This is a genomic window from Paractinoplanes aksuensis (genome assembly GCF_024137025.1).
Lineage (GTDB): Bacteria > Actinomycetota > Actinomycetes > Mycobacteriales > Micromonosporaceae > Actinoplanes > Actinoplanes aksuensis.
In genome coordinates this window covers 1-56318 of the sequence record NZ_JAMYJR010000057.1, presented here as the reverse complement: position 1 = coordinate 56318, position 56318 = coordinate 1, and the positions used below count along the sequence as shown (strand labels likewise).

The 56318-nt window shown below is 71.7% G+C and carries 55 protein-coding genes (1 of these 55 running past the window's edge); 14 read left to right on the top strand and 41 right to left on the bottom strand.

Annotation, left to right across the window (positions count from 1 at the left end):
* The 4 genes in view from lgt to trpC are tightly spaced (at most 18 nt apart) and all read right to left on the bottom strand, a layout consistent with a single transcriptional unit that may run on beyond the window.
* Positions 1-117, bottom strand: the beginning of a protein-coding gene (gene lgt / locus M1L60_RS43090) for a prolipoprotein diacylglyceryl transferase (RefSeq protein ID WP_253243398.1). 1056 nt of this gene lie to the left of the window's left edge; the window shows 117 of its 1173 coding nt (coding positions 1-117); the start codon lies at positions 115-117; the stop codon falls past the left edge of the window.
* A gap of 18 nt (positions 118-135) precedes the next feature.
* Complete coding sequence (gene trpA, locus M1L60_RS43085; RefSeq protein WP_253243397.1) at positions 136-939, bottom strand: tryptophan synthase subunit alpha; 804 nt, start codon at positions 937-939, stop codon at positions 136-138.
* A complete protein-coding gene (trpB, locus tag M1L60_RS43080; protein ID WP_253243396.1) occupies positions 936-2177 on the bottom strand; it encodes a tryptophan synthase subunit beta in 1242 nt (413 codons plus the stop codon). The genes trpA and trpB overlap by 4 nt, the downstream gene beginning before the upstream one ends.
* Positions 2174-2977 carry an indole-3-glycerol phosphate synthase TrpC gene (gene trpC / locus M1L60_RS43075; protein ID WP_253243415.1) on the bottom strand — a complete coding sequence of 268 codons (804 nt, stop codon included), beginning with the start codon at positions 2975-2977 and terminating at the stop codon, positions 2174-2176. The genes trpB and trpC overlap by 4 nt, the downstream gene beginning before the upstream one ends.
* 371 nt (positions 2978-3348) lie before the next feature.
* Here trpC and M1L60_RS43070 point away from each other — a divergent pair, with 371 nt between their 5' ends.
* Positions 3349-3594 (top strand): hypothetical protein, encoded by a 246-nt coding sequence (locus tag M1L60_RS43070; RefSeq protein ID WP_253243395.1) that lies wholly within the window; start codon positions 3349-3351, stop codon positions 3592-3594.
* Here the strand turns inward: M1L60_RS43070 and M1L60_RS43065 are convergent.
* The 3 genes from M1L60_RS43065 to hisI are packed head-to-tail and all read right to left on the bottom strand — an operon-like array spanning position 3591 to position 6024.
* A complete protein-coding gene (locus tag M1L60_RS43065; RefSeq protein WP_253243394.1) occupies positions 3591-4139 on the bottom strand; it encodes a Trp biosynthesis-associated membrane protein in 549 nt (182 codons plus the stop codon). The genes M1L60_RS43070 and M1L60_RS43065 overlap by 4 nt on opposite strands.
* Positions 4136-5668 carry an anthranilate synthase component I gene (locus tag M1L60_RS43060; RefSeq protein WP_253243393.1) on the bottom strand — a complete coding sequence of 511 codons (1533 nt, stop codon included), beginning with the start codon at positions 5666-5668 and terminating at the stop codon, positions 4136-4138. Before M1L60_RS43060 ends, M1L60_RS43065 begins: the two co-directional genes overlap by 4 nt.
* Positions 5665-6024 carry a phosphoribosyl-AMP cyclohydrolase gene (gene hisI, locus M1L60_RS43055; protein WP_253243392.1) on the bottom strand — a complete coding sequence of 120 codons (360 nt, stop codon included), beginning with the start codon at positions 6022-6024 and terminating at the stop codon, positions 5665-5667. The genes M1L60_RS43060 and hisI overlap by 4 nt, the downstream gene beginning before the upstream one ends.
* A 464-nt stretch (positions 6025-6488) precedes the next feature.
* On the opposite strand from hisI, the gene M1L60_RS43050 reads away from it, so the two are divergent.
* From M1L60_RS43050 to M1L60_RS43035, 4 genes are all read left to right on the top strand, one after another.
* The gene (locus M1L60_RS43050; RefSeq protein ID WP_253243391.1) at positions 6489-9770 is read left to right on the top strand and encodes a collagen-like domain-containing protein; all 3282 of its coding nucleotides are present in this window, start codon (positions 6489-6491) and stop codon (positions 9768-9770) included.
* Positions 9771-9871: 101 nt separating this feature from the next.
* Positions 9872-10594, top strand: coding sequence for an ABC transporter ATP-binding protein (locus tag M1L60_RS43045; protein ID WP_253243414.1), 723 nt, complete (start codon positions 9872-9874; stop codon positions 10592-10594).
* A complete protein-coding gene (locus tag M1L60_RS43040) occupies positions 10591-11328 on the top strand; it encodes an ABC transporter permease (RefSeq protein ID WP_253243390.1) in 738 nt (245 codons plus the stop codon). Before M1L60_RS43045 ends, M1L60_RS43040 begins: the two co-directional genes overlap by 4 nt.
* 11 nt (positions 11329-11339) lie before the next feature.
* On the top strand, positions 11340-11951 hold the full coding sequence (locus M1L60_RS43035; RefSeq protein WP_253243389.1) for a TetR/AcrR family transcriptional regulator: 612 nt from the start codon (positions 11340-11342) through the stop codon (positions 11949-11951).
* On the opposite strand, the gene M1L60_RS43030 is transcribed toward M1L60_RS43035, so the two are convergent.
* Positions 11938-12543, bottom strand: a complete 606-nt coding sequence (locus M1L60_RS43030; RefSeq protein ID WP_253243388.1) for a TetR/AcrR family transcriptional regulator — start codon at positions 12541-12543, stop codon at positions 11938-11940. The genes M1L60_RS43035 and M1L60_RS43030 overlap by 14 nt on opposite strands.
* 99 nt (positions 12544-12642) lie before the next feature.
* On the opposite strand from M1L60_RS43030, the gene M1L60_RS43025 reads away from it, so the two are divergent.
* Positions 12643-13410, top strand: a complete 768-nt coding sequence (locus tag M1L60_RS43025) for an SDR family NAD(P)-dependent oxidoreductase (protein WP_253243387.1) — start codon at positions 12643-12645, stop codon at positions 13408-13410.
* A 1-nt stretch (position 13411) separates the two neighbouring features.
* On the opposite strand, the gene M1L60_RS43020 is transcribed toward M1L60_RS43025, so the two are convergent.
* Entirely contained in the window at positions 13412-14137 is a 726-nt protein-coding gene (locus tag M1L60_RS43020) for a DUF2470 domain-containing protein (protein ID WP_253243386.1), read from the bottom strand.
* Positions 14138-14229: 92 nt separating this feature from the next.
* On the opposite strand from M1L60_RS43020, the gene rpsD reads away from it, so the two are divergent.
* Positions 14230-14838, top strand: coding sequence for a 30S ribosomal protein S4 (rpsD, locus tag M1L60_RS43015; RefSeq protein ID WP_253243385.1), 609 nt, complete (start codon positions 14230-14232; stop codon positions 14836-14838).
* A gap of 378 nt (positions 14839-15216) precedes the next feature.
* Here rpsD and M1L60_RS43010 read toward each other — a convergent pair whose 3' ends face one another.
* Positions 15217-16998, bottom strand: a complete 1782-nt coding sequence (locus M1L60_RS43010; protein WP_253243384.1) for an ABC transporter ATP-binding protein — start codon at positions 16996-16998, stop codon at positions 15217-15219.
* On the bottom strand, positions 16995-18806 hold the full coding sequence (locus M1L60_RS43005) for an ABC transporter ATP-binding protein (RefSeq protein ID WP_253243383.1): 1812 nt from the start codon (positions 18804-18806) through the stop codon (positions 16995-16997). The genes M1L60_RS43010 and M1L60_RS43005 overlap by 4 nt, the downstream gene beginning before the upstream one ends.
* A 111-nt stretch (positions 18807-18917) precedes the next feature.
* Between M1L60_RS43005 and M1L60_RS43000 the strand changes: the two genes are divergently transcribed.
* Positions 18918-19529 carry a TIGR03085 family metal-binding protein gene (locus tag M1L60_RS43000; RefSeq protein WP_253243382.1) on the top strand — a complete coding sequence of 204 codons (612 nt, stop codon included), beginning with the start codon at positions 18918-18920 and terminating at the stop codon, positions 19527-19529.
* A gap of 65 nt (positions 19530-19594) precedes the next feature.
* The gene (locus M1L60_RS42995) at positions 19595-20902 is read left to right on the top strand and encodes an amino acid permease (RefSeq protein ID WP_253243381.1); all 1308 of its coding nucleotides are present in this window, start codon (positions 19595-19597) and stop codon (positions 20900-20902) included.
* On the opposite strand, the gene pdxR is transcribed toward M1L60_RS42995, so the two are convergent.
* Positions 20785-22194: a MocR-like pyridoxine biosynthesis transcription factor PdxR gene (gene pdxR, locus M1L60_RS42990; RefSeq protein ID WP_253243380.1), complete on the bottom strand. Its 1410-nt coding sequence runs from the start codon at positions 22192-22194 to the stop codon at positions 20785-20787. The two genes, M1L60_RS42995 and pdxR, sit on opposite strands and share 118 nt — an antisense overlap.
* A 119-nt stretch (positions 22195-22313) precedes the next feature.
* Here pdxR and M1L60_RS42985 point away from each other — a divergent pair, with 119 nt between their 5' ends.
* Together M1L60_RS42985 and M1L60_RS42980 are read left to right on the top strand one after the other, a co-directional pair.
* Complete coding sequence (locus M1L60_RS42985; protein WP_253243379.1) at positions 22314-23465, top strand: S8 family peptidase; 1152 nt, start codon at positions 22314-22316, stop codon at positions 23463-23465.
* Between the two features lie 176 nt (positions 23466-23641).
* Positions 23642-24856 carry an MFS transporter gene (locus M1L60_RS42980; RefSeq protein WP_253243378.1) on the top strand — a complete coding sequence of 405 codons (1215 nt, stop codon included), beginning with the start codon at positions 23642-23644 and terminating at the stop codon, positions 24854-24856.
* A 437-nt stretch (positions 24857-25293) separates the two neighbouring features.
* On the opposite strand, the gene M1L60_RS42975 is transcribed toward M1L60_RS42980, so the two are convergent.
* Both M1L60_RS42975 and yczE read right to left on the bottom strand, forming a co-directional pair.
* Positions 25294-25725 carry a hypothetical protein gene (locus M1L60_RS42975; protein ID WP_253243377.1) on the bottom strand — a complete coding sequence of 144 codons (432 nt, stop codon included), beginning with the start codon at positions 25723-25725 and terminating at the stop codon, positions 25294-25296.
* Between the two features lie 110 nt (positions 25726-25835).
* Positions 25836-26498, bottom strand: a complete 663-nt coding sequence (gene yczE, locus M1L60_RS42970) for a membrane protein YczE (protein ID WP_253243376.1) — start codon at positions 26496-26498, stop codon at positions 25836-25838.
* 59 nt (positions 26499-26557) lie between these two features.
* On the opposite strand from yczE, the gene yczR reads away from it, so the two are divergent.
* Positions 26558-28012: a MocR-like transcription factor YczR gene (gene yczR, locus M1L60_RS42965; protein ID WP_253243375.1), complete on the top strand. Its 1455-nt coding sequence runs from the start codon at positions 26558-26560 to the stop codon at positions 28010-28012.
* A 329-nt stretch (positions 28013-28341) separates the two neighbouring features.
* On the opposite strand, the gene M1L60_RS42960 is transcribed toward yczR, so the two are convergent.
* The 3 genes from M1L60_RS42960 to hisF form a co-directional block, all read right to left on the bottom strand.
* Entirely contained in the window at positions 28342-28794 is a 453-nt protein-coding gene (locus M1L60_RS42960) for a pyridoxamine 5'-phosphate oxidase family protein (RefSeq protein ID WP_253243374.1), read from the bottom strand.
* A gap of 204 nt (positions 28795-28998) precedes the next feature.
* Positions 28999-30822: an AMP-dependent synthetase/ligase gene (locus M1L60_RS42955; protein ID WP_253243373.1), complete on the bottom strand. Its 1824-nt coding sequence runs from the start codon at positions 30820-30822 to the stop codon at positions 28999-29001.
* 214 nt (positions 30823-31036) lie between these two features.
* Entirely contained in the window at positions 31037-31798 is a 762-nt protein-coding gene (hisF, locus tag M1L60_RS42950) for an imidazole glycerol phosphate synthase subunit HisF (RefSeq protein WP_253243372.1), read from the bottom strand.
* A 56-nt stretch (positions 31799-31854) separates the two neighbouring features.
* Between hisF and M1L60_RS42945 the strand changes: the two genes are divergently transcribed.
* Positions 31855-32775, top strand: coding sequence for a LysR family transcriptional regulator (locus tag M1L60_RS42945; RefSeq protein WP_253243371.1), 921 nt, complete (start codon positions 31855-31857; stop codon positions 32773-32775).
* Here the strand turns inward: M1L60_RS42945 and priA are convergent.
* The 7 genes from priA to hisD form a co-directional block, all read right to left on the bottom strand.
* Complete coding sequence (priA, locus tag M1L60_RS42940; RefSeq protein WP_253243370.1) at positions 32729-33460, bottom strand: bifunctional 1-(5-phosphoribosyl)-5-((5-phosphoribosylamino)methylideneamino)imidazole-4-carboxamide isomerase/phosphoribosylanthranilate isomerase PriA; 732 nt, start codon at positions 33458-33460, stop codon at positions 32729-32731. The two genes, M1L60_RS42945 and priA, sit on opposite strands and share 47 nt — an antisense overlap.
* A 137-nt stretch (positions 33461-33597) precedes the next feature.
* Positions 33598-33921: a hypothetical protein gene (locus tag M1L60_RS42935; RefSeq protein ID WP_253243369.1), complete on the bottom strand. Its 324-nt coding sequence runs from the start codon at positions 33919-33921 to the stop codon at positions 33598-33600.
* A 3-nt stretch (positions 33922-33924) separates the two neighbouring features.
* On the bottom strand, positions 33925-34536 hold the full coding sequence (gene hisH, locus M1L60_RS42930; protein WP_253243368.1) for an imidazole glycerol phosphate synthase subunit HisH: 612 nt from the start codon (positions 34534-34536) through the stop codon (positions 33925-33927).
* A complete protein-coding gene (locus M1L60_RS42925) occupies positions 34536-34682 on the bottom strand; it encodes a CG2302 family histidine operon protein (RefSeq protein WP_253243367.1) in 147 nt (48 codons plus the stop codon). Before M1L60_RS42925 ends, hisH begins: the two co-directional genes overlap by 1 nt.
* Positions 34682-35293 carry an imidazoleglycerol-phosphate dehydratase HisB gene (gene hisB / locus M1L60_RS42920; RefSeq protein ID WP_253243366.1) on the bottom strand — a complete coding sequence of 204 codons (612 nt, stop codon included), beginning with the start codon at positions 35291-35293 and terminating at the stop codon, positions 34682-34684. Before hisB ends, M1L60_RS42925 begins: the two co-directional genes overlap by 1 nt.
* Positions 35290-36354 carry a histidinol-phosphate transaminase gene (locus M1L60_RS42915; protein WP_253243365.1) on the bottom strand — a complete coding sequence of 355 codons (1065 nt, stop codon included), beginning with the start codon at positions 36352-36354 and terminating at the stop codon, positions 35290-35292. Before M1L60_RS42915 ends, hisB begins: the two co-directional genes overlap by 4 nt.
* The gene (hisD, locus tag M1L60_RS42910) at positions 36351-37670 is read right to left on the bottom strand and encodes a histidinol dehydrogenase (RefSeq protein ID WP_253243364.1); all 1320 of its coding nucleotides are present in this window, start codon (positions 37668-37670) and stop codon (positions 36351-36353) included. Before hisD ends, M1L60_RS42915 begins: the two co-directional genes overlap by 4 nt.
* A 150-nt stretch (positions 37671-37820) precedes the next feature.
* Between hisD and M1L60_RS42905 the strand changes: the two genes are divergently transcribed.
* Entirely contained in the window at positions 37821-38528 is a 708-nt protein-coding gene (locus M1L60_RS42905) for an LON peptidase substrate-binding domain-containing protein (protein ID WP_253243363.1), read from the top strand.
* A 140-nt stretch (positions 38529-38668) separates the two neighbouring features.
* On the opposite strand, the gene M1L60_RS42900 is transcribed toward M1L60_RS42905, so the two are convergent.
* The 17 genes from M1L60_RS42900 to M1L60_RS42820 all read right to left on the bottom strand — a co-directional run.
* The gene (locus M1L60_RS42900; RefSeq protein WP_253243362.1) at positions 38669-39400 is read right to left on the bottom strand and encodes a hypothetical protein; all 732 of its coding nucleotides are present in this window, start codon (positions 39398-39400) and stop codon (positions 38669-38671) included.
* A gap of 55 nt (positions 39401-39455) precedes the next feature.
* Positions 39456-42989, bottom strand: a complete 3534-nt coding sequence (gene dnaE, locus M1L60_RS42895; RefSeq protein WP_253243361.1) for a DNA polymerase III subunit alpha — start codon at positions 42987-42989, stop codon at positions 39456-39458.
* A 76-nt stretch (positions 42990-43065) separates the two neighbouring features.
* Positions 43066-44475 (bottom strand): MinD/ParA family ATP-binding protein, encoded by a 1410-nt coding sequence (locus M1L60_RS42890; protein ID WP_253243360.1) that lies wholly within the window; start codon positions 44473-44475, stop codon positions 43066-43068.
* A 124-nt stretch (positions 44476-44599) separates the two neighbouring features.
* On the bottom strand, positions 44600-45568 hold the full coding sequence (locus M1L60_RS42885) for a hypothetical protein (protein WP_253243359.1): 969 nt from the start codon (positions 45566-45568) through the stop codon (positions 44600-44602).
* A gap of 54 nt (positions 45569-45622) precedes the next feature.
* Positions 45623-46507 (bottom strand): RluA family pseudouridine synthase, encoded by an 885-nt coding sequence (locus M1L60_RS42880; protein WP_253243413.1) that lies wholly within the window; start codon positions 46505-46507, stop codon positions 45623-45625.
* Positions 46508-46548: 41 nt separating this feature from the next.
* Positions 46549-47109, bottom strand: a complete 561-nt coding sequence (lspA, locus tag M1L60_RS42875) for a signal peptidase II (RefSeq protein WP_253243358.1) — start codon at positions 47107-47109, stop codon at positions 46549-46551.
* A 29-nt stretch (positions 47110-47138) separates the two neighbouring features.
* Positions 47139-47555, bottom strand: a complete 417-nt coding sequence (locus tag M1L60_RS42870) for a TraR/DksA family transcriptional regulator (protein ID WP_253243357.1) — start codon at positions 47553-47555, stop codon at positions 47139-47141.
* Between the two features lie 270 nt (positions 47556-47825).
* Positions 47826-49358 (bottom strand): potassium/proton antiporter, encoded by a 1533-nt coding sequence (locus M1L60_RS42865; protein WP_253243356.1) that lies wholly within the window; start codon positions 49356-49358, stop codon positions 47826-47828.
* The gene (locus tag M1L60_RS42860) at positions 49355-49684 is read right to left on the bottom strand and encodes a DUF167 domain-containing protein (RefSeq protein ID WP_253243355.1); all 330 of its coding nucleotides are present in this window, start codon (positions 49682-49684) and stop codon (positions 49355-49357) included. Before M1L60_RS42860 ends, M1L60_RS42865 begins: the two co-directional genes overlap by 4 nt.
* 45 nt (positions 49685-49729) lie before the next feature.
* Positions 49730-50497, bottom strand: a complete 768-nt coding sequence (locus M1L60_RS42855) for a hypothetical protein (RefSeq protein WP_253243354.1) — start codon at positions 50495-50497, stop codon at positions 49730-49732.
* A gap of 57 nt (positions 50498-50554) precedes the next feature.
* Positions 50555-51367: a DivIVA domain-containing protein gene (locus M1L60_RS42850; protein WP_253243353.1), complete on the bottom strand. Its 813-nt coding sequence runs from the start codon at positions 51365-51367 to the stop codon at positions 50555-50557.
* A 43-nt stretch (positions 51368-51410) separates the two neighbouring features.
* Entirely contained in the window at positions 51411-51716 is a 306-nt protein-coding gene (locus M1L60_RS42845) for a YggT family protein (RefSeq protein WP_221376109.1), read from the bottom strand.
* 45 nt (positions 51717-51761) lie between these two features.
* Entirely contained in the window at positions 51762-52463 is a 702-nt protein-coding gene (locus tag M1L60_RS42840) for a cell division protein SepF (protein WP_253243352.1), read from the bottom strand.
* A 249-nt stretch (positions 52464-52712) separates the two neighbouring features.
* Positions 52713-53414, bottom strand: a complete 702-nt coding sequence (locus tag M1L60_RS42835; RefSeq protein WP_253243351.1) for a YggS family pyridoxal phosphate-dependent enzyme — start codon at positions 53412-53414, stop codon at positions 52713-52715.
* Between the two features lie 7 nt (positions 53415-53421).
* A complete protein-coding gene (ftsZ, locus tag M1L60_RS42830; protein ID WP_253243350.1) occupies positions 53422-54570 on the bottom strand; it encodes a cell division protein FtsZ in 1149 nt (382 codons plus the stop codon).
* Positions 54571-54866: 296 nt separating this feature from the next.
* The gene (locus tag M1L60_RS42825; RefSeq protein WP_253243349.1) at positions 54867-55625 is read right to left on the bottom strand and encodes a cell division protein FtsQ/DivIB; all 759 of its coding nucleotides are present in this window, start codon (positions 55623-55625) and stop codon (positions 54867-54869) included.
* Positions 55626-55646: 21 nt separating this feature from the next.
* Positions 55647-56318, bottom strand: a 672-nt coding sequence (locus M1L60_RS42820) for a glutamate ligase domain-containing protein (RefSeq protein WP_274622932.1), incomplete at its 5' end; no start/stop codon positions are given.

Genomic DNA, 56318 nt, shown 5'->3' with positions numbered 1-56318 from the left:
CATGATCAGGCAGGCGGCGACGATGCCCAGGACGATGCAGATCGCATACGCCCGCACGGGCAGGCCGAGCAGATGCCACACGGACGTGGTCGGGCTGGGGATTGCGGCGTAGTCCACGGGTGCAGGCTACCGGTTTTACTTCGCCGGGTTGCGCACGCCCTCAGCTAGTTCCGCGCTCAGTGTCCGCAGGCGGGACAGGCCGGTGGACCGGTCGGGCGCCTCGAGCACGCAGCGGATGAGCGCGCTGCCCACGATCACCCCGTCGGCGAAGCCGGCCACCTCGGCCGCCTGCGCGCCCCTGCCCACACCGAGGCCGACCCCGACCGGCATGTCCGGGTTGGTGTGGCGGACCCGGTCGACCAGTTCCGGGGCCTGCGACGAGACCGAGGTGCGGGCGCCGGTGACACCCATCAACGCGGTCGCGTAGACGAAGCCGCGGCAGTGCGCGACGGTCATGGCCAGACGCTCGTCGGTCGAGGACGGTGAGACCAGGAACGTACGGTCGAGCCGGTGCTCGTCGGCGGCCGCGATCCACTCGGCCGCCTCGTCCGGGATCAGGTCGGGCGTGATCATGCCGGTGGCCCCGGCCGCGGCCAGGTCACGGGCGAACGCGTTCACGCCGTACTTCTCGATCGGGTTCCAGTAGGTCATGAGCACGACCGTGGCCCCGGCGCTCGCGACCGCGTCGATGATCCGCAGCGTGTCGCGGGTGCGCACGCCCCGGCTGAGCGCGATGTCGCTGGCCTTCTGGATGACCGGGCCGTCCATGACCGGGTCGGAGTAGGGCAGCTCGACCTCGATGACGTCGCAGCCGGCCTCGTGCATCGCGATCATCGAGGCGATGCTGTCGTCCACCGTCGGGAAGCCGGCCGGCATGCAGCCGACCAGCACGGCCCTGTCCTCGGCCTTCGCCTTGTGGAAGACCTCGGCGATGCTCACGCGTTCTCCCCCGGGACAAGCTCCTCGACCGGGTCGAGGATGCCGAAGTAGGCGCCCGCGGTGTGGACGTCCTTGTCGCCGCGGCCGGACAGATTGACCAGGATGGTCGGCGTACGGCCCAGCTCTTCTCGCAGTTGCGGGGCGATCCGGGCCGCGCCCGCGAGCGCGTGGGCGCTCTCGATGGCCGGGATGATGCCCTCGGTGCGGCAGAGCAGGTGGAACGCGGCCATCGCCTCGTCGTCGGTCACCGGCTCGTACTCGGCCCGGCCCGTGTCGTGCAACCAGGCGTGCTCGGGTCCGACGCCCGGGTAGTCGAGGCCGGCCGAGATCGAGTGCGACTCGACGGTCTGCCCGTCCTCGTCCTGCAACACGTACGTCCGGGCGCCGTGCAGCACGCCGGACGACCCGCCGGTGATCGACGCCGCGTGCCGGCCGGTCGCCACGCCCTCGCCGCCCGCCTCGAAGCCGTACAGCTGCACGGACTCGTCGGGGACGAAAGCGTGGAAGATGCCGATCGCGTTGGAGCCGCCGCCCACGCACGCCGCCACCGCGTCGGGCAGCCGGCCGATCTGGTCCAGGCACTGGGCCCGGGCCTCGATACCGATGCCACCCACGAAATCGCGTACGAGTTCGGGGAACGGATGCGGACCGGCCGCCGTGCCCAGCAGGTAGTGCGTGGTGTCGACGCTGGCCACCCAGTCCCGCAACGCCTCGTTCAACGCGTCCTTGAGGGTGCGCGAGCCGTTGGTGACCGGCACGACCGTGGCGCCGAGCATGCGCATGCGGGCCACGTTCAGCGCCTGCCGCTCGGTGTCCATCTCACCCATGTAGACGACACACTCGAGGTCGAGCAGGGCCGCCGCGGTCGCGCTGGCCACGCCGTGCTGACCGGCGCCGGTCTCGGCGATCACCCGGGGCTTGCCCATCCGCTTCGCGAGCAGGGCCTGGCCCAGCACGTTGCGCACCTTGTGGGCGCCCGTGTGGTTCAGGTCCTCCCGCTTGAGCAGGATCTCGGCGCCGACTTTTTTCGACAGCCGCTCCGCTCGGTAGAGCAGCGAAGGCGTACCGGCGTAGTTGACCAACAGATCTCGGAACTCGGCCTGGAATTCCGGGTCCGCCTTGGCCGCCCGATACGCGGCGTCCAGCTCGTCCAGGGCGCGGACGAGGGCCTCGGGCACGAACCGGCCGCCGTACCGCCCGAAATGTCCGGACAGGTCGGGCAGAACCGGTGCGCTCATCGGACCGGCCTCGGCGTCGCGGGGTGGTTCCCGGCGTTGACCAGTTCGGCCACCGCGTCGCGGGGCGACTTCTGGGTCACCAGGCCCTCGCCGACCAGCACGGCGTCGGCGCCGGCCGACGCGTACCGGATCAGGTCGTGCGGCCCGCGCACCCCCGACTCGGCGATCTTGACGACGTTGTTGGGCAGGCCGGGCGCGATCCGCTCGAAGACCGACCGGTCGACCTCGAGCGTGCGCAGGTCGCGGGCGTTGACCCCGATGACCTTCGCGTTCGCCTCGAGGGCGCGGTCCGCCTCCTCCTCGTTGTGCACCTCGACCAGCGCGGTCATGCCGAGCGACTCGATCCGCTCGAGCAGGCCCATGAGCACGTTCTGCTCGAGCGCGGCCACGATGAGCAGCACCAGGTCGGCGCCGTGGGCGCGGGCCTCGTGCACCTGATAGCTGGAGACGACGAAATCCTTGCGCAGCACCGGGATCCGCACCGAGGCCCGCACGGCCTTGAGGTCGTCGAGCGACCCGCCGAACCATCGGCCCTCGGTGAGCACGCTGATACAGCGGGCGCCGCCCGCCGCGTACTCCCCGGCCAGTTCGGCCGGGTCGGGGATGTCGGCCAGCGCGCCCTTGGACGGCGACGACCGCTTCACCTCGGCGATCACGGCCACGCCGGGCTTGCGCAACGCCGCATAGGCGTCGATGGCCGGTGGCGCGGCTGCCGCCAGCTCCCGAACCTGCTCGAGCGGCACCTGCTCCTGCCGGGCCGCCACGTCCTCGCGCACACCGGCGAGGATCTCCTCCAGCACGTTCTGCGGTCCGCCAGAACCCGCTTCCGCCTGCTGTTCGGATGTCACGAAACGACTCCCCTCTCCGGGTGTCCTTTGACCGATGCTAGGAGGTCGGGGTCGCGCAAGACCCCCCGGGGTATGGCGCGCCTCACCAGGTGGCCTGTTGCATAATGCCGCCTGCCTCGTCACACGCTGTCTCTTCCGTCACAGCGGCCACGAGCCCTCCGGGGCGTTGTGCAGGAACACCTCATCTGATCGGTGGATCCCCACGGCGCGTTGACACGACCGTCACTCACCGGAAATGGGGGCCGTTCATGATGAGTCCCAGGCAGACTGGTCGAGGCGTCCCGCACGCCTGCCAGCCCAGAGCGATCGATGTGGAGTTAGCCGTGGCCGCCACTGCTCCGACCGAGCCCGTCGGATTCGCGAACGTCTCCCGCGCCCTCGTCTCCGCCGCCGCCGACCTCGTCACCGGCGTGCAGCGCCGGGTGGTGGGCGACGACAAGGTGCGCACCGCCCGCGACAACGCGTGGGCGGCGACCCTCGAGAACCGCGCCCAGCACGAGGCCCAGGCCGAACTGACCCGCGAGGTCGCGGCCATGGTGGCCCGCCGCCGGCTGGTGCGCTCGAGCTAGTCCGTCGGGTCGTCGCCGCGGTCGAGCGAGTCCCAGGCCGCGCGGTTGTCGATCGGCTTGGTGTTGACACCGGCGGGCACCTCGGCCGGGGGCGCCGGCGGTTTCCGGTCGTACCGGGCCGACATGCGCGGCCACCGATGACCCTGACGCGCCGCGGTGAGCCCACCCGACGCGATGATCGCGCCGCCGAAGGCGCAGGCCACGGGCCAGACGGTGCCGCCCGCCCCGGCCTCGCCGGTGTCCAGACCGGCCCGACCGGCGATCGCGGCCACGGCGACCCCGAGGCCGGCCAGGATGAGCAGGCCGCCCAGAGCGCGCCGCAACCAGCCGTGCGTGGCCAGCAGCGCGCCGGTGCCGGCCAGGCCGACCAGGGCCAGGCCGATCAGCCAGGGCGCGACATCGGCGCCGGTCTCGACCGTCCGCAGATCCGACAGGCCCGGGCGCGGGGTGACCTGCACCGACCACGTACGGGTGGCGCCGTACGCGGCCAGACCCGCCCCGGCCAGGCAGGCCAGCAAGGACAAGAGGTACGGGCGGCGGTTCATCGGGCTGCGCGCAGAGTTTCCGCGGAGGCGATCGCGGCCAGGACCGCCGCCGCCTTGTTGCGGGTCTCCTGCTCCTCGGCGGCCGGGTCGGAGTCGGCCACGATGCCCGCCCCGGCCCCCACGTAGGCGACACCGTCCTTGAGCAGGGCGGTGCGGATCGCGATGGCCATGTCCATGTCGCCCGCGAACCCGAAGTAGCCGACCGTGCCGCCGTACAGGCCGCGCCGGGTCGGCTCGAGCCCCTCGATGATCTCCATGGCGCGTACTTTGGGCGCGCCCGACAACGTGCCCGCCGGGAACGTCGCCGCCAGCGCGTCGAACGCCGACTGGTCGTCGCGCAGCTCGCCGATCACCGTCGACACGATGTGCATGACGTGGCTGTAACGCTCGATCCGGGCGAACTCCGGCACCTCGACCGACCCGGCCCGGCACACCCGGCCCAGGTCGTTGCGGCCCAGATCGACCAGCATGACGTGCTCGGACCGCTCCTTGGGGTCGGCCAGCAGCTCGGCGGCCAGGGCGTTGTCCTGCTCCGGGGTGGCGCCCCGCCAGCGCGTGCCGGCGATCGGGTGCAGCAGGGCGCGCCGGGTGCCCTGCTCGTCGGCGCTCACCTTCAGATGGGCCTCGGGCGACGAGCCGACGATGTCGAAATCATCGAAACGCAAGAGATACATGTACGGGCTGGGGTTCGTGGCCCGCAGCACCCGGTAGACATCGAGCGGGTCGGCGTCGGTCGGGCGCTCGAACCGCTGCGCCACGACGATCTGGAAACACTCGCCGGCCCGGATCGCCTCCTTGGCCTCGTCGACCGCCTTCTGATATTCCCCCGGGGCCGTACGGCTCACCGGCTCACCGGCCCGGCGGCGCTCCACCATGGAGATCATCGGTGGCGTGGGCCGCGACAACGCCGTGGTCATCGCGTCCAGCCGGCCCACCGCGTTGTGGTACGCGGCCCGCTTGGCCTGCTCGTCGGCGTCCTCGGCCAGCACCGCGTTGGCCACCAGCACGGCCGAACCGTCGTAGTGGTCGAGCACGACCAGGTCGGTCGCGAGCATCATGCCCAGCTCGGGCAGGTTCAGGTCGTCGGTGGCCGACTGCGGCAGGCGCTCGAACCGCCGGACCAGGTCGTAGCTCAGGTAGCCGACCATGCCGCCGGTCAGCGGGGGCAGATCGTCCGGAGCCGGCCCGTCGGCGAGCGCGGCCACGGTCTCGCGCAGCGCCACCACGGGGTCACCGTCGAGAGGTACGCCGTCGGGCGGAGAGCCGAGCCAGAGCGCCTGCCCGTCCCGCTCGACGAGGGTCGCCGCACTGCGCACCCCGACGAACGAATACCGCGACCAGGCCGCGCCGGACGGGCCCGCCCCCTGCTCGGCCGACTCGAGCAGGAAGGTGCCCGGCCCGCCGGCCAGCTTCGTGTAGACGCCGACCGGGGTCTCCCCGTCGGCCAGCAGCCGGCGCGTGACCGGCACGACCCGGCGGCGGCTGCGCAGGAAATCGTCCTCGGACGGGAAGACGGCGCCGCTGGTCACGACTGGTCCCCCAGGGGCAGCTCGGTGAAGAAACAGGTGTGCTCGCCGGTGTGGCAGGCCGCGCCGGTCTGGTCGACCGTGACCAGCAGCGCGTCGCCGTCACAATCGAGCGCGACCCCGCGGACGTGCTGGTGGTGGCCGGAGGTCGCCCCCTTCACCCAGTACTCCTGCCGGCTGCGCGACCAGTAGGTCGCGCGCCCGGTGCTCAGGGTGCGGTGCAGCGCCTCGTCGTCCATCCAGGCCAGCATCAGCACATCGCCGCTGCCGTGCTCCCGCACGATCGCCGCGACGAGGCCCTCGGGGGTGCGCTTGAGCTTGGCCGCGATGGCCGGATCCAGTTCGGTCTTGACTGCCACACGAACGATTCTCCCCCATCGGCCGGCGTTCCCCGCTCCCGCCCGACGCCCGCCTGTGCGCTCGCAGCCCGCGCGGCCGTCTTCGCCTCGCGGCGCGCGAAGCTGCCTGTTTCGAGTTCGCGTGGCTGTCTTGTTCGCGACTCGCGCTGGTGTTCTGTGTGCAGGCGACGCACTCCGGTTGATCGCCGCGGCGATCAACCTCTCGGTGCGGGTGGCTAGGCCATCCGGATCGTGGGTGGTGACGTCGCTCGATTCGGGGGTGGTGAAGGCGGGGCGGTCCGGGGAGCGGCAGGGCTGGTCGGGGACGCTCACGATCCGGGCACGGGTAGTGCCGTTGGGGCGGGTGTTCGGTACCGTCGTCGTGCGTTGCACCCAGCCAGGGGTGCTCATGACCGCCTCCCGAGAGGGTTCCCGCTGCTCAGATGAGCGGGTGGCGGAGCCGGAGCGACGGGAGTCTCAAACCGATGGAGCCGACGTCCAACCCCGACCACAATCGGTCGACGCGCGGGCTGGCCCGATTCTGGCCGGTGCACCGCGACGACGAGAGCGAGACCGGGGCGTCCGATTCGTCCGCGATGTCGGGCCCTCTTTCGGGTGAAACCGAGATGGTGGCGCTGGGCTCGCGGCGCACCTCGGAGGGACTGGGCGCGGACGGTTCGGTCAGCGGGCCGCCCGGGACCGGTCAGCCGTCGACGGTGGAGAGCGGACCGATCGGTCCCCGGCTTCCCTTCGCGGCGGGAACTTACGGTCAGGGCAGTCCGTCCGCGGCGTACGAGTTCGGTGGGCCCGCTTCCGGCGGCCCGCAGCCGAGCGGCGGCCCGGGGCCGCTGCCCGGCCCGACCGGCGACCACAGTTCAACCAGCGGATCGGGCGGCGGCCACGGCTCACTCGGCGGACCCGGCTCGGTCGGCGGACCCGGTCGTGGCCACGGCCCGGCGCGTGACGGCGAACCGCTCGGCGGCGCCGCCGGCCCTGCTCGCGGCGACGGCGCGTTCGGCCCCACCGGCGACAACAGCCCGCTCGGCCCGAACGGTGGCAGCGGCCCGCTCGGTCCCGACAACCAGTTCGGCGGCAACGGCCCGGGCCGCGGCGACGATCCGTTCGGCGGCAACGGGCCCCTCGGCAGCAACAATCCGGTCCGCGGTGACCAACCGCCGGGCGGTAACGGGCCGTTCGGCGGTAACAGCACGGCCCGCGGCAGCGAACCGCTCGGCGGTAACGGCCAAGCTCGCGGAGGCGGCAACGGCGAGGGGCGCCGTGGTGGGCCGTTCGGCATGAACGGCCCGGCCGAGCCCGGCCACCCGCTCGGCGGCGACAGCTCGACGCGCGGCAGCAACGGCCAGGGACGCGCCGACGAGCCGTTCGGTGTCAACGGCCCGACCGGACCAGGCAGCCCGCTCGGGGGCGACAGCGCCGCGCGCGGCGGCAACGGTCACGGCCGCGCCGACGGGCCGTCCGGTGTCAACGGCTCAACCGCACCCGGCAACCCGCTCGGCAGCAACGGACCGGTCCATGGTGGCGAGCCGTTCGGGGTGAACGGCTCGCGCGCGCCCCTCGGCGATAACAGCCCGGAGCGCGGCCTGAACGGCTCGTTCGGGCCGGACAGCCCGCTCGGGGGTAACGGGCCTCTAGGCAGCAACACGCCGGGTCGCGGCAGCGAAGCGGCCGGCGTCAACGGCTCGGACGCGTCCCTGGGCGGCAACGGCCCGGCGCGCGGCGACGACCGGCTCGGCGGCGACGGCCCGGCGCGGGCCGACGACCGGCTCGGTGGCGACGGGCCGGCGCGGGCCGGCAATCCGCTCGGCGTGAACGGCTCCGCGGGTTCGGGCGGCCGCGCTGACCGGCCAGGTCCGCACCGGGGCAGTGGTCTGAGCAGCGCGTTCGGTGGCAACGGCCGGTCCCGGGACCCCCTGGGTGGGACCAGCCCGGTCTCGGGCGCGTTCGGCGGCTCCTGGGACGGGTTCGGGCCGGCCGGTGAGAACAGCGCCCTCGGCGAGAAGGACGACGATCCGATCGCGCCTTCGCAGCGGGGTGTTCTCGGGATGCCGCTGCAGCCGAGCACCCGCGCGAACAATCCGGGCCCGGTGAGCAGCCCACCCAACTCCGTGAGCGGCCCGCCCGCGATCCCGGGCAGCCCTTCCGGCCCGGTGAGCGGCCCACCCACGACCCTGAACCAACCGGTCAGCGGACCGCCCGCGTCCTTCGACCGGCCGGTCAGCGGAGCACCCGCGCCGCTCGATCGATCGGCCGCGCCGGTGAGCGGGGCGCCCGTCAGCGGCGCCCCCGTCAGCGGGGTGCCCAAGTCGGTCGACCGCCCGGCGGCGCCGGTGAGCGGACCGCCCGCATCTCTGAACATGCCCGTCAGCACTCCCCCGGCGCAGGTCAGTGGCCCGCCCGCGGCCGCGGCGCAACCCGAGCGGGGCGTTGGCGATTCTGATCACTCCGCCCCTTCCGAGGAGGGCGGCGCCGGCCGACCGGCCGTACAGTCCGGGCGGGGCAACCCCTGGGAGCGCGAGTTCGGCGGTTTCGGCCTGGGCGGACGCAACAGCCGGTTCCTGTTCGGCGGGCGTGACCCGGCCGAGCCCCGGCCCGGCCTCAACGGGCACGCACACGGCGAGGCGAACGGCCGGTCGACCGGACCGGACGGGCCGGGCCACGGGGAGAGTCCCGAGCTCCGGGAACCGCGAGACGAGAACGGTCGTGATGACATGAACGGACGGGCCGGGTTCCCCGGTGTCCCGACCTCCGGCGCCGGGCCGGCCGCGCCGATCTCCGGGCCGGCCGCGACCGGCGCCGACGAGCCGGCCGGGCGCGACGAGCCCACCGGCCGCCGGGCCGCGTCGGCGCCGGGCGTGGACGACGCGACCAGCCGCCTGACCTTCGGCGCATCCGAGTCCGACAGCCCGGCCGGTCGCCGCGCGTTCCCCGGGGACGACGTCCCGGGCCGCCGGGCCGCCTCCGAGGACGAGGACGTCCCGGGCCGCCGGGCCGTTCCGGAGGACGACCCGCGCCGGGCCGCGGCGGGCTGGGCCTCCGTGCCGACCTCGACCCACCCGATCGTCGCGCCGACGTCGTCCCCGCCGGTTTCCGCGCCACCTGTTTCCGCGTCGCCTGTTTCGGCCCCGCCCGTCTCGGGGGCGCCGGTCTCGGCCTCGCCCGTCTCCGGCGGCCCGGTCTTCGGCGCCGCGTTCGGTCAGCCGCCGGCTTACACCCCGGCCCTGCCCGACCCGACGGCCGGTCCCGTGTCGGGGGTGCCCGCGCCCCGGACAGCGGCCAGCATCCCGGTGCCCGTGACCAAGCCGCAGCCGGCCGACGAGAAGCTGCCGATCAGCCCGGCCGACGAGCCGGAGAAGCGCCGGTCGGCCAGCCTCGAGGACGCCGAGCCGGCCCGCCGCGGTCGTCGCGCCGCGCCGGACGAGCCCGACGAGACGGCGGCGCTCGACGACGCCCCGCTGCGCCCGGGGGATGTCGCGGCCGGGCACATCGCGTTCTGGGACGACGACGCGGTCCGGCACTTCCGGGCGGCCTGGCACGAGGTCAAGGCCGAGTTCGTGGACGATCCCGAGACGGCCCTGACCCGGGCCCACGACCTGCTCACGGACGCGGTCAACGAGCTCACCGAGGCGTTGCTGGCCGAGCGGGACGAGCTCGACCCGTTGCGCGGCAGCGGCACCCCGGACACCGAGAGCATGCGGATGGCCATGCGCGGCTACCGGGAGTTCCTGGATCGCATCCTGGCCCTGTAGAGAAAAGCCCCGATCCGTACGTACGGGATCGGGGTCTTTTTTCGATCTCGGAATTCATCTACCGTTGAGTTCAACACTTGATGAATTCCGTGGAGGCCACGATGGACAACGCGATCGAGGTACGAGACCTCATCGTGGAGCGCGGCAAGCGAACCGTCTTGCACGGCATCTCCTGCGACATCCCGACCGGCCGCGTGACCGGCCTGCTCGGCCCCAGCGGCAGCGGCAAGACCACCCTGATCCGGGCCGTGGTCGGGGTGCAGATCGTCCGCTCGGGCACGGTCACGGTGCTCGGCCGCCCGGCCGGCAGCGCTCCCCTGCGACGCGAGCTCGGCTACGTCACCCAGGCCCCGAGCGTGTACGCCGACCTTTCCGTCCGCGAGAATGCCCGCTACTTCGCCGCCCTGCGCGGTCTGGGCGCGGCCGAGGCCGACCGCGCGATCACCGACGTCGGCCTGGCCGGCGCCCGCGATCAGCTGGTCGGCAACCTGTCCGGCGGTCAGCGCAGCCGGGCCTCGCTGGCCTGCGCGCTCATCGGCGACCCGAAACTGCTGGTGCTCGACGAGCCGACCGTCGGGCAGGACCCGGTGCTGCGGGCCGACCTGTGGACCCGGTTCCACGAGCTGGCCGCGGCCGGCACCACGCTGCTGATCTCGAGCCACGTGATGGACGAGGCCGGCCGCTGCGACCGCCTGCTGCTCGTGCGCGAGGGCCGCGTGATCGGCGACGACACCCCGGCCGCCATCCGGGCCCGCTCCGGCACCGACGACCTCGAAGAGGCTTTCCTGCGCCTGATCCGCCAACTCGACGAGGTGACGGCATGAGCCTGCGCATCACCTTTGCCACGGCCGGGCGCATCCTGCGCCAACTGCGACACGACCGCCGTACGGTGGCCTTGCTCCTGATCGTGCCGGCGTTGCTGCTGGCCCTGCTCTATTTCATGTACGACGGTTCGGGCGCGACCTTCGACCGGATCGCCCTGATCATGCTGGGCATCTTCCCGTTCGTGATCATGTTCCTGGTGACCAGCATCGCGATGCTGCGCGAGCGCACGTCGGGCACCCTGGAACGGCTGCTCACCACACCCCTGGGCAAGCTCGACCTGCTGTTCGGCTACGGCCTCGCCTTCGGGCTGGCGGCGGCTCTGCAGGGGGCGGTCGCGACCGGGGCCGCGTACTGGCTGCTGGGTCTGCAGACGACCGGGAACGCGGGGCTGGTCGTGCTCATCGCGGTCGTCAATGCCGTGCTCGGGGTGGCGCTCGGCCTGTTCTGCAGCGCTTTCGCCCGTACGGAATTTCAGGCCGTACAGTTTCTCCCGGTGGTCGTCGTGCCGCAGATCCTGCTGTGCGGGTTGTTCGTGCCGCGCGAGCAGATGGTCGGCTGGCTCGAGGGCATCAGCAACGCGCTGCCGCTGACCTATGCGGTCGAGGCCCTGGCCCAGGTCGGTCTGTCGGCCGCCGCGACCACCACGATGTGGCGCGATCTGGCCGTCGTGGCCGGGGCGACGGTGGTCGCGCTCGTGCTCGCCGCCGCGACCCTGCGCCGGCGTACCCCCTGAGGAGTTCGGCATTGGTCAGGCGCAGCGGGCGGCGTCCCGGCAATCAGGACACGCGTACGTCCATCCTGGAGGCCGCCCGGGCCGCGTTCGCCGAGAAGGGGTACGACAAGGCGTCGATCCGCGCCATCGCCGGTGACGCCGGGGTGGATCCGGCCCTGGTGCACCACTATTTCGGCACCAAAGAGAAGCTGTTCCTGGCCGTGATGAACGCGCCGATCAATCCGGGCGAACTGATCCCGCAGGCGCTCGAGGGCCCGCGCGAGCAGGCCGGCGAGCGCCTGATCCGGCTGGCGATCGGCGTGTGGGACTCGCCCGCGGGCTCGGCCGCGCTGGCCGTCTTCCGCTCGGCGCTGAGCAACGAGTGGACGGCCCGGCTGCTGCGCGAGTTCGTGGTGACCCAGATCCTGCGCCGCGCGGTCGGCGAGATCATCGAGGACCAGGCCGAGGCCCCGATGCGCTCGGCCCTGGTCGCGACGCAGATCGCGGGCACGATGGTCACCCGCTACGTCCTGCGGATCGAGCCCTTGGCCGGCGCCGACCCCGACACGATCGCGGCCGCCGTCGGCCCCAACATCCAGCGCTTCCTGACCGACCCGATGCCCGAGGTGTTCAAGCAGCCGTAGCCGGCCAGGCGGCCATGGCCAGGTCGGCGGTGTCGGTGAGTTCGGCCACGGTGGCGCCGTCGCGGGCGCGCTGGGACATGCCGTGCATGACCGTGGTGAAGTACGCGGCCAGCTGGCGGGGGTCGGCCGAGGCCGGGATCTCGCCCTCGTCGCGAGCGGTCGCCAGGCGCTGCTCGAACGTGTCGACGCTGGCATTGCGCAGGTCACGCATGTAGACGGCGACGTCGACCTCGGCCGTGGCCGCGCTGCAGAGCAGGTTGCCGGCCGGCGTGTCGGGGTCGGTGTACATGGCCGCCGCGTCGAACAGGATGCGGCGGAAGGCGCCGTGGGCCGTGGGCTCGTTGGCCATCGCGGCCCAGACGAACTCGCCCGCCGGGGAGCGGCCGTAGGCCTCGATCACCTCGTTGAACAGCGCCTTCTTGTCGCCGAAGGCCGCGTAGAGGCTGCCGGGCCGGATGCCCATGGCCTGGGTGAGGTCGTGGATCGAGGTCGCCTCGTAGCCGTTCTGCCAGAACAGGCGGGTGGCGGCGGCCAGGGCGGCCGCCCGGTCGAAGGTCGGCGGCCGGCCTCGCCGCGCTTCCGAAGTGCTCACGTCCCCATTCTAGAGCGATCACTCAAAATATTTGTTGGCCGATCACTCAAGAAGTCGCTACCTTGGCTCTTGAGCGATCATTCAACAAAGGAGCGGGACATGTCAGCAGCACTGCAGGGCAAAGTGGCGGTCGTCACCGGGGGCAGCCACGGGATCGGCCGGGCGACCGCCGAGCGGTTCGCCCGCGACGGGGCGATCGTCGCCGTCGGCTACGGCCACGACGAGGTTGCGGCCCGCGACACGGTCGAGCGCATCGGCAAGGACGGCGGCCGAGCCTTCGCCGTGCACACCGAGCTCGGCACACCCGGCGACGCGGAGCGCTTCTGGGCCGCCTTCGACGAGGCAGGCCGGGAATTCGTGGCCGACGGGAAGATCGACATCCTCGTCCACAACGCGGCCAAAGGCAGTTTCGCCCGGCTGGCCGACCTGCCCGAGGAAGAATTCGACCAGGTCATGGCCGTGAACGTGAAGGCGCCGTTCTTCCTCACGAAGCTGGCGCTGCCGCGCCTGCGCGACAACGGCCGGATCATCAACCTCGCCAGCCTCGCGGCCACAGTCGGCAGCCCCGAGCTGTTGGCCTACGGCGTCAGCAAGGCGGCGCTGAACACGTTCACCCTCGACCTGGCGCTGGATCTGGGCCCGCGCGGGATCACCGTCAACTCGGTGGCGCCCGGCATCGTCATGACCCGCAACAGCCAGTACCTGCGGGACAACCCCGAACTCGCGGCGCAGCAGGCGGACCGGGTCGCCCTCGGCCGGCTCGGCGAGGCCGAGGACGTGGCCGACATCATCGCCTTCCTCGCCTCCGACCAGGGCCGGTGGGTGACCGGTCAGGTCATCGACGCCTCGGGCGGCACCGCTCTCTGAATCAGTCGGTGCAGCGGTGGCAGAGCACCGGGTGCAGCAGGTGGGCGAGGTCGTGGCGGTCGGTCACCGGGCGCGGGAAGGCCAGACGGGCCAGCTTGTCGTCCAGGCGGACCATGAAGCCGTAGCGGTCCATGCGGACCACCCGGGGCTCGGCCACCGGCTGGAAGGTCTTGCCGAGCTGGCGGCGCACGTAGGCGCTCATCTCGGCCTCGTGGTGATCGGCCAGATCGGCGATCAGGTCGAACTCGATGCGGCACAGCGGGTCGGGCGTGGCCTCGGCGAACTCGTCGACGTCGACGTCGTGCAGGTTCTCGTTGCGCTCGTAGCGCACCTCGGCCACGTCCATGCGGTGCAGCACCTGGCCCTCGCCGACGTCGAGCAGGTCGCCCGAGGCGTCGACCTCGGCGTAGTCGAGCGCGGCGGCGCGCGCCTCGTCCCCCTCGAGCAGCGCGGCCCAGCCCGAGATCCACACGCGGCCGAGGGCGGGCGAGCCGGCCATCGGGGGCACGTCCGAGATGTCGAGCACCATCGCGGTGTCGTCGGTGCCCTCCTGCGGCTGCAGGGCGGCGGTGAACGCGCCTTCGCGCGGCGAGAGCAGGAGGACCCGGCCGTTCGCGTCCGTGACGTGCCGCACGGGAAGGGGTCCCGGACGGCAGGCGACGTGCGCGACACCGGGGAGGTGGCCGGCGGCGAGCGTACGCGAGATCTCGGCGGGGGTGGGCTGCATGGTGACGACCTCCGGGCCTACGTTAGGCTTGCCTTAGTAAGGTGAGGCTAACCGTAACACCGGCCTCAAGCGCAAGTTGACTCGGAGACTTCATGAACAACTCCCGACCGAAAGCCAAGCTCTCGCGAGCCCTTGGCATCCCGCTGACGCCGAAGTGCGTGAAGTACTTCGAGAAGCGGCCCTTCCCGCCGGGCGTGCACGGCCGGTCCCGCCGCAAGGCCTCGGACTACCAGGTCCGGCTGCTCGAGAAGCAGCGCCTGCGGCACCAGTACAACATCAGCGAGTCCCAGATGCGGAAGGCGTACGACGACGCCCACCGCGCCGAGGGCAAGACCGGCGAGACGATGGTCACGCTGCTCGAGCGGCGTCTCGACGCCACGGTGATGCGGGCCGGCCTGGCCCGCACCATCTACCAGGCGCGTCAGCTCGTCGTGCACGGCCACTTCACGGTCGACGGCAAGAAGGTCGACCGCCCGGCCTACCGGCTCAAGCCGGGTCAGGTCGTCGAGGTGCGCGAGAGCAGCCGCCAGAAGCCGCCGTTCCAGATCGCCGCCACCGGCGCCCACATCGACGGCCCGACCGCGCCCTACCTCTCCACGGTCCTCGAAGACCTGCGCACCACAGTGATCCGGCTCCCCCAGCGCTCCGAGATCCGCGTCATGTGCGACGAGCAACTGGTCGTGGAGTTCTACGCCCGCTGATCGCGGACCGTCCAACCCCGCGCACTCGCCCCGCTGATCTGCGTCAACTCGCGGACCATCCAACCCCGCCCATTTGCCCGCTGATCTGCGTCAACTCGCGGACCGTCCAACCCCGCGCATTTGCCCGCTGATCTGCGTCAACTCGCGGACCGTCCAACCCCGCGCACTTGCCCCGCTGATCTGCGTCAACTCGCGGATTGTCCAGCCCCGTGCAATCGCCTCGCTGATGAGGAGGCAGTCGATTTTTCGACGCCGCGCTCTTGCTCTTTGCGGCGGCGGAAAATCGGCTGCCTCCTCATCAGCCTCGAAGAGGCGATTGCCCGCGCAGCGAAGCGGAGCCAGAAATACAGCGGGGCCAGTTACAAAAAGAACCCAGAGTTACCGCGTCTGCTCCAACCAAGACGCATAGAGCTTGGCGTAAATAGACCCTTCCTGGGTGACCAGCTGTGCATGCGGGCCGCGTTGAACAACGCGGCCCGCATCCACGACGATGACCTCATCAGCAGCCTGAGCCGTCGACAGCCGGTGCGCAATGGCAACGGTCGTGCGCCCCCGGGTCACGGTATCGAGCGCACGCTGCAGCCGAACCTCGGTAGCCGGGTCGACCGCGCTGGTCGCCTCGTCGAGCACCAGCAGGTCGGGGTCGGCCACGTACGCCCGGACCAGCGCCACCAACTGCCGCTCCCCCACGCTGAGCGCCTCCCCACGCTCCCCGACCGGCGTCTCGAGCCCGCCCGGCAGCCCGGCCAGCCAGTCGGACAGGCCCAACTCGGTGAAGGCGTCCGTGAGCTGGGCGTCGGTCAGCGACGGCTCGGCGAAGCGGATGTTCTCGGCGATCGTGGCGTCGAACAGGAACCCGTCCTGCGGCACCATCACCACCCGAGACCTCAGAGCCGCGAACCGCACCTCACGCAGCGGCGTCCCCGAGAGCAGAACTTCACCCTCCACGGGGTCCATCAACCGGGTGAGCAGCTTCGCGAAAGTGGTCTTGCCCGACCCGGTCTCACCGACCACGGCCACTTTCGTACGCGGTTGGATCTCCAACGCCACGTCGGCCAGCACGATCGGGCCGCCCGGGTAGCGGAACGACACGTCGGCGAACCGCACCGAGAGCGGGCCGGCGGGCAGGTCGACGCCCACCTCGTCCGGGTCCTTGACGTCGGGTTCGAGGTCGAGCACGTCGAGCACCCGCCGCCACCCGGCCACCGCGTTCTGGGCCTCGTTGAGCATGTCGGTGGCGATCTGCACGGGCTGGATGAACAGTGTCACCAGGAACAGGAACGCGGTCAGCCGGCCCACGGTGAGGCCGCCGTCGACCCCGATCAGCACGCCGACCACGACCACCCCGGCCAGGGCCAGTCCGGCCCCGATCTCGCCGCTGGAGAAGCTGGTCACGCTGGTGCGCAGGGCCTTGCGCTGGGACACCTCGAGCCGCCCGATCGACGAGTCGAGCCGCTTGCCGGTCCGGCCGGCCACCCCGTAGGCCCGGATGACCATGGCCCCGACGACGCTCTCGGCGATGGCGCCCAGCATGACGCCGGTCCGCTCGCGGACCGCGCCGTAGACGGCGGCCAGCCGCTTCTGGAACAGCCGGATGACCGCGACGGCCGGGCCGAAGGCGAGCAGCACCACGATAGTGAGCTGCCAGGAGTAGATGAACATCACGATCGTCGAGACCAGCAGTTGCCCGCTGGCCAGCAGCAACTGCACGCCACCGGTCTGCAGGAAGATCGAGATCTGGTCGACGTCGCTGGTCACCCGGGACACCATCGTGCCGCGCCGCTCGGACTGCTGGTGCAGCATCGACAGGTCGTGGATGTGCCGGAACGTGCGCGAGCGCAGCGCCCCGAGCGCGGTCTCGCTGACCGTGAACAGGCGCCGGGTCATCAGATAGCCGGCCACCGTCGAGATCATCAGCGCCACGAAGGTGAACGCCACGACCTCGGTCACGAAGATCAGGTCGGGGCCGCCGGCGCCGCGGATGCCGTGGTCGATGCCCTGCTGCACGGCGATGGGGACGGCCACCCGGCCCGACATCTGCACCACGGCCAGGGCGATCGTGCCGCCCAGCCCGGGTCGCAGCTCGGGCGAGAGAGACAGCCCGCGCTTGATCGTCGCCAGCGTGCCCGCCCGGGCGGGCGCCATCGTGCCGGCGCTCATGCTTGAACCCTTTCGGCCTCGGTGTCAGATTCGGCCTTCTCGGCTTCGGCCTTCTCGTACGCCGTGACCAGCTCGACGTAGCCCGGGTGCGCGGCCAGCAGCTCAGTGTGGGTGCCGGTGGCCACGACCTTGCCCTGTTCGAGATAGACGACCTCGTCGGCCAGCGCGATGGTGGCCCGGCGGTAGGCCACGACCAGGATCGACGCGCTGGTGTCACCGCCGCGCAGCGAGGCCAGGATCGCCGCCTCCACCCGCGGGTCGACCGCGCTCGTCGCGTCGTCGAGCACCAGCAGCCGCGGCCGTCCGGCCAGCGCGCGGGCCAGCGTGAGCCGCTGCCGCTGTCCACCGGAGAGCGACGTGCCGCGTTCACCGACCGCCGTGTCGATGCCTTCGGGCAGGGCGGCCACGAAACCGTCGGCCTCGGCCAGCCGCAGCGCGGCCCAGACGGCCTCGTCGTCGACGCCGTCCCGTTCGAGCGTGATGTTGCCCCGCACGGTGTCGTCGAAGACGAACGGCAATTGCGGTACGAGAGCGGACGCGCTGGTCAGGCCGGCCTCGCTGAGCGCGGGCAGCGGCGTGTCGTCCAGCCTGACCTCACCCGCGCCGGGGTCGACGAGCCGGACCGACAGCGCCGCGATCGTCGATTTGCCGGAGCCGGTCGCCCCGACCAGGGCCACGGTCTTGCCCGGCGGCACCTCGAAGGACACGTCCCGCAGGACCAGCGGACCGTCCCCGTACGCGAAATCGACCTTCTCGAACCGCAGCGTGGCCGGCCCGTTCGCGGACGCGGTGGCCGAGCCGTAGGCCAGGTCGCCCTCGGCCGCCAGCACCGACTGCACCCTGTCCCACCCGGCGACGCTGCGCGGCAGTTCGCCCAGCACCCAGCCGATCGCGCGGACCGGGAAGGCCAGCACGGTGAACAGGAAGGCCACGGTGACCAGCTCGGTCACGGTGATCGCGCCGTTCTGCAGCCGCCACGCGCCGAGCAGCAGCACGGCCAGGGTGCCGACGCTGGGCAGCGCGTCCATGACCGGGTCGAACAGGCCGCGGAGCCGGCCGACCGAGATCAGCGAGTCGCGCAGCTCGTCGACGTAGACCTTGAACCGGCGGGACTCGTCCTCCTCGCGGCCCATGGTCTTGACCACCAGCGCACCGTCGAAGCTCTCGTGGGCGACAGCGCTGACCTTGGCCCGCATCTGCTGCGCCTTGATCTGGCGCGGCGACATGCGGCGGGCATAGAACGTGTTCAGGGCGAAGAGCATCGGGAACAGGACGACCCCGACCATGGCCAGCACCCAGTCGGTGAAGAACAGGGCGACCACGGCGGCCAGGATCATCACGATCGTGCCGACCGCGAACGGCAGCGGCGCGATCGGCACGAACGCCGCCTCGACGTCGGAGTTGGCGTTGGACAGCAGGCTGCCGGTGGCGTGCTGCTGATGCCAGGACGGCGGCAGCGACAGGTAGCGCCGGGTCACCGCGCGGCGGTAGCGGGCCTGCAGCCGGAACTGCATGTAGCCCGCGCCGAGACGGCGGCCGAAGATGGTCAGGACGCGCAGCGCGCTGAGGCCGAGGAACACGGCGGCGATCAGGGCGAGCGTGCCGGTGCCGGTGGAGCCGCTGGTGAAGGCGGGCACCACGACACGGCCGATGACGGCGCCGACGACGTACGAGTTGGCGATGACGAGCAGGCCGAAGACACTGCTGCCGATCACCCCGATGGTGAACAGGCGCGGCTCGGTGCGAATCGCCTGGCCCAGCACCCGCAGTCCCCGTACCAGCACGTCGCGGCTGGACCTGGTGCTCAAAATTCCTACCTGACTGGTAAGTGTTCGCCGGGTGTTCCGGCCTTACATACCCATCCTGCCGAACGGGGTCGCTGACGTTCACCTTCGTAACATGTGTCTACGATCACGTTTGTGACCGCCTATGCCCAGCGCGAACGACGCCTGCTCGCTGACCTGCTCCTGCGCCTCGGCCCGGACGAGCCGACCCTGTGCGAGGGATGGGCCACCCGCGATCTCGCGGCCCACCTGGTAGTGCGGGACCGCCGCCCCGACGCCGCGGCCGGCGCCATGATCCGGCCGCTCCAGGCCTACGGGGAACGCGTCCGGCAGCAAAAGGCTTCCCAGCCGTACGCCGAGGTGGTGTCCGAGGTCCGCCGGCCGCCCTGGTGGAGCCCGGTGAGCAATCCCCTGGTCGACGAGCCGGCCAACACGATCGAGTTCTTCGTGCACCACGAGGACGCGCGCCGGGCCCAGCCCGGCTGGGTGCCGCGCGAGCTCGACCCCGGCTTCGAGGCCGCGCTCTGGCGCAACGTCAAGCTCACCGGCAAGCTGGTGCTGCGCCGGACCGGGGTGGCCGTCGAGGTCAAAGCCCCCGGGTACGGTTCGTTCACCGTGGGCGACCACCCGGCGACCACGCTGACCGGGCCGCCCGGGGAACTGGCCCTGTTCCTCACCGGCCGCCGGGAGCACGCCCGCGTGGCCATCGAGGGCGACGGTTTAGGGGACGCGAAGCTGGGCCTCTGATTGGCCCAATTGATCCGCCCTTGATTGGACCAAAGGGCGAGCCAATGTCGTCCTAGCGTGGGCGCATGGCACAGAAAGACTCCGGCTTGTCCCTGGCCCAGGGCGCGGCCCTCTGCGTGGGGGCCGTCCTCGGCACCGGCGTGATCTCGATGCCGGCCCTGGCGGCCGAGGTCGCCGGCCCGGCCTCGCTGGTCGCCTGGATCGCCCTGATCGTGCTCTCGGCCCCGCTGGCCCTGACCTTCGCCGCGCTCGGGGCGCGGCACCCGGACGGCGGCGGGGTCTCGACCTACGTCCGGCTGGCCTTCGGGCCGCGTCTCGGGGCCGCTGTCGGCTGGTGCTTCTTCTTCGCGGTGCCGCTCGGCGCACCGGCCGCGACCGCCTTCGCCGGCGGCTACGTGGCCGACGTGCTCGGCGGCGGCCGCGCCACGGTGCTGCTGACCTTCGTGGTCATCGTGGGCACGGTCTTCGTCATGAACTGGTTCGGGCTGCGCGTCACGGGGCGTGTCCAGCTCGTCCTGACGGGCGTGCTGGCCGCGCTGCTGCTGGTCACCGTCGTGGCCGCGCTGCCGCACGTCCGCTGGGACAACCTCACTCCGTTCGCCCCGCACGGCTGGTCGGCCGTCGGGCCGGCGGCGGCCGTGCTCGTGTGGGGGTTCGCCGGCTGGGAGGCGGTCTCGTCACTGGCCGGCTCGTACCGCAACCCCCGCCGGGACGTGCCCCGGGCCACGGCCATCGCCGTCGTCACCGTCGGCGGGCTGTATCTCGCGGTCGCGGCGGTCAGCGTGCTCGTGCTGGGCCCGGCCCTCGGCGGCAGCACGGCGCCGCTGGCCGACCTGCTGGCGTCCGGCTTCGGCGGGCCGGTCCGGGTGATCACCGCGGTGGTGGCGGTCCTGCTCACCGTGGGGGCGGTCAACGCGTACCTGGCCGGGGCGTCCCAGCTCGGGGCGGCGCTGGCCCGCGACGGCGCGCTGCCGGCCCGGCTGGCCGGCACACCGCGCAAGTCACTGCTCGTGATCTTCGGCGGCAGCCTCGTCTCGGCCGCGCTGCCGATCGACCTGCACACCATGCTGCTGCTGGTCACCGGCTGCTTCACGCTGGTCTACGTGATCGGGACGGCGGCCGCGCTCCGGCTGCTGCCGCGCGGCCGCTACCGGGCCGTGGCCCTGGTCGGGCTCGTGTCGGTGATCGGGCTGCTCTGGCTCAACGGGGCGCCGGCGCTGCTCAGCCTGGTGATCGTGGCGGCCTCGCTGGCCTATCAGGCGTGGCGGGCCAGGAGGGTCGCGAAGAGCGCCATCCCCTCGTCGATCAGCGCCGGGTCGGTCGCGCCGAACCCGAACACGAAGCCCGCCTGCCTGGTCGGGGAGGCGGAATAGTCCCGCAGGTCGTCGACCGCCAGCCCCTGACGCGCGGCGGCGGTCGACACGGCAGTGGAGTTGACCTCGGTCAACACGGTCAGGTGCAGCCCGGCCGCTGACGGGATGAGCTTCAAACCGGACATATCTGCCAGCTTTGCCGCGATGCGGGCGTGCCTTTCCCCGTACGCCTTCCCGGCCTTGCGGACGTGCCGGGCCAGCAGCCCCTCGTCGAGAAAGCGGGCCAGCGCGGCCTGCACGGCCGGCTGCCCGTACCCGTCCCCGAGCTGCCGCGCGGCGGTCAGGGCATCGCGCAGACCGGGCGGGGCCAGCACGAACCCCGTGCGTACGGCCGGGATCATGCTCTTCGAGAACGTGCCCACGTAGAGGACCCGACCGGCCGTGTCGAGGCTGTGCAACGGCTCGAGCGGACGGGCCGAGAAACGGAACTCGCTGTCGTAGTCGTCCTCGACGATCGCGGCCGGCCGGCAGCGGGCCCAGTCGAGCAGCTCGCGCCGCCGGGCCAGGCTCATCGCGCGGCCGAGCGGGAACTGGTGGGACGGCGTGGTGTAGACGAGCCGGCAGTTCGCGGGCAGGTCGGCGACGACGAGCCCCTGATCGTCGACCGGCACGAACGTGACCCGGGCGCCGAGCGCGGCCAGGATCCGGCGGGCCGGCGGATAGCCCGGCTCCTCGACCGCGACCGCGTCACCCGGCTTCACCAGCACGCGGGCCAGCAGGTCGAACGCGTGCTGGGCGCCGTTGGTGACGACCACGTCGGCCGCGGTGGTCCGCACTCCCCGCGAGACACCCAGGTAACGCGCTATCGCCTCGCGCAGGCCGGGGTGGCCGGCCGGGTCGCCGTACGTACCCGGGTTGTTGGCCCGCAAGCGCAACTCGGCCGTGACCAGACGCCGCCAGGCGTCGAAGGGGAAAAGGCCCGCGTCGGGAATGCCGGTGCGGAAGTCGTAGCGCGGCCGGCCGACGGCGCCGCTGGTCACGAGCGGCTCCCACGACCAGTCGTCACGCGGCCGCAGCGGATCGGACGCCGCCCGCCGCCGCGACCGCCCCCGGGCCACCGCGGCCACGAAGGTGCCCGCACCCACCCGCGACGACAGATAACCCTCGGCGGCCAGACGTTCGTAGGCGGCGGCGACACTCCCCCGGGCCACGCCCAGGTCGGCCGCGAGGGTCCGGGTCGCGGGCAGCCGCTCACCGGCCGGGAGCCGCCCGTCGACGATCGCCGTGCGCAGCGCCCGGTACACCGCGGCGGTCTTCCCGTCCGTGCCGTCCAACCGGATGATCAGGTCCACCTGGTCATTCTCCGCACTATGGCCCAATCGGTATGGCGGCGATCTAGAGCCGACCCGCCTAGGCTCTCCCTATTGAAGTGACAACCGTCAATTCAAGAACGCTCCGGGAGAGGATCAGTATGGCGACTCGACGCACCCTGGCCGCCGGCCTGTTCGCCGCGGTCACCGTGGCCGTCGCGGTGGGCACCCCCGCCGCGGCCGCCGCCCCCGCCGGGGACCTCCGGCTGGCCGACGCGGCCACCGCGATCCCCGACAGCTACATCGTGGTCCTCAAGCCCGGCGCCAAGACGCAGGCCGCCAGCGTCGGCGGGCAGGTCCGGCAGCAGCTCGGCATCATCAACGGGTACGAGGCGAAGATGAGCCAGGCCCAGGCCAAGCGGCTCGCGGCCAGCGCCGGCGTCGCCTACGTCGAGCAGAACCAGACCATCTCGCTGTCGGCCACGCAGAACAACGCGACGTGGGGCATCGACCGCATCGACCAGCGCAACCGGCCGCTGAGCACCACGTACACCTACCCGGTCACGGCCTCGAACGTCACCGCGTACATCATCGACACCGGCATCCGCTACACGCACAACGAGTTCAGCGGCGGACGGGCCACCCCCGGGTACGACGCGGTCGGCAGCGGCGCGGTCGACTGCAACGGCCACGGCACGCACGTGGCGGGCACGGTCGGCGGCACCACGTACGGCGTGGCCAAGCAGGTCAAGCTGGTCGGCGTGCGCGTGCTGAACTGCTCGGGCAGCGGCACCACGGCGGGCGTCATCGCCGGCGTCAACTGGGTCGGCAACCAGACGGCCCGGCCCGCGGTGGCCAACATGAGCCTCGGCGGCGGCGTCAGCTCCACGCTGGACAACGCGGTGAACACGGCCATCGGCAAGGGCATCACGTTCGCCCTGGCCGCCGGCAACTCGACCGCGAACGCCTGCAACTCGTCCCCCGCCCGCGTGGCCAACGCCATCACGGTCGGCGCGACCACCAGCACGGACGCCCGGGCCAGCTACTCCAACTACGGCACCTGCCTGGACATCTTCGCCCCCGGCTCGTCGATCACGTCGGCCTGGTACAACTCGAACTCGGCCACCAGCTCGATCAGCGGCACGTCGATGGCCAGCCCGCACGTGGCCGGCGCGGCGGCGCTGGTGCTTTCGCGCAACACCGGCTTCTCGCCGGCCCAGGTGCGCGACAGCCTGGTCAACAACGCCACCACCGGCGTCGTCACCAACCCGGGCACCGGTTCCCCGAACCGCCTGCTCTTCGTCGTCCAGTAACTGTCTCGGCTCGATCCGGCGGCACCCGGCTCCGCACCCGCGGAACCGGGTGTCCCCGTGGTTGAGCCTGGACAGAGCCGCGTCGATCTCCGCGACGAGCGGGGATCGAATGCAGTACATATTCTCCATTGCGTGACCATGAGACTGCGGAAAGTGTTCCTGTCCGGGGTCGCGCCATGAGCACGCTATGGCGCAACCGCGAATTCACTCTGCTGTGGACAAGTCAGAGTTTGTCGGACCTAGGCGGGGCGATCGCCCTGCTGGCGTTCCCGCTGCTCGTCCTCGACCTGACAGATTCGGCCCTCCAGGCCGGCGCGGTCGGGACGGCGGCCCAGGTGACCAAGCTGCTCTGCCGGTTGCCGTCCGGCGTGCTGGCCGACCAGCTCAACCGGCGCCGGGCCATGCTCACCTGTGACGTGATCCGGCTGGTCGCGTTCGCCGCGCTGGCGCTGGCCGTCATGACCGGGCGGGCCGGGCTGACCGAGATCGTCGTGGTCGCCCTCATCGACGCCGTCTGCGGGTCGCTGTTCAACACGACCGAGCACGCGGCGCTGCGCAGCATCGTGCCGGCCACCCAACTGCCGGCCGCGGTCGCCCACAACGAGGCCCGCAGCTACGGCACCTCGCTGGCCGGGCCGCCGCTCGGGGGCGTCCTGTTCGGCATCACGCCGGCGTTGCCGTTCGTCGGGAACGCGCTGTCCTATCTGGCCTCGCTCATCGGCATCGCGTTGATCCGCAAACCGCTGCAGGCGGAACGGCCGCATTCGCACGAGGGTCACCGCGCGGCCCTGCTGGAGGGGCTGCGGTTCGTCTTCCGCAACCCCTTCCTGCGTACGGTCCTGATCGTCGCCGCGCCGCTCAACCTCGCGCTCTACGGGTCGATGTTCACGATCATCGTCACGTTGCAGGCGCACGACGTGACCCCGGGCGTGATCGGGCTGACCGAGACCATCGTCGGCGTCGGCGGGTTGCTGGGCGCGCTGGCCGCTCCCCTGCTGCAGCGCTGGCTGTCGTTCGCGGTGCTGATCCGGGGGCTGTGCTGGGCGGCGACCCTGTTCCTGGCGGTCAGCGCCTTCTTCACCACCAGCGTGGCCGCGGCCGCACCGATCGCGCTGGCGATCTTCGTCGGGCCGGCCTGCAACGCGGCGCTGTTCGGCTATCAGGCGGCGATCACTCCCGACCACCTTCAGGGGCGGGTGCTGAGCGTGATCTTCCTGTTCGCGATGTCGGCCGCGACGGCGGCGCCGCTGCTGGCCGGGATCTTCGTCACGGCCTGGAGCGCGCCTATCAGCATCGCCCTGTTCGCCGCCGCGGTCTCGGTGTCGGCCGTGACCGCCTCGGTCGCCCCCGCGATCCGCGACATGAAGCCGATCGAAACCATCACGCCTTGACGCTCGCTTCGGCCGCCAGCCTCTAGAGCACCTCAGCCTTCGCCGCCCCTAGGAACGCCCCGACCCTCGTTCCGGGGGAGCCCCAGCTCTCGTTCCCCGGGAAGCCCCGGCCCTCGCTCCCCCGAGAAACCCCGGCCCTCGCTCCCCCGAGAAACCCCGGCCCTCGCTCCCCCGAGAAACCCCGGCCCTCGCTCCCCCGAGAAGTCCCAGCCCTTGTTCCTAGGAATGAAGGCCGGGCCTCGTTCCTAGGAACGCCACGGTGCTCATTCCCCCGGAACGTCACGGCGTTCGCCTCGCGGAGGGCCATGACGGCCACTTCGGAAGCGCCCCGCTACGGTCGCCTCGCGGGCCGCGGCCTCGGTGGCTCGGGCCCGGTCGATCTGGAATCGCGCTGCGGGCGCCGTCGCAGGTGCCGCTGTTCCTGACCCGGGGAGCTGTCAGCGGTCGTCGGCCAGGCGGTGGCGGTATTCGCGCATGGCCAGCGCGTACGTCTGCTCGTCGAGGGTCCAGTCGGCGTCGCCGGGCTCGCCCGCGCCCCGGTTGAGCTGGGTCTGCAGCGTCATCACGGCCGACGACAGCCCGCTGAACGGCCGCCCCCGCCACAGCTGCTCGCCGGCCGGCGCGACCTCGACCAGGTCGTCCTCAACCACCAGCAGCCCGGCCCCGGCCAGGCGGCGCACCGACTCCTCGAGCTCGGCCCGGCTGGGCACGGCGTGGTGCAGGAAGTCGGCCGCGGCGAGCAGGTCGGCCAGGCTGGCCCCGACCATGGGCAGGGCGGCGTGCTGGGCCCGGTCGCGCTCGAGGCGCTCGGCGATGACCGCGGACACGAAGATCCAAGCGTCGTTCCACTGCCAGTCGCCAGCCCCCATGGGGCAATGATGCCGTGCGACCCGGGCCCCGGGAAGCGAATGTGTCGCGATGATCACAAAGCTGTGACCGATGATCTTGCGTGCTAAATCGAATCAGTGCCGCAAACCGCTCAGTCCTTTGTGGACGCGGGCCGGGCGTGAGTGAACGTGACCGCGGCCGGTTGAGCGCCGCCGACGGTGCACCAGGGCAGGAACACCTGCACGAGCGGGCCGATGGCCAGAGCGTACGCGACCGTGCCGATCCCGACCGTGCCACCGAGCAGGAATCCCACTCCCAGGACGAGCAACTCGATCGACGTCCGGACCAGCCGGATGGACAGCCGCGGGAACCGCCCGACGATGCCGGTCATCAGCCCGTCGCGCGGGCCGGGCCCGAACCGGCTGCCGATGTAGAGCCCGGTGGCCAGCCCGTTGAGCAGGATGCCGCCGACCAGATAGCCGACCCGGGCCGGGATCGTGCCGCCCGCCGGCAGCACGTGCAGCGCGGCGTCGACCGCGAAGCCGACCACGACCAGATTGGCCACCGTGCCGAAGCCGGGGCGCTGGCGCAGCGGGATCCACAGCAGCAGGATCGGGATGCCGAGCAGGATCACGACCAGCCCGAAGCTGATCCCGGTGACCTCGGACAGCCCCTGGTGGAAGACGTCCCACGGGTTGAGGCCCAGCGCCGACTCGACCATGAAGGCCATGCTGACGCCGTACAGCACCAGCCCGGCGAAGAGCTGCACGGTACGCCGGACGAGACGACGATCTCTGTTGTCACTGAGGGCCATGAATGCCACTCTGAAGGCCAATTGTGCGAAGCTGAAGAGCCAATTCGCCGGAGGTGGACGTGACGACGACGATACGCGGGGGCCAATTGGCTCGGCTGCTCGGTCAGTGGCATTCGCTTCCGGGCCGTCACCGCAGTCCCGACTACGCGGCCCTGGCGGCCGCGGTGCGGGGCCTGCTCTCCGACGGGCGGCTTCCCCTGGGCGTACGACTCCCGGCCGAACGCGAACTGGCCGAGGCGCTCGCCGTGAGCCGGACGACGGTCAGCGCCGCCTATCGCACCCTGCGCGAGACCGGCCACCTCACCAGCCGGCGCGGCGCCGGCAGCTGGACCACCCTGCCCAACGGCCACCGGGTCGCTACCTCGGGCCTGTGGACCCCCGAGGACGACCGCAACGTGATCGATTTGGGCGTGGCCGCCTCGGCCGCCCCGCCCGAACTGGTGCCGGCCGCCCGCGCCGCCGCCGACGACCTGCCCCGCTACCTGGGCAGCGCCGGCTACCACCCGACCGGCCTGATCGAGCTGCGCGAGGCCGTGGCGGCCGGCTACCAGGCGCGCGGGGTGGCCACCTCGGCCGAGCAGATCCTCGTCACCGGGGGCACCCAGCAGGCCCTCGACCTGGTGCTCCGGCTGCTGGCGCCGCCCGGATCACCCGTACTGGTGGAAGCCCCGACCTATCCCAACGCGCTGGCCGCGCTCTCGGCGCGCCGGGCCCGGATCAGCACCCACGGCCTCGACACGGCAACCGGATGGGACGGCGAGATGCTGCTGGGGGCGCTGCGGCAGACCCGCCCCCGGCTGTCGTACGTAATCCCGGAATTTCACAACCCGACCGGCCACCTGATGCCCGCCGACCTGCGCGAACGCATGGTCACGACGGCCCACAGCACCGGCACCGACCTGGTCGTCGACGAATCGTGGGTCGACCTTCGTCTGGACGGGGGTGAGATGCCGCCGCCGGTGGCCGTGTTCGACCGGCACTCGCGGGTGGTGTCGATCGGCGGCATGAGCAAGGGCTACTGGGGCGGCCTGCGGATCGGCTGGGTCCGAGCCTCGGCTCCCCTGGTGCAGCGACTGGCGGCGATCCGGGTCGGGGTCGACATGGCCAGTCCCGTGCTCGAGCAGCTGGTGGCCGTGCGCCTGCTCGAACACGCCCCCAAGATCCTGAGCGACCGCCGAGCCGAACTGCGGGAACAGCGCGACGCCCTGGCCGCCAAGGTGCGTGAACTGCTGCCGGAGTGGCGCTTCGTGCTGCCCCCGGGCGGCGCGACGATCTGGGCCGAACTCGACGGCCCGATCTCGAGCGCCCTGGCCCGCGCAGCCGAGGACGTCGGCGTACGCCTGGCCCCCGGCCCCCGCTTCGGCCTGGACGGCACACTGGAACGCTTCCTGCGCTTGCCGTTCGCCCTACCCACCGACCAACTGACCGAGGCCGTCCGCCGCATAGCCTCAGTCCGCCACGACCTCGACCGAGCCACAACCCCGTCCTGGCGCACCCCTTCGGTCATCGCCTGACCGCCCGACCCGGCGCGAGACGAAACGTCTCGTCCACCAGCGCCACGAGACGACACGTATCGTCTCCCAGCACCCGCAAGACGACACGTATCGTCTCCCAGCACCCGCAAGACGACACGTATCGTCTCCGCCCAAGACGGCACGCATCGCCTGCTCGGGCGTGCCTTGCCGGCGGCGTCGCAGAACTTCCCAGCGCGCGACGATACGTATCGTCTTCGGCCCTCACGCGAGACGATACGTATCGTTCTCGAGCGCGAGGCAAGACGGTACGTCTCGTTTCTGTGGCTCGAGGCGAGACGGGACGTCTCGTTTCTCGAGACGGAGTCGGGTCAGACGAGCCAGGTGCTGTCGCGCATCAGTTCGCGGTCGGCGAGTTCGTTCTCCTCGCGCCAGGCCTGCACGCGGGACGGGCGCAGCACGAGGAAGACGTAGGCGTCGCCGGCTGTGCGCGGGTCCCAGTCGTTCTGCTCGGCGTAGGCGGCGCCCTCCGCTTCGGCCTCGGTGACGGGGAGGGTTGCCTCGAGGTCTGCCTCGATCAGGATGACGTCGCGGGTCGGGCCGAAGCCGATGCGAACCCGGCCGCCGGCGGTGATGTTGCGGGCGGTGGGTGACTTGCGGGCGGTGGCGACGAGCAGACGCTCGCCGAACCAGCCCAGCGTGAGAGGCACCAGGTAGGGCCCGCCGTCCCCGGCCGTCGCCACCCAGGCGTCGGCCACCGGCGCGCTCAGCCGCGCGAGCACGTCCGCTTTTCGCTGTTCCTTCGACCTCGGTTCCTCCGCCATCGCCGCAGCCTACGACGCACAAGCGCAACCCCGCGGCCCACACCACAGCACGCGACCCCCGCCGCCCGCGCCATGCGGCCCCACCGCCCACACCACAGCACGCGACCCCCGCCGCCCGCGCCGCAGCAAGCAGCCCCGCGCGGCGCAGGTGGGCGCAAGAAAGCGGCCGGGACAAAAGCCCCGGCCGCCTCTGGTGACGCTGCGTCAGATCTGCGCGAGCGAACCCGCGTACATCTTGTCGATCTGCTCGGAGAAGTTGGACTCGACCGAGCGCCGCTTGATCTTCATCGAGGGCGTGATCTCGCCGGCCTCGATGCTCAGGTCCCGGGGCAGGATCGCGAACTTCTTGATCGTCTCCCAGCGGTTGAGCTTGCCGTTGAGCTCTTCGATGTAGCCCGCGACCATCTTCTCGGTCTCGGGGGCGGCCACGATCTGTTCGTAGCTCTTGCCCTCGAGCGGTCCGCCGGCCGCCCAGCCCTTGATCGCGTCCTCGTCGAGCGAGATCAGCATCGTGACGAAGTTGCGGGCCTGACCGACCACGACCGCCTGCGAGGTGTAGGGGCAGACCGCCTTGAACTGGCCCTCGATCGCGCTGGGCGCGATGTACTTGCCGCCCGACGTCTTGACCAGGTCTTTCTTGCGGTCGGTGATCGACAGGAAGCCGTCGGCGTCGAGTTCGCCGATGTCGCCGGTGCGCAGCCAGCCGTCCTCGGTGAACGACTCCGCGGTCTCCTTGGGCAGGTTGTGGTAGCCGCGCATGACCGGGCGGCCGCGCAGCAGCACCTCGCCGTCCGTGTCGATCTTGCACTCGAGATCGCCCAGCGGCAGGCCGACCGTACCGATCTTGAGCTTCTCGAGCCGGTTGACGAAGTTGGCCGCGCTGCTCTCGGTGAGGCCGTAGCCCTCCATGATCGGCAGGTTGGCCGCCGCGAAGAACTCGGCGATCTCGCGGCTGAGCGGGGCCGACCCGCTGACCAGCACGCGCAGCCGGCCGCCGAGCCGGGTCTGCAGCTTGGAGAAGACCAGCTTCTCGGCCACGGCGAACTTCAGCTTGAGCGCGCCCGGCAGCGGCTTGCCGGCCTGCTCGAGGGCGACCTTCTGCTTGCCGGTGGCGACCGCCCAGTGGAAGATCTTGGCTTTCGCGCCACCGCCGGCCAGGGCCGTGGTGACGGTCTTGTTGTAGACCTTCTCGAAGATGCGGGGCGCCGCGCACATCAGCGTCGGCTGGACCACCGAGAGCATGTCGACCAGCTTGTCGACGCGGCCGTCGACGTAGGTCGGCACGCCGACGTGGATGATGCCGCAGAGCAGCGTCTTGCCGAACGAGTGCGACAGCGGCAGCCACAGGTACTGCAGGTCGGTCGACTCGAACAGGCCGAGACCCTGCTGGGCCACGCCCTCCCAGGTCCAGCCCGCGTGCAGCAGCTGGACGCCCTTGGGGCGGCCGGTGGTGCCCGAGGTGTAGATGAGCGTGGCCAGGTTGTCGGGGCCGATCGACTCGACCACCTCGCTGATCAGCGTCGGCCGCTCACGCAGGGCGGCGGCGCCGCGCTCCTCGAGCTCGGCCAGGGTCAGCTGGGGCGGGGTGGCGCTCGCGTCGGCCAGGCCGTCGATGAGCACCACGTGGGTCACGTCGGTCTCGACGCCGGCGATCTTCAGCGCCTGCTGCGCGTTCTCGGCGATCAGCACCTTGGAGCCGGAGTTGGCCACGATGTAGCTGGCGTCCTCGGGCTCGGTGGTCGGGTAGACCGTGGTGGTCGCGGCGCCCGCGGCGTTGATGCCGAGGTCGGCCAGCACCCACTCGTACCGCGTGCCGGACAGGATGGCCACCCTGTCCTCCAGGCCGACGCCGAGGTCACGGAGGCCCGCGGCGATGGCCGAGGCCCGCTCGCCCACCTGCGCCCACGTGTACCAGACCATGCCCGAGTCGTCGGCGTTCGGCACCGCGAACGCCTGTCCGTTGGGGGTCGCGGCCACGCGCTTGAAGAACATGTCGGGGATCGACCGGTAGGGAACCTCGAGAGCCATCGGCGCCGCCTTATGGTCAGTTTTCCGGGGGAGTTAACTTTCGTGTTACCGAAGGGTATTGGCACGACTGCGAGAGGGCCAGAGCCGCCCCGGCATCGCTAGCGAGCAGTGAGCATCACCGCAAGTGTATCGACCGCCACACCTCGCCGTCCCACGACGTGAAACGCTCGTAGGGCCCCATTTCGACCAGGCGATTCACAGCACATTGACAGGCTCAGCGAACGGGGTTGCCCGCCTCGCGCAGCGACTGTTTGACCTCGCCGATGGACAGGTCGCCGAAGTGGAACACGCTGGCCGCCAGCACGGCGTCGGCCCCGGCCGTGACCGCGGGCGGGAAGTGCTCGACCGCGCCGGCGCCGCCACTGGCGATGACCGGGATGTCGACGACCTGGCGTACGGCGGCGATCAGCTCGAGGTCGAAGCCGGCCTTGGTGCCGTCGGCGTCCATCGAGTTGAGCAGGATCTCGCCCGCCCCCAGCTCGGCGACCCGCGACGCCCACTCGATCGCGTCGAGGCCCGCGCTGCGCCGGCCGCCGTGGGTGGTGACCTCCCACCCGCTGGGCTGCTCGGCCGAGCGACGCACGTCGAGCGAGAGCACGAGCACCTGGTTGCCGAAGCGCTCGGCGATCTCGGCGATCAACTCGGGGCGGGCGATGGCGGCCGTGTTGACCCCGACCTTGTCGGCCCCGGCCCGCAGCAGCACGTCGACGTTCTCGACCGAACGCACCCCGCCGCCCACGGTGAGCGGGATAAAAACCGATTCGGCCGTACGCCGGACGACGTCGAGCATGGTGCCGCGGTCGTCGGACGAGGCCGTGACGTCGAGGAAGGTCAGCTCGTCGGCGCCCTGCGCGTCGTACGCGGCGGCCAACTCGACCGGGTCGCCGGCGTCGCGCAGGTCGACGAAGTTGACCCCCTTGACCACCCGGCCCGCGTCCACGTCGAGACAGGGAATCACGCGCACCGCAACCGTCATGTCCCCAGCCTAACGAGGGCGAAGATCAGGCCCGCCCCAGGCTGTAGCGTGGCGGCATGATCGACCTGGGGCGGCTGCGGGCTCTGCACGCCGTGGCCAGCTACAAGACGGTGCTGGCAGCGGGCGAGGCGTTGCACTGCACCCCGTCGGCCGTGTCGCAGCAGCTGGCCAAGCTCGAGCGCGAGACCGGCACCGTCCTGGTCGAGAAGGACGGACGCCGGCTGCGGCTGACCGAGGCCGGTCAGGTGCTGGCCCGGCACGCCGAAAAGGTGCTGGCGACGGTCGACGAGGCCGAGGCGGCGCTGGCCGCGCACCGCGACACGGTGGTCGGCCGGCTGACGGTGGCCGCGTTCGCCACAGCCTGTCGCGCCCTGCTGCCGCCCGCCCTGCACCGCCTGGCTGTGGCCCATCCGCAGCTCGGCACGGGCCTGGTCGAGGTCCATCCGCACGAGGGGCTGGAGATGCTGCACCGGGGGCACGTCGACCTCGCGGTGCTCGACGACTGGCCCGAGGTCGCGCTGCGTTACCCCAGCGGCGTCACGCACGTCGAGCTCGGCTGGGACGTGGCCGACCTCGTCGTGCCGAGCGGCCACCGGTTCGGCGGCACAGTGCCGCTGGCCCGGCTGAAGGACGAGCGGTGGATCGCGGCCAAGTCCGACGACATCTGCCACCAGTGGTTGCTGCGGGTGCTGCCCGGGGTGCGACCCGACTTCCACGTCACCGAGTTCGAGACCCAGCTGACGCTGATCGCGGCCGGGCTCGGCGTCGCCGTCATTCCGCGGCTGGCCCGGTCGAAAGACCTACCCCCGGGCGTACGCGTGGTCCGGGTGACTCCCGAGCCGAAGCGCCGGGTCGTGGTCGCCTGGCGCGAGGCCTCCGCGGCCCGCCCCGCGGTGGGGGCAGCCGTGGAGGCCCTCCGCGCCGCCTGGCTTACGACCGAGCCTCGGCCAGCGCGTCCAGCGCCTGACGCACGGTGAACGCGCCCGCGTAGAGCGACTTGCCCGCGATGACACCCTCGACGCCGACCGGCTCGAGCGCGGCCAGCGCCCGCAGGTCGTCCAGGGTGGACACGCCGCCGCTGGCGATGATCGGCTTGTCGGTGGCCGCGCACACCTCGCGCAGCAGCTCGACGTTCGGGCCGCGCATCATGCCGTCCTTGGTGATGTCGGTGACCACGTAGCGCGCGGCGCCGGCCTTGTCGAGCCGGGCCAGCACCTCGTACAGGTCGCCGCCGTCCCGGGTCCAGCCGCGGGCCGACAGGGTGCGGCCGCGCACGTCGAGGCCGATCGCCACCCGGTCGCCGTACTCGGCCACGACCCGGTCGCACCACTCCGGGTCCTCCAGGGCGGCGGTGCCGATGTTGACCCGCGCGCAACCGGTGGCCAGGGCCCGGGTCAGCGACTCGTCGTCCCGGATGCCGCCGGACAGCTCGACCTTGACGTCGAGACGGCCGACCACGCTCGCCAGCAGCTCGGCGTTGCTGCCGCGCCCGAAGGCCGCGTCCAGGTCGACCAGGTGCACCCACTCGGCGCCGTCGTTCTGCCAGGCCAGCGCGGCCTCGAGCGGGTCGCCGTAGGTCGTCTCGGAACCGGCGGCCCCCTGCACGAGGCGGACGGCCTGACCGTCCGCGACGTCGACGGCAGGCAGCAACTCAAGCGTCATGTTCGTTCTCCAGGTTGTGGGCCGGCCCGCGGCCGACCCAGGTCGTGAACCGGCGCCACCGGCGGCGCCAAGTTGTTCAGCCGGCCCCGCGTCCGGAACCAGGTTGTTGCTCCGGGCCCCGCGGTGGGACCGCTTGTTCAGCCGGCCTTGCGGCCGAGGACGACGACCACGAGGGCCGGAGCGGCCAGGACGAGCACCGCGGTGAGCACGATCCGCAACGACAGCTCGGGCACGAACAGCCAGACCGCAGCGATGGCCACGGCCGGCACGAGCAGAATGCCGACCCGCTCGCCCCGGCTGCGGCGATAGAGCTGGCCCGAGCTGCTCCGCCGTTTCGGGCGCAACCGGTTCAGCGCCTCGCGCCGGCGCTGCCGCCGTGCCACTTTGCGGGCGCGCGCGGCCTTCTCTTTCTCCAGCACGGCGAGACGTTCCTCGCGCCGCCGCGCGCGCTCCTTCGACATCGCCTACAGTCCGGCGACCCAGTTGCGCAGCAGCCCGTAGCCGGCGTCGCCGGACTTCTCGGGATGGAACTGGGCGGCGCTGAGCGGGCCCAGCTCGACGGCCGCCGCGAAGGGCCGGTCGTGGCGGGCCGTAGTCACCTCGGCCGCCTTCAAGGCGTCAAGGTCATTGGCGGCGTACGAGTGGACGAAGTAGAACCGCTCCCCCGCCAGCCCGGCCAGCAGCCGGGACCCCGGCGGCGCCTCGACCGTGTTCCACCCCATGTGCGGGATGCGCTCGGCCGACAGTTTGTCGACCGTGCCGGGCAGCAGCCCCAGCCCCTTGGTCTCGACGCCGTGCTCGACACCCGCCTCGAACAGGATCTGCATGCCCACGCAGATGCCGAGCACCGGCCGGCCGGCCGCGACCCGGTCGGCGATCATCGGACCGGCCTGGATCGCCTCGATGCCGGCCATGCACGCCGCGTACGCCCCCACGCCCGGCACGACCAGGCCGTCGGCCTCGGCCGCGGCGTTCAGGTCGCTGGTCACGGTGACGTTCACGCCCGTGCGGGCCACGGCCCGCTCGGCCGAGCGCAGATTTCCCGACCCGTAGTCGAGCACCACCACGCTCGTCATCAGACCGACCACAGGATGCCGCCGGCCGTGGCCAGGGCCGCGAGCACCCCGACCAGGCCGATGCTGAACTTCGTGGCGCCCGACTTGACCAGCTGGATCGTCCCGCCGACGAGAAAGCCGGCCAGGATGAACAGCGCGATGGCCATCAGAGCACGCCCTTGGTCGAGGGCAGCTGACCCGCGTTGCGCGGGTCGATCTCGACGGCCTCGCGCAGCGCCCGCGAGAACGCCTTGAACTGGGTCTCGACGACGTGGTGAGCGTCCGGCTTGCCGCCGTCGCGGGCGGCCCGCAGCACGCTGACGTGCAGCGTCAGCTTGGCCGCGTGGCCGAACGACTCGAAGATGTGCCGGGTCATGCTGGTCGGGTAGACCGGGCCGATGTACGGCGCGAGCTCGGGCTCGTCGTGCACGATGTACGGCCGGCCGGAGAGGTCGACCGCGGCCCGCACCAGCACCTCGTCCATCGGGATGGTGGCCGAGCCGTAGCGCCGGATGCCCGCCTTGTCACCCAGCGCACGCGAGAAGGCGTCACCGAGCGCGATGGCCGTGTCCTCCATTGTGTGGTGGGCGTCGATCTCGAGGTCGCCCTCGGTGCGCACGGTCAGGTCGAAACCGCCGTGCCGGGCCAGCTGGTTGAGCATGTGGTCGTAGAAGCCGACACCCGTGCTCAGGTCGCCCTTACCGGTGCCGTCGAGGTCGATCTCGACGAGGACCTTGGTCTCGTTGGTGACGCGCTCGATGCGCGCGGTGCGGCTCACTTCAGGGCCTCCAGGAATGCATCGGTCTCGGCGGGCGTACCCGCGGTAACACGCAACCAGCCGGGCAGGCCGACGTCGCGGATCAGCACACCGCGGTCGAGCAGGCGCTGCCAAACGATTTTCTGATCCCCGCCCACCTCGAACAGCACGAAGTTGGCGTCGCTGTCGGCCACCCGCAGGCCGCGCTCGCGCAGCGTGGTGACGATGCGGTCGCGCTGCTGCTTGATCACCTCGACGGTGTCGAGCAGGGCCGCCCGCTGCGCCAGGGCGGCGCGAGCCGCGGCCTGGGTCAGCGCGGACAGGTGATAGGGCAGCCGGACCAGCTGCACGGCGTCGACCACGGCCGGGTCGGCGGCCAGATAGCCCAGCCGCCCCCCGGCGAAACCGAACGCCTTGCTCATCGTGCGGCTCACCACCAGGCGCGGGTGCCCGGGCAGCAGGGCGAGCGCGCTCGGCGTGCCGGGACGGGCGAATTCGGCGTACGCCTCGTCGACCACCACCATGCCCCGGGCCGCCTCGAGCACGGCCGTCACCACCTCGGGGTCGAGCGCGGTGCCGGTCGGGTTGTTGGGCGAGCACAGGAAGATCAGGTCGGGGTCGTGTTCCTCGATCTGGGCCAGCGCGGCGGCCGGCGTCAGACCGAAGTCGGGATCCCGCAGCGCGCCCACCCACCGGCTGCCCGTGCCCTGAGCCAGCAGCGGGTGCATCGAGTACGACGGGCCGAAGCCGAGCGCCGTGCGCCCCGGCCCGGCGAACGCCTGCAACAGCTGCTGCTGGACCTCGTTGGACCCGTTCGCGGCCCACGTGTTGGCGCTGGTCAGGCCGTGGCCCAGGTAGTCGGCCAGATCGGTGCGCAGGGCCACCGCGTCCCGGTCGGGGTAACGGTTGAGATCGCGCAACTCGGCCTGCACGGCCTTGGCGATCGCGTCGACCACCGCGTCGGGCAGCGGGTACGAGTTCTCGTTGGTGTTGAGCCGGACCGCCACGTCGAGCTGCGGGGCGCCGTACGGTGTCTGGCCTCGCAGCTCGTCGCGGATGGGCAGGTCGTCGATCGTGGTCACGCGTCACCCCCGGGGAAACGAGCCCGGACCGCGTCGCCGTGGGCCGGCAGGTCCTCGGCGTTGGCCAGCGCGACCACGTGCCCGGCGACGTCGCGCAGGGCGGCCTCGTCGTACTCGACGACGTGGACGCCGCGCAGGAACGACTGCACCGACAGGCCGGACGAGTGCCGCGCGCAGCCCCCGGTCGGCAGCACGTGGTTGGAGCCGGCCGCGTAGTCGCCCAGCGACACCGGCGACCAGGCCCCGACGAAGATCGCCCCGGCGTTGCGCACCCGCAGCGCCCACTCGCGGGCGTCGCGGGTCTGGATCTCGAGGTGCTCGGCCGCGTACGCGTCGACCACGCGCAGCCCCTGCTCGAGATCGTCGACCAGCACGACGCCGGACTGCTCGCCGGCCAGCGCCGTCTGCACCCGGGCCGCGTGCTTGGTCGTCGCGACCTGGCGCAGAACCTCGGCGTCGACCGCGTCGGCCAGCGCCGGCGAGTCGGTGACCAGCACGCTCGCGGCCAGCGGGTCGTGCTCGGCCTGGCTGATCAGGTCGGCCGCGACGTGCCGGGGGTCGGCCGTGTCGTCGGCCAGGATCGCGATCTCGGTCGGGCCGGCCTCGGCGTCGATGCCGACCGTGCCGCGCAGCATGCGCTTGGCCGCGGTGACCCAGATGTTGCCGGGGCCGGTGATGATGTCGACCGGCTCGCAGCGGTCGCCCTCGTCGGCCCCGTCGGCGCCGTAGCCGAGCATGGCGACGGCCTGGGCCCCGCCGACCGCGTAGACCTCGTCGACGCCGAGCAGCGCGCACGCGGCCAGGACGCGGGCGTCGGGCAGGCCGCCGTTCTCTTTCTGGGGCGGGCTGGCCACGACCAGGGCCTCGACCCCGGCCGTCTGGGCCGGCACCACGTTCATGACCACGGTGGACGGATAGACGGCCAGGCCGCCGGGGACGTAGAGGCCGACCCGGCGCACCGGGATCCAGCGCTCGGTGACCGTGCCGCCCGGCACGACCTTGGTCGTGACGTCGGTGCGGCGCTGGTCGGCGTGCACCTTGCGGGCCCGCTCGATCACCACCTCGAGGGCGGCCCGCACGTCGGGCTCGAGCGTCTCGGCGGCGGCGGCGATGGCGGCCGCGGGCACCCGCAGCCGGTCGAGGGTGACGCCGTCGAACCGCTCGGTGGCCTCGCGGATCGCCGAGAAGCCGTGCGCATGGACCGCCTCGACGACCGGGCGGATCTGCTCGACGGCCACGGAGACGTCGAGCTGGGCACGGGGCAGCAGGCCTCGCGGGTCCCGGTGGGAGCCGCGCAGGTCGATCCGGTTCAGCACGCCGCCAAGTTTAGGCGGACGGACCGACAGAACCGCGTCCGCGGCGGGCCGGCCCAGGTCGTGGGATCTCGGTCACCCCGGCGCGGGCGCCGCCCGGGTGATGCGGGAGTGACGGGTTGACCATGATGGGGTGACCGATAGGCTGAACCCGTGAGCAAGCGGCTACCGGTGTTCCCGCTGGGTACGGTGCTCTTCCCCGGCCTGGTGCTGCCCCTGCACATCTTCGAGGAGAGATACCGCACGCTCGTGCGTGAGCTGGTGACCAGTCCCGAGGACGGCCCGCACGAGTTCGGCGTGGTGACGCTGCGCCGCGGGGCCGAGGCCCCGGCTCCCGAGGGGGCCGACGGGCCCACGGCGCAGAATCCGCCGATCGAGGTCGACGACCTCTACCCGACCGGCTGCACGGCCGAGTTGCGCCAGGTCACCGAGCTGCCCGACGGGCGCTACGACATCATGACGGTCGGCCGGCGGCGGTTCACGGTCAAGGACATCCGCCAGGATGACGAGCCCTACCTCACGGCCGAGGTCGACTGGCTGCCCGACGAGTCGGCCGACGAACTGGCCGAGCTGCTGGCGCCGCGGGCGCTGGCCGCCTTCCGGGGCTACCTCGAGCTGCTGCGGCCCGACTCCGAGGGGCTCGAGGCGGTGCCCGGCGACGCGACAGTGCTCTCCCACCTGATCGCGGCGACGGCCCAGCTCACCACCGACGAGCGGCAGCTGCTGCTCTCGGCCCCCGACACCGCGAGCCGGCTGCGCACCGAGCTCAAGCTGCTCAACCGCGAGTCCGGCCTGCTGGCCAAGGTGCGCGCAGTCCCCGTCCCCCTCAGCGACCTGGCCCGCCCGGCCAGCCCGAACTGATTCAGCGTTTTCCACAGACGCCGGCTGTCCACAGGGCGCCCACCGAAGATCACGCAATCTCGCGATAATGGCTGCGGGGGCCTCCCCCGGTGGAGGGTGGGCCCCGCTCAACGGTGGATCTTGCGACCGGGCGAGAAGCCCTAGACGCGCGGTTGTTCGGAAGGCGGGTGGTCCCCATACGGCGACTGTTCGCTGTTGGGGCCGTAACCAGGCTTGGCGCCCGGCTGGTCGAGGTCGGGGTCGTTGGACCAGCCCGCCATCAACGTCAGCGCGATCGCGGCGGCGAACGCCGGCACCAACATGGGCCCGAGCGAGTGCACCTCGGGTGGCGCCGCGTACGTCGCCCCCTGCTGGGCCGTCTCGATCCAGCGCTCATAGTCGGACCGGCCTGCCAGCTCGCCGACCCACGGCGCCACCAGCCAGCCCGCCCCCAGCGTGCCCAGCACGACGCTGAGCAGCAGGAAAGGACCGCGGTCGCGGCGCAGCACCAGCCACGCGACGATCGCCACGAGCAGCCCGAAACCCAGCCCGAGCAGCGTGAACCAGCCGTCGGCGGCGATGTACTCCTCGGGCGACGGGTCGTTGACCACCACGCCGGCCTGGCCGGCGTCGATCACTGGCACGGACGGGGCGAGCCAGCGCCAAAGCAGCCCCAGCGGACCCCCGAGCAGCAGGATCACCGCCAGGGTGCTCACGGCCACGACGACCGTGCGCCGCCACGGCCGGGACGACGAGCCGCGCAGGTCGAACGGCCGGCCGAAGAACGTGCGGGCCGGCCCGGACGGGTGGGCCAGCTCGTACCCCTGCGGCGGGGCCTCGTAGTCGAAGGCCGGGCGCTCACCCGGCGGCGCCGGTTCCTGACTCGCGTTCACCCTACGATCCTGCCAGGTGCGGTGCGGTGGCGTCCCGCGTGCCCGGTCACGACGCTCAGGCCACCGCGGACGGGCCGAGGATCATCTTGAGGTCGGCCCGCAGCGCCGGGGTCGGCGCGACCCGCACCGCGCCCAGCCGCAGGATCGTCGTGCGGCTGCCGTTCTGCAGGTGGACGTGCACCTCGGCCTCGCCCGGATGGCTCTTCAGGATGTCCTTCAGCTCGGACACCAGCGGCGGGGTGCAGCGGGTGATCGGCATGGTCAGCGTGACCGGCTTGCTGTCGGGGTTGTGGGTGACGTCGGGCAGCGACATGTCCATGGCCATGATGCGCGGGGTGTCGTCGCGCCGGTCGACCCGGCCCTTGACCACGACGATCGCGTCCTCGGCGATGAACTGGCCGATCACCTCGTAGGTGTTGGGGAAGAACAGCGCCTCGACGCCGCCGGCCAGGTCCTCGAGGGTGGCCGAGGCCCAGGCCCGGCCCTGCTTGGTGATGCGCCGCTGCACACCGGTGAGGATGCCGGCCAGCGTGACGACCGAGCCGTCGGAAACCGTGCCCTCCTCGTTGAGGGCGGCGATCGTCGTGTCGGCCGAGTTCTGCAGCAGCTGCTCGAGGCCGGCCAGCGGGTGGTCGCTGACGTAGAGGCCGAGCATCTCACGCTCGAACGCCAGCTTGTCGCGCTTGTCCCACTCGGAGTCGCCGATCACCGGCATGGCCACCGTGGCCGAGCTGCCGCCGTCGGTGTCGCCGAACGCGCCGAACAGGTCGAACTGGCCGGCCGCCTCGTTGCGCTTGACGTCGGCGTAGGCGTCGATGGCCTCGGCGTGCACCGCGAGCAGACCCTTGCGGCTGTGCCCCATCGAGTCGAACGCGCCCGCCTTGATCAGCGATTCAATCGTCTTCTTGTTGCAGGCGACCGCGTCCACCTTGGACAGGAAGTCGTAGAAGTCCTGGTACTTGCTCTTCTCCTCGCGGCACCGGGCGATCGCCTCGACCACGTTGTTGCCGACGTTGCGCACCGCGGCCAGGCCGAACCGGATGTCCTTGCCGACCGGGGTGAACGGGCCCGCCGACTCGTTGACGTCGGGCGGCAGCACCTGGATGCCCATGCGCCGGCACTCGGCCAGGTACATGGCCATCTTGTCCTTGTCGTCGCCGACGCTGGTGAGCAGACCACCCATGTACTCGGCCGGGTAGTGCGCCTTGAGGTAGGCCGTCCAGTACGACACCAGCCCGTACGCCGCGGAGTGGGCCTTGTTGAAGGCGTAGCCGGCGAACGGGACCAGGACGTCCCACACCGCCTGGATCGCCTCGTCGGAGTAGCCGTGCGAGCGGCAGCCGTCGCGGAACGGCCCGAACTCCTTGTCCAGGATCTCTTTCTTCTTCTTGCCCATCGCGCGGCGCAGCAGGTCGGCCTGGCCGAGGCTGTAGCCGGCGAGGATCTGGGCGGCGCGCTGCACCTGCTCCTGATAGACGATCAGGCCGTACGTCGGCTCGAGGATCTCGCGCAGCGGTTCCTCGAGCTCGGGGTGGATCGGCGTGATGTCCTGCAGCTTGTTCTTGCGCAGCGCGTAGTTGGTGTGCGACTCGACGCCCATCGGGCCCGGGCGGTAGAGCGCCAGGACGGCCGAGATGTCCTCGAAGTTGTCGGGCTTCATCAACCGCAGCAGCGACCGCATCGGCCCGCCGTCGAGCTGGAACACGCCGAGCGTGTCGCCCCGGGCCAGCAGCTCGTAGGCCGGTTTGTCGTCGAGCGGCAGCGCCAGCAGGTCGAGGTCGAGCCCGTGGTTGAGCTTGATGTTCTTGACCGCGTCGTCGAGGATCGTCAGGTTGCGCAGGCCCAGGAAGTCCATCTTGAGCAGGCCGAGCGTCTCGCACGTCGGGTAGTCGAACTGCGTGATGATCACGCCGTCGGCCGCCCGGCGCATCAGCGGGATGTGGTCGATGATCGGCTCGGCCGACATGATCACGCCGGCCGCGTGGACACCGGTCTGCCGGATCAGGCCCTCGATGCCGCGCGCGGTGTCGATCACCTTTTTGACGTCGGGATCGGTCTCGTACAGCGTGCGGACCTCGCCTGCCTCGCTGTAGCGCTTGTGCTCCTTGTCGAAGATGCCGGACAGCGGGATGCCCTTGCCCATGACGTCGGGCGGCAGCGCCTTGGTGATCCGGTCGCCGACCGCGAACGGGTAGCCCAGGACGCGCGCCGAGTCCTTGATGGCGGCCTTGGCCTTGATCGTGCCGAAGGTGGCGATCTGGGCGACCTTGTCGTCACCCCAGCGCTCGGTGACGTAGCGGATGACCTCACCGCGCCGGCGCTCGTCGAAGTCGATGTCGACATCGGGCATCGAGATGCGCTCGGGGTTGAGGAACCGCTCGAAGATCAGGCCGTGCGGCAGCGGGTCGAGGTCGGTGATGCCCATGGCGTACGCGATCAGGGAGCCCGCGGCCGAGCCGCGCCCCGGGCCGACGGCGATGCCGTTGCGCTTGGACCACTGGATGAAGTCGGCGACCACCAGGAAGTAGGCCGGGAAGCCCATCGAGATGATGACGCCGAGCTCGTACTCGGCCTGCTTGATGTGGGTCTCGGGGATGCCGTCGGGGAAGCGCCGCTTGAGGCCCTCGAACGCCTCGTGGCGGAAGTATTCCTCTTCGGTGTAGCCGTCGGGGATCGGGAACCGGGGCATCAGGTTCTTGAAGGTGAACATGCCCTCGGTGTCGACCCGCTCGGCCACCAGCAACGTGGTGCGGCAGCCTTCCTGCCAGGCGTCGGACGAGTCGACCGCGCGCATCTGGTCGGCCGACTTGACGAAGTAGCCGTTGCCGTCGAAGCGGAAGCGGTTGGGGTCGGCCACGTTGCTGCCGGTCTGCACGCACAGCAGAACGTCGTGGGCGGCCGCCTGGGCCTCGTAGACGTAGTGGGAGTCGTTGGTGACCAGCGGCTTGATGCCGAGCTTCTTACCGATCTCGAGCAGGCCGTCACGGACCCGGCTCTCGATCGACAGGCCGTGGTCCATGATCTCGAGGAAGTAGTTGTCCTTGCCCAGGGCCTCTTGGTACATCGCGGCCGACTTCAGGGCCTCGTCGAACTGGCCGAGCCGCAGGCGGGTCTGCACCGTGCCCGAGGGGCAGCCGGTGGTGCCCATGATGCCCTCGGCGTGTTCCGCGATGATGTCGAAGTCCATGCGCGGGTACTTGCCGAGCTGGCCCTCGATCGAGCCGCGCGAGTTGAGGCGGAACAGGTTCTTGAGGCCGACGGCGTTGCGGGCCCACATGGTCATGTGGGTGTAGGCGCCGTTGCCCGAGACGTCGTCGCCCTTCTGCTCGGGGCGGCCCCACTTGATGCGGCTCTTGGTCAGGCGGGACTCGGGCGCCACGTAGGCCTCGACGCCGATCACCGGGGTGATGCCGGCCGACTTGGCCTGGGTGTAGAAGTCGTACGCCCCGTGCATGTTGCCGTGGTCGGTGATCGCCGCGGCCGGCATGCCCAGGCGCGAGGCCTCGGCCAACAGCTCTTTGACACGGGCGGCACCGTCGAGCATCGAATACTCGGTGTGCACATGGAGATGCACGAACGAGTCAGACACCCGGGGCCCCCTTAAGTTGTTGGACCCGAGCGACTCTAGCCGTAGGGCCCGACAGGATTCGAGGGCTACACGCGTGTCATTCCGCGAATGGCTCGATCATCACACTGGCCGCCTTCAGCCACGCCGTGCGCGTCTCTTGCTGGAGGTCGCCGTACTCGATCGAGGAGCCGACCTCGAGCGCCTGGTCGTAGGGCACGATGGCGACCGCCCGGGTGCGGGTGGCGAAGTGCTTGGCGAAGTCGTCGAGCAGCGGCAGCGGGCCCGGCGAGGGGCACGAGATCAGCGTCACCGCGTTGGAGACCAGGTCGCCCATGCCGCTGTCGTCGAGCACGTCGAGCATCCAGTCGGCGGTGAACGCGGCGTCCTCGCGGGGCACGGTGGTGATCACCAGCTGGTCGGCCTGGCGCATGACGGTCTGCCAGTTGACGCTCTCGACGTTGTTGCCGGTGTCGACGCAGATCACGTCGTGGGTGCGGCGCAGCAGGTCCATCACCCGGCGCACGGTGGCCTGGTCGAGCCGCTGGGCGAAGCGCGGGTTCTCTTCGCCCGCCAGCACGTCGTAGGAGCCGTCGGACGCGTGCCGCAGGTAGCCGTCGAGCTCTTGCAGCAGCCCGTCGCCGTGCAGGTTCTCGATCTGCATCAGGTCGGCCAGCAGGTGCTTGATCGTGCGGGCGTGGCGGGCGCTGCCGGCCCGCAGGCCGAGGGTGCCCCGCAGCTCGTTGTCGTCCCAGGCCAGCACGCCGCGGCCGCGGACGCTGCCGATGGTGGCGGCGGCCAGCACCGTGGCCGTCGTCTTGTGCACGCCGCCCTTGGGGTTGGCGAAGGCCAGCACCCGGGGTTTGCCGAGCTTGCGGCGCATCACCGAGACGGCCCGCTCGAGCTGATCGTCGCTGCGGCTCTGCCGCCACTCGATGCGGGCGGGCGCGGGCGAGGTCGGCTGGGGCGCCACCGGCATCGGCGGTGGCGGGGCGACCGGCATGACCGGCGCCGCGGCCGAGGCGCGGACCTGCGGGTATTCGCGACCGGGAGGCGGCGCGGCCGGCGGCCGGGCCCCCGGGTTGAAGAAGCTGTGCTGCTCGTCGGCCGGAGGAGACATCGGCGGGGGCATCGGTGGCGCCATCGGCGCCGGGGCCGGAGCGGCCGCCCGCCGCGGGGCCGGCGGTGTCTCGGCCGGGCGGGTCTGCCAGCGCGGGTCGAGCGGGTTGACCGGCCGCTGCGGCATCGGCCGCGGCTCGGGCGGCGTCGGCTCGGGCGGACGCTGCTCGTAGCGACCGGCGCCGTACTGCCCGCGGGTCTCGAGCGGGTTGACCGGGCGGCGCGTCGGCAGCGGCTGGCCGTACTGCTGCGACTGGGGCGGCGGGGCCTCCCGCTCCGGCTCGGTCTGCTCCTCGGTCGGCCGGGAACCGTGCCGGGCGCGGTCGAGCAGCGCCCGCCATCGCGGGGCTGGTTCCGCAGGCCGGCCCCAGCCGGTCTCGGTCCCGTCCACGGCTCGTCCTCCCTGCGCTGCTTGACTGCCGGTGATCACACCCCGGGCTCCTCGCCCCTGACAGGCTACGGAGCGAACCCCGATCGGGCCACTGCCTCTTCTCTCGAACCGGCCGGCGAGAGAACTAACGCCCGGACCCGGCTCGAGGTGCTGATGAACTGCTCGTCACATCGTGAGCAGCAGTCGCATCCGAAGCAGAGGGTACGGCAGAGCGCTCCTCGGGCGCTGGGACGGAAGGCGGCGTCGTGCGGACAACGCCGATCGATGAGGCAGATGTCACAAGCGCCTCGGGCGACGACATTATCGGCGCGGACGGGCGCGGGGCAATGCCCCCGGACCCGGTTGGCACAGCGGGCGAGCGCGACGGTTCGGCCGGAACTGTGCCGTTCTGCTCCGGCAGCGGCGGGCGGAACTCGGTGCGGTCGAGCTGACGCACCTCGGGCGCCGGGTCCACGGCCCGGACGCCGGGCCGGTCGGCCACCCCGCGCAGCGCGGCCGGCGCCGCCCGGACCACGGCCGCGAAGACACAGGCACACCCCGCGCGGTACGCCGTGGCCTCGGCCGCCGCCGTCGCGGCCGCCACCGCGTACGCCCGCCGGGCCCGCCGCTGGTTCTCGTCGTCCCCGGTCAGGCGCCGGGCCAGTTGCTGGTACTCGGCGTGCTCACGGTCGCGTTCCAGGGCCGTGTCGAGCAGGCCGGTGAGAACGTCGGCGGGCAGCCGGTAGACCGGGATCCGGACCACCGGGGTGTGAGCCTCGGTCAGCGGCACCCGGGCGTACACCTGGGCCACCGCCGTGCCCGCGAACAGGTCGGCCAGCAGCCCGGCCGCCACGTAGTCCTCCAGACTGACCAGCGCCCACGTCTCACCGGCGGCGGGCGCCGACGGGTCGGTCAGGGTGTCGAGCTCGTCCCGGGTCGCGTCGAGGTAGCCGGGCACGGCCTGGCCCTGCACCACCCCGACCCGGACGACGTCGCCCGGGTCACCACCGGGTGGCACCACCTCGGGCCGGCTCAGCCACAGCGAGCCGAGCAGCAGGGCCCCGGCCGAGACGACCGCCACCGCGACCACCAAGCGGGCCGAGGGAGCGCGCACCGCGTGCCCCCGTACCCGATGACCCGCGGGCCCCACCGCTGACCGCCGGCCGGGTCAGCTCGCGTCCTGCAGCACGCTCAGCGCGTGCTTCAGGTCGTCCGGGTAGTCGCTGACGAAACGCACCTCGTCGTTGGTGCGCGGGTGCAGGAAGGCCAGCTCGCGGGCATGCAGCCACTGGCGGTCGAGCTTGAGCCGGGCAGCCAGGGTGGGGTCGGCGCCGTACTGCGTGTCGCCGACGCACGGGTGCCGCAGGGCCGAGAAGTGCACCCGGATCTGGTGGGTGCGGCCCGTCTCGAGCTTCACGTCGACCAGGCTGGCCGAGCGGAACGCCTCGACGGTGTCGTAGTGGGTGACGCTCGGCTTGCCGGTCGACATCACCGCGAACCGGTAGTCGGCCGTCGGGTGCCGGTCGATCGGGGCGTCGATGGTGCCCCGCAGCGGGTCGAGGTGGCCCTGCACGACCGCGTGGTAGCGCTTGTCGACCTCGCGCTCCTTGAACGCCCGCTTGAGCGCGCTGTAGGCCATCTCGCTCTTGGCCACGACCATGATGCCGGTGGTGCCGACGTCGAGGCGGTGCACGATGCCCTGGCGTTCGGCGGCGCCGGTGGTGGCGACGTTCTGTCCCATGGCGGCCAGCCCGCTGACCACGGTCGGGCCGGTCCAGCCGGGGCTGGGGTGGGCGGCCACGCCGACCGGCTTGTTCACCACCACGATGTCGTCGTCGCTGTAGATCACCTGCAGGCCGTGGACGGGCTCGGCCACCAGCACCGGCGCGCTCGCCGGCGACGGCAGCGTGACCTCGAGCCAGGCCCCCGCACTGACCTTGTCGGACTTGGGACGGGGGATGCCGTCGACCAGGGCGTCGCCCGATTCGACGAGGGTCGCCGCGGCCGTGCGGGACAGCCCGAACAGCCGCGAGACGGCCTGGTCGAGCCGCATGCCGTCGAGCCCGTCGGGCACCGGCAGGGAGCGCTGGGAGCTCACTTCTGGTCGTCCTTCTTCTTCCGTACGGAGATCCGGGTGCCGTCCCGCTGCCGGCCGGTGAGCTCGAGCAGCACCGCGAGCACGACGCCCACGCTGAGGCAGCTGTCGGCGACGTTGAAGACGGCGAAGTATTCCGCGTACGGCCCGAAGAGGCTGACCATGTCGACCACGTGCCCGTGCAGGAAACCCGGGGCCCGGAACAGCCGGTCGATCAGGTTGCCCAGGGCGCCGCCGAGCACCAGGCCCAGCGCCAGCCCCCACGGCAGCGAACGCAGCCGGGTCGCCATGTAGGCGATCCAGCCGATCACGACCAGGGTGATCACCGGGAAGACCCAGGTGTAGTCGCTGCCCAGGCTGAAAGCCGCCCCGCTGTTGCGCAGCAGCGACAGATAGATCAGGCCACCGAGGACTCGGACGGGATTGCCCTCGTCCAGGTTCTCGGTGGAGAGCCACTTGGTCCACTGGTCGATCACGACCGCGACCACGGCAGTGACCCCGAGAACGGCCACGGCCCGGCCACTGAGCCGGGGCCTGGGCGCCGGCTCGGGCTCGTTCACCGCGGTCGCGTCCGTAGCCTCGTCGGCGTTCAGCGTCGTTCCTCCAGCTGCTTGCAGGACACACAGAGGGTCGCGGACGGGAACGCCGCCAGTCGCTCGACCGGGATCGCGTTGCCGCACCGCTCGCACCAACCGTAGTTGCCCGCGCTGAGCCGGTCGATGGCGCGTTCCACCTGTGTGATCCGCTCCAGCAGATTGTTGGCGAGAGTGATCTCTTGCTCACGCTCGAAGGTCTTGGTGCCGGTGTCGGCCTGGTCGTCGCCGGCCGAGTCGGCGAACCGGTCGCGCTGGAGCTCGGTGAGCTCGCTGATCGAGGTGTCGTACTCGTCCTGGAGTTCGTCGCGGCGCTCGACCAGCGCGACCCGGATCTTCTCGGTCTCGGCGGCGCTGCGGGTCCGCTTGGCGTCGCCCGTCGCGGTCGTCCTGGTGCCGGTTGCCTTGGCCATGGTCGCTCCCTCACCCGCCCGAGCGGCGATCAGCTCATGGGCCGCGGCCTCCCCCAGAAGGCGCCCGGCCCTTTCCGTCGGCGTTGCCCGCCGGCCGGTCGCTCCCGGCCCGGCATCGCCGTAGATCTTCCCCCACCCGCCACCACGGCGCGGCCCGAACCCGCGGCCACGCACTCCGGTGGGTGGCAAGGATACGGAACGTGTACCGGACCGACAACAGCCCGTACCGGATCTTGACCATGAATTCCGCCGAAAAGCCACCAAAACCGCCTACGGATCCTCGTCGCCGTCCTCGCCGAACCAGCGGGCCAGACGGCCCCGGCGGCTGACCGCCCGCAGCCGGCGCTCGGCCACGTCGCGGGCCGCGGCCGTGGCCACGATCAGCAGCGCGTCGCCGGTGCGCAGCCGCGTGTCGGGGCCGGGCACGAACCCGGCCCCGTCCCGCACGACCAGGGTGACCGAGGCGCCGGCGGGCAGGCGCAACTCGTCGATGTGGACGCCGGCCAGGCGCGAGCCGGCCGCGACGTCCAGCTGCAACAGGTCGGCGTTCATCCGCTCCAGCGGCGCGGTCTCGATCCGCACCTCGGCCGCCTCGCCGGGGGCGGTCACGCCCAGCATCCGCGCGGCCGGCCCGAGCGTGCTCGCCTGCACGAGCGTGAAGATGATGACCAGCACGAACACCGCGTCGAACAGACCCTCGGCGCCCGGCGTGCCGGCCGAGAGCGGGATGGTGGCCAGCACGATCGGCACCGCGCCGCGCAGGCCGGCCCAGGACAGGAACGCGCTCCCCCGCCAGCCGACCCGGTTGCCGGGGCGACGCGGGCCGCGCAGGGGCCGGGCCAGCACGGCCGCGATCACCACCGACAGCGGGCGGGCCAGCAGCACCAGGGCCACCCCGGCGACCAGCGCCGGCACCAGCGCCTCGTCGAGCCGGTCGGGCGAGCTGAGCAGGCCCAGCAGCACGAACAGGCCGATCTGGGCGACCCAGGCCAGGCCGTCGGCAAACCCCAGGATGGCCCGCCGGTGCGGGATCCGGCCGTTGCCGAGCACCACGCCGGCGACGTACACAGCGAGGAAACCGGAGGCGTGGGCCACGGCCCCACCGGCGTACGCGAGAACGGTGAGACCCACTGCCGCGATCGGATAGAGACCGGCCGAGGGCAGCGCCGCATTGCGCAGCAACCAGCGCCCGGCCGCCCCCACCGCGTAGCCGATCGCCGCTCCCGCGGCCAGCTCGTAGGTGAGGATGAGCAGCTCGTGCCACCACGGGTGCATCTGCGACAGGTCGGCGCTGAGCAGCACGACCAGCAGCACCACCGGCGCGTCGTTCATGCCCGACTCGGCCTCGAGCGTGGCCACCAGCCGGGGTGGCAGCCGGAGCCGGCGCAGCGTGGCGAAGACCGCGGCGGCGTCCGTCGACGACAGCACCGCGCCGTAGAGCAGGGCCAGCGGCCAGGGCAGGTCGAGCAGCACGTGGACGACGAGACCGACCACCGCGATGCTGACCGCCACGCCCACCGTGGCCAGCGAGCTGGCCAGCCCGAGCACCGGCCGCAACGTGCTCCAGCGGGCGGTCAGCCCACCCTCGGCAATGATCACGATGAGCGCGCAGAAGCCGAGCGTACGGGTCAGTTCGGCGTCGTCGAAGCGGATGCCCAGCCCGGCCTCGCCGATGAGGATGCCGATGGCCAGGTAGACGAGCAGGCTGGGCAGGCCGACCCGGGTCGACACCCGGACCGCGGCCACCGCCACCAGCAGGACCGCGGAACCGATGAGGAGCGCGTAGTCCAGCCCGCCGGTCACGACGTGGCCGCGCCGTCCCGCAGCGCGGTCAGGCGCCCGGCGACCCCGGCCCCGGGCCCGGCGACGGTGAACACCTTGTCGCGGCTCGTGGCGCCCAGCCGCAGCTCCACATCGGCCCGGCGCACCCCGAGCGCGCCGGCCAGCGCCCGCCGCACGGCCTCGGTCGCCTTGCCGTCCACGGCGGGCGCCCCCACGGCGATGATCAGGGCGGGACCGTGCGGCCCCTCGTACCGTCCGCCGACCCGGTCACGTCCGGCGCCCGGCCGCACCCGTACGGGCACGGAGAGGAAGCTCTCGTCGGGCGGGGGCACACGGCGCTCAACCATGCCTCATTGTGCCGATCAACGTCCGGCACCGGGAGAGTCCGAAATTCAGCCGCGGGCGGTCGCACCGACCAACTGGTCGACCGGGCGGCACAGGCCGCACGGGCTGAAGCCGAGCTCGACCGCCTCGCGGACCGGGATCGGCTCGGTCAGGCGGCCGACCAGGCTCGGGCACTCGGCCACGTGGTAGCGGGGCCGGCCGTCGACCACGAGCACCTCGGCGTCGAGCCGGGCCACCCGGACAGCGTCGGCCGGCTGCACCGACTGCGGCAGCGGCTCGTCGTCGGGGTCGTCGTCGGCGGGCTCGTCGAACTCCTCGTCGGCCGGAGCCGGCGCTTCGCTGCGGGCCGCGTTGATGGTGGCCGACGCGCGGTCGTAATCCGGATCCTCGGCCCCGTGCTGCCCATCTGCTGACAAATCGCCCGCGGGGACACCGGCCTGATCGGCGAAGTCGGGGCCGGCCGAGGGCTTGGCCGCGGCCACATCGACCGGGTCGAACTGAACTGTGTCCCGCAGATCGAAGTCGCGCTGATCGTCGTCAGCGGCCCGGCGGGCGGCCATCTCGTCGGCGGCCGCTGCGAACTCGGGCTCGGCCACGTAGACCGCGTTGTCGTCGGCGTCGTCCTCGACGAGCGGGGGCGTGGCGGGGGACGCGCGCCGCACGGCAGCGGCCTGGCGCGCCCCGATGACCAGGAAGACGGCGGCCAGCAGGCTGGCCACGATGGAGCTGATGAGCAGGCCGCTCGATCCGCCGGTGAGACCCAGCACGAGCAGCGTCACCGCGACGAGGATGAGCAGCAGGCTAACAACGATCATGGCTCATCCTCGTCGGGTTCCGGAGGGAGATTCGTCGGGTCCGCCAGAAGAGGAAACTCAGCGCCCGGACTCGATGGCGTTGCGGCCACCGTAGGAACCGGCCAGGCCGGCCGCGGCGAGACCACCGCTGCCACCCACGGCCCGCCCGGAGTCGGCCCGCGACATCTCGGCCTCGAGGCCCTGGCCCCGGCCGTCGAGGTCGCGCAGCTGGCTCTCGAGGTAGGCCTTGAGGCGCGTGCGGTACTCCCGCTCGAACTGCTTCAGCTCCTCGATGTGCTTCTGCAGCGCGGACCGCTTGGCGTCGAGGCCGCCCATGGCCTCCTGGTGACGCTGACGGGCGTCGCGCTCGAGGGCGTCGGCCTTGGCGCGGGCCTCGCGGGTGACCTCTTCCGCCTTGGAACGGGCGTCGGAGAGGAGCTTGTCGGCCTCGCGGCGCGCGTCGGCGACGTGGTCGTCGGCGGTGCGCTGGGCCATCATGAGCACCCGCAGAGCCTGCTGCTCGCCGTCGGCGCCGGCGCTCGCGGCGCCACCACCGGCCGGACCCTGGGCCCGGACCTGCTCGAGCTCGGCCTGCATCTGACGCGCGGCCTGCTCGGCCTGCGCCTTGTCGCGCTGCACACGGTCAAGCTGGGCCTTGACCTCGTTGAGCTCGGCCGCGAGGCGCGGGTCGGCGCTCGGACCGGCTGGTGCGCCACCCCGACCGCCGCGCTCCACCTGGGCGCGCAGCTCGTTGTTCTCCTCGATCAGACGGGCGAGCTCACGCTCGACCTCGTCCAGGAAGGCGTCGACCTCCTCCTCGTCATACCCCCGCTTGCCGATGGGGGGTTTCTTGAAGGCGACGTTATGCACGTCGGCCGGGGTCAGCGGCATCGAAACTCCTCGGGTCAGTCGCGGCCGCGGTTGGGGCTGCTGTTTAGCTGAAGTTCAGGATCAATCTTTGAAGCACGAACCTCATGAGCACGAACAGGATAACCAGCAGCACGATGGAAGCCAGGTCCAAACTCACGTTACCAATGCGCAGCGGGGGGATCACACGCCTCAACGCCTTGAGGGGTGGATCAGTGACGCTCCACACCGTTTCGAGTCCCGCCGACGCCCCACGACCGGGTTGCCACCGACGCCCGTACTGGAGTACCGCACCCAGCACGAACCTGGCAAGGAGGACCAGGAAGAAGATGTAAACGACTAAATACAATATTTGGAACACGATCGAGAGCACTCGTGCGGATCCCCCATCTGGGTGGCGGGCGCGCGGGCGCCCGCCTCAGGCCTGACCGAAGAACCCACCCTCAGCGATCTTGGCTTTGTCCTCAGCTGTGACCTGGACATTTGCCGGTGAGAGCAGGAAAACCCGGTTGGTCACGCGCTCGATCGTACCGCGAAGGCCGAAAGCCAGCCCGGCGGCGAAGTCGACCAGCCGGCGCGCGTCCCCTTCATCCATTTCGGTGAGATTGATGATGACCGGCACGCCGTCGCGGAAGTGCTCGCCGATGGTGCGCGCCTCGCGGTAGGTGGTCGGGTGCAGCGTCGTGATCTGGTAACGCTGCTCCTCCTCGACCGGGCGCGGGCGAGGCTCGGGCTGGTGCACGGCCTGCGGGGCCAGGGCCAGATTCTCACGCGTGGAGTAGCTCAGCGCGGACGAGTTGTCACTGACTGTGCTGGGCCGGGTGATCGAACGGACGCTCGCGCGCTCCGAACGCTCCGGACGTTCCACCCGATCGTGGTCGTCCACGTCGGCATGCGAGGACAGACGGTCGGACACCCGACTGCGCTCCGAACGCGCCCGCGGTACGGGACGCTCGTCCTCGAGCTCCTCGTCGTCGGCGAACTCGTCGTCGGAGTACCGGCTTCCCGAGTACCGGTTCCGAGAGCGGTAGGGGCCCTCCTCGTATCCGTTGTCGTAGCCGCGGTCGTCGTCCTCTTCGACGAGGCCCAGCCAGACGCCCGCCTTGCGAAGCGCGCTCATGCCTTCACCCCGTCCCGCCACTGCGAGTTGACCCGACCAGACATCTGCCCCCACCTTCGTCCGCTGCGCGGAACGCACCCCCTCGGCGTTACCGCATTCCCCCTTTGCACGGTCGGAAGCTCCGATGCGGACCCTCGTCCCGTGACGTGCCGCGCCGTCGACCCGACACCGCCGGAGATGATCATGAATCATTCCCACAAACGGTTGTCGCGTAAACAACACCCATGTAGTTTGCTGCCCGCCGCAAGGCTACCGCAGCAGGTTTCGCATTCCGAGCAAAGAAGTGCCGATCCGGACGTGTGTCGCGCCGTGCCGCACGGCCGCCTCGAGGTCCCCGCTCATTCCGGCCGAGATGGCGGTCGCCCCCGAGTGGGCCTTCGCCAACTGCTCGGACACCCCGCGGAGCTGCTCGAACGCGCGGTCGGGGGCCCAGTCGACGGGGGCCACGGCCATGACGCCGCCGAGTCGCAGGCTGTCCGCGGCCGTGATCGAGTCGGATACCCGCCAGAGATCGTCCCCGCTCACGCCCCCGCGCGCCGGGTCGCCGTCGATGCTCACCTGGATCAGGATCTCGAGCGGAGCGGCCCGCCCCTGCGCGGCCCGGGCCAGCGCCTCGGCCAGGCGCACCGAGTCGACCGATTCCACGACATCGGCGTACGCCGCGACCGAGCGGGCCTTGTTGCGCTGTAGCTGACCGATGAAGTGCCAGCGCGGGGCCGCCCCCGCCGCGCGGACCTCGGCGGCCTTGGGGGCGGCCTCTTGATCACGATTCTCCCCGACGTCGGTGACGCCGAGCCCGGCGAGCAACACCACGTCGCTCGCCGGGTACGTCTTGGTGACCGCGACCAGGCTGACCTCGTCCGCCCCGCGGCCGGCCGCCTCGCAGGCGCGGGCGATCCGGCCGTTCACCTCGCGCAGGGCGGCGGCCAGCTCGGACCGCCGGTCGGTCACGGGTGCCTCAGGAGCCGTTCTTGAGGAAGTCGGGCACGTCGACGTCGTCGAACAGCACCCGGCGCGGGGTCGGCGTGGTGGCCGGCGGCGGCGTGGCGGCCGCGGCCGGGGCCGGGACCGTGCCGGCCGGGGCGGGCGGCGTGGTCGCCGTACGCTCGGCCGGCTGCTGAACCACCTTGCGGGCCGGCTCGGACGGCTTGTACGAGGGCGTGCCCCCGTCGAAGCCGGCCGCGATCACGGTGACCCGCACCTCGTCGCCCAGAGCGTCGTCGATGACCGCGCCGAAGATGATGTTGGCGTCGGGGTGGGCCGCGTCGGTGACCAGCTGGGCGGCGTCGTTGATCTCGAACAGGCCCAGGTCGGACCCGCCGGCGATGGAGAGCAGCACGCCGCGGGCGCCGTCCATGCTCTGCTCGAGCAGCGGGCTCGAGATCGCCTTCTCGGCCGCCTCGACCGCGCGGTTGTCGCCGCGGGCGCTGCCGATGCCCATGAGCGCGCTGCCGGCGCCGCTCATGACGCTCTTGACGTCGGCGAAGTCGAGGTTGATCAGACCGGGGGTGGTGATCAGGTCGGTGATGCCCTGCACGCCGGAGAGCAGCACCTGGTCGGCCTGACGGAACGCGTCCATCATGCTGATGCCGCGGTCGCCGAGCGCGAGCAGCCGGTCGTTCGGGATGACGATGAGCGTGTCGCACTGGTTGCGCAGCTCGTCGATGCCGGACTCGGCCTGGACCTGACGGCGCTTGCCCTCGAACGAGAACGGCCGGGTGACCACGCCGATGGTGAGCGCGCCGAGCTTGCGGGCGATGTTGGCCACGACGGGCGCGCCGCCGGTGCCGGTGCCGCCGCCCTCGCCGCACGTCACGAAGACCATGTCGGCGCCCTTGAGCACCTCTTCGATCTCGTCGCGGTGGTCCTCGGCGGCGTTCTTGCCGACCTCGGGCTGCGCGCCGGCGCCGAGGCCCCGGGTCAGCTCACGGCCGACGTCGAGCTTGACGTCGGCGTCGCTCATCAGCAGCGCCTGAGCATCGGTGTTGATCGCGATGAACTCGACGCCCTTGAGCCCGACCTCGATCATGCGGTTCACGGCGTTCACGCCGCCGCCGCCGATACCGACGACCTTGATGACCGCCAGGTAGTTGTGGGGAGGTGTCATGGGCTCAGCCTTCCCTTCCAGGGTTGTGGATGTCGTGGGCCCCGTGCGGTCCGGCCAGACCGCACCTTCGACACCCGCTGCCGGACAAGGGAGGGCGAGGAAACCCTCACCCTCTACTAGAGGCTTAGGGTTATGTCAACCACTCAGCCTCTCGTGGCAACGTAAGCGGAGTTCCGACTGCAACCAAAGACCCGGCGCGGCGTGTCGGCGTCCGCTTACGTGGCGAAAATCCGACCGAGCCGTAACCTGCTGCGAATTATACCGTTTCCGCCCGGATGTCCGCTTGAGAGTGGTACCTACCGGATTGTCACGACCGACGGCGCACTGACGTCGATCTCCTGACCGGCCTGTTTCAACAGGGCCGTCGCGACCTGACTCTTGGTCTCGCTCTGGGTGTCGTCACCCCACACGACCGTACGATCCTTGCGCAGCTCGAGCCGGATCTGGGCCGGGGTCGCGACCGAGACCGCCAGCACCTGCTCACGCAATTCTTCGCTGAGCGAGGCCAGCACCGTCAGCGCCGACCGCGTGTTGGGGTCGGATGGCCCGGGGAAGTCGACCCGCACCAGCGGCAGTCCCGCGGGCGCCTCCTTGACCTGGCGGTAGGACACCCCGGCCCGGTCGATCACCGAGAACTGGCCGTGCTGCGGCACGACGGCCACCGGCGTCCGCTCCACGACCTCGACGACCAGCGTGGACGGCCAGCTGCGGCGCACCACGACCCGGTCGACCGGGGCCAGTTCGCGCACCCGGGTGCGGACCGCGTCCAGGTCGACCCGGGCCAGCGGCTCGTCCGGCGCGACCGCGGCCGCCTGCTCGACCTGCACCGGCTCGAGCAGCTGGACGCCGACCACTTGGACCTGCCGCACCCCGAGGACCGCGGTGCCGTAGACCAGCCAGACCACGCCCCCGGCCACGAGCAGCACACCGGCCGCGACCGCCCAGGGCAGCACGGCGCGCATCTTGCGCTGGCGGGCCCGGGCCATGAAACGCCGGGCCGAGGACGGCACCGCGTCCTTGTCCGCCCGCACCAGCCGCCAGTTACGCCCGCTCATACTGTGTCCCCAGAGCTCGATCTAACGACGGTCGGCGGCGTCGAGTGCGGCCAGCAGCTCGTCACCCATCAGCGAGATCGGCGGGGCGCCCATGGTCACCACGACGTCGCCCGGCCGGCTGCGCCGCACGACCTCGGCCGGCACGTCCTCCCAGTCCGGCACGAAGACCTTGCGGTCGGCCGGCAGGTCGATGGCCGCGGTCAGCGCCACGCCGCCCTCACCGGGGCCGCGCACCTCGCCCGGGCCGAAGACCTCCATGCAGATGACCTGGTCGGCCAGGCCCAGCCCGTGGGCCAGCTCGGCCTGCAGGTCGCGGGTGCGATAGACCCGGTACGGCTGGAAGACCACCAGCAGCCGGCCGTCCCCCGCCACCTCGCGCAGCGTGCGCAGCGCGGCCTCGACCGAGGTCGGGTGGTAGGCGTACTCGTCGTAGACCCGCACACCGGCCGCGATGCCCTTGCGCTCGAAACGCCGGCGGACCCCCGGGAACGACGCCAGCGCCTCGACGATCTTGTCGAGCGGCAGGCCGAGCCGCAGCGCGGTCAGCACCGCGGCCGCGCTGTTGAGACCCATGTGCCGGCCCGGCAGCGACAGCCGGATCTCGCCGAGCGGCTTGCCGTCGAGCTCAGCCGAGTAGCGCACACCGCTCGCGGTCGACACGACCTCGCTGATCCGCAGATCGGCCGACTCCGA

Excerpts from the sequence above, each read along its gene's own strand:
- hisF (WP_253243372.1), bottom strand. The coding sequence starts at position 31,798 with ATGACGGTTGCGGTGCGCGTGATTCCCTGTCTCGACGTGGACGCGGGC.
- M1L60_RS43045 (WP_253243414.1), top strand. The coding sequence starts at position 9,872 with ATGGACAACGCGATCGAGGTACGAGACCTCATCGTGGAGCGCGGCAAG.
- M1L60_RS42995 (WP_253243381.1), top strand. The coding sequence starts at position 19,595 with ATGGCACAGAAAGACTCCGGCTTGTCCCTGGCCCAGGGCGCGGCCCTC.
- M1L60_RS42825 (WP_253243349.1), bottom strand. The coding sequence starts at position 55,625 with ATGAGCGGGCGTAACTGGCGGCTGGTGCGGGCGGACAAGGACGCGGTG.
- M1L60_RS42855 (WP_253243354.1), bottom strand. The coding sequence starts at position 50,497 with ATGATCGTTGTTAGCCTGCTGCTCATCCTCGTCGCGGTGACGCTGCTC.
- M1L60_RS43020 (WP_253243386.1), bottom strand. The coding sequence starts at position 14,137 with ATGCAGCCCACCCCCGCCGAGATCTCGCGTACGCTCGCCGCCGGCCAC.
- M1L60_RS42840 (WP_253243352.1), bottom strand. The coding sequence starts at position 52,463 with ATGAGCGCGCTTCGCAAGGCGGGCGTCTGGCTGGGCCTCGTCGAAGAG.
- M1L60_RS43010 (WP_253243384.1), bottom strand. The coding sequence starts at position 16,998 with ATGAGCGCCGGCACGATGGCGCCCGCCCGGGCGGGCACGCTGGCGACG.
- M1L60_RS42870 (WP_253243357.1), bottom strand. The coding sequence starts at position 47,555 with ATGGCCAAGGCAACCGGCACCAGGACGACCGCGACGGGCGACGCCAAG.
- priA (WP_253243370.1), bottom strand. The coding sequence starts at position 33,460 with ATGACGCTTGAGTTGCTGCCTGCCGTCGACGTCGCGGACGGTCAGGCC.
- M1L60_RS43025 (WP_253243387.1), top strand. The coding sequence starts at position 12,643 with ATGTCAGCAGCACTGCAGGGCAAAGTGGCGGTCGTCACCGGGGGCAGC.
- M1L60_RS42945 (WP_253243371.1), top strand. The coding sequence starts at position 31,855 with ATGATCGACCTGGGGCGGCTGCGGGCTCTGCACGCCGTGGCCAGCTAC.
- M1L60_RS42980 (WP_253243378.1), top strand. The coding sequence starts at position 23,642 with ATGAGCACGCTATGGCGCAACCGCGAATTCACTCTGCTGTGGACAAGT.
- M1L60_RS42955 (WP_253243373.1), bottom strand. The coding sequence starts at position 30,822 with ATGGCTCTCGAGGTTCCCTACCGGTCGATCCCCGACATGTTCTTCAAG.
- M1L60_RS42880 (WP_253243413.1), bottom strand. The coding sequence starts at position 46,507 with ATGCGGCTCGACCAGGCCGTCTCGCGGCTGTTCGGGCTGTCCCGCACG.
- M1L60_RS43040 (WP_253243390.1), top strand. The coding sequence starts at position 10,591 with ATGAGCCTGCGCATCACCTTTGCCACGGCCGGGCGCATCCTGCGCCAA.
- M1L60_RS42925 (WP_253243367.1), bottom strand. The coding sequence starts at position 34,682 with ATGGCCATCGCGCTGTTCATCCTGGCCGGCTTTCTCGTCGGCGGGACG.
- M1L60_RS42975 (WP_253243377.1), bottom strand. The coding sequence starts at position 25,725 with ATGGGGGCTGGCGACTGGCAGTGGAACGACGCTTGGATCTTCGTGTCC.
- rpsD (WP_253243385.1), top strand. The coding sequence starts at position 14,230 with ATGAACAACTCCCGACCGAAAGCCAAGCTCTCGCGAGCCCTTGGCATC.
- M1L60_RS43065 (WP_253243394.1), bottom strand. The coding sequence starts at position 4,139 with ATGAACCGCCGCCCGTACCTCTTGTCCTTGCTGGCCTGCCTGGCCGGG.
- M1L60_RS42850 (WP_253243353.1), bottom strand. The coding sequence starts at position 51,367 with ATGCCGCTGACCCCGGCCGACGTGCATAACGTCGCCTTCAAGAAACCC.
- yczE (WP_253243376.1), bottom strand. The coding sequence starts at position 26,498 with ATGGCCCTCAGTGACAACAGAGATCGTCGTCTCGTCCGGCGTACCGTG.
- M1L60_RS42960 (WP_253243374.1), bottom strand. The coding sequence starts at position 28,794 with ATGGCGGAGGAACCGAGGTCGAAGGAACAGCGAAAAGCGGACGTGCTC.
- M1L60_RS43050 (WP_253243391.1), top strand. The coding sequence starts at position 6,489 with ATGGAGCCGACGTCCAACCCCGACCACAATCGGTCGACGCGCGGGCTG.
- trpB (WP_253243396.1), bottom strand. The coding sequence starts at position 2,177 with ATGAGCGCACCGGTTCTGCCCGACCTGTCCGGACATTTCGGGCGGTAC.
- ftsZ (WP_253243350.1), bottom strand. The coding sequence starts at position 54,570 with ATGACACCTCCCCACAACTACCTGGCGGTCATCAAGGTCGTCGGTATC.
- M1L60_RS42860 (WP_253243355.1), bottom strand. The coding sequence starts at position 49,684 with ATGGTTGAGCGCCGTGTGCCCCCGCCCGACGAGAGCTTCCTCTCCGTG.
- M1L60_RS42935 (WP_253243369.1), bottom strand. The coding sequence starts at position 33,921 with ATGTCGAAGGAGCGCGCGCGGCGGCGCGAGGAACGTCTCGCCGTGCTG.
- M1L60_RS42985 (WP_253243379.1), top strand. The coding sequence starts at position 22,314 with ATGGCGACTCGACGCACCCTGGCCGCCGGCCTGTTCGCCGCGGTCACC.
- hisH (WP_253243368.1), bottom strand. The coding sequence starts at position 34,536 with ATGACGAGCGTGGTGGTGCTCGACTACGGGTCGGGAAATCTGCGCTCG.